The organism is Natrialba asiatica DSM 12278 (assembly GCF_000337555.1).
Taxonomy (GTDB): Archaea; Halobacteriota; Halobacteria; order Halobacteriales; family Natrialbaceae; genus Natrialba; species Natrialba asiatica.
The window spans coordinates 56,276-111,483 of record NZ_AOIO01000013.1 but is presented as its reverse complement, the minus strand read 5'-3'; the positions used below and the strand labels follow the sequence as shown (position 1 = coordinate 111,483).

The following is a 55,208-nucleotide window of genomic DNA, read 5'->3' as shown; positions in this document are numbered from 1 at the left end:
CCTCGCGGATCTCCCCGACGCTCGCATCCGTCTTGAACGTCGTGCCGCCGTAGTGAGCCCGGGAGGCCGCATAGCCCGCTTCGCGCAGATCGGTTAGGAACTCGTCCATCGCGTTCGCGGGCAGGCCCCAGTTGCGACAGAGTTTGTGCTGGTCGTAGTGGGTCGGCTCGTCGAGTTCGGTTTCGAGCGTCGTGCACAAGTCCCGCGCCTTCTCCGCCGTGCCGAACGCGTCGGGAATTTCGTCGCGAACCGCGGCGACGAACGCGGCGTCGCGGATCGAGCCGAGCCAGACGGGTCCCGCGGTGAGCGTGCGATTGCCGCCGCAGTGGGGGCACTCCTCGATCGGATCGGCGTGCAGTCCGAACTCGTGCTCGCGGTAGAGGCAGTCCTCGCAGTGGGAGATGTGGCCGAGGGTGTCGACCGCGGCGTCGGCGGCGGTGGCCTTGTGCTCGAGTTCGAGGTAGGTGCGGACGTAGTGGCTGGTCGCGTGGGTGAGGATGGGTTCGACGCCGACGTCGAAGCGGGCGGCGCTGCGAGCGAGCGCGGAGAGGAGGATGCGGACGCCCATCTCGGCGTGGTAGTCGGTGTTTCGCGGTACTGCGGAGTACGAGCGAACGCCGCTGTTGAAGTGTGCGCCACACAGCGGGGCGGTGTCGGTCGCGGTGACACAGACCAGGTCGCGACAGTTCGCGAACGCGGCGTCGGCGAAGGGCATCGGCGTCCCGTAGGGGTCGAGGTCGATCACGTCGAAGACCTGCTCGTGCATGAGGGCGTTGCTGTTGCGGTGTTCGACGGTCGCCTCGCAGTCGTTGCGCTCGAGGTTCGCGCGAGCGAGTTCGACCGCGTCTTCGTTGACGTCACAGCAGGTCACGTCCCAACCGTCTGCGGCGGCTCGAACGCCCCGGATTCCGCTGGCGGTCATCGCGTCGAGATAGGTCTCGGCGCGGTCCTCCCGCTTGCGGTAGGCTCGCAGCGTCGCGATCGTCAGATCCCGATTCAGTTCCTGGCGCGGGTTGTAGAACACCGACTCCTCGATACCGTCCGTCTGCTCGCCGGGGACCTCGAGTTCGAGTTCACCCTCGGTGACGCGCATGGTGGTTCTCGTCGGTAGCGGACGAAAAGCGACGTGGTCTGGCCTGCCGGCGTCGGTGGCGCGCGGACAACCAAACCGACTTTACAGTCGGGGACACAGTCACGGTTGTGCCGGATGCGACGCCCGTCGAGCGCTGGCAGGCCCGACTCGAGGAAACCAGCGAGTTGACGCCCGAACTCGTCGATCGAATTTCGCGTCTCCACGGCGATCGCGGCGTCCAGGCGATCGAGGCCGTCGGCGAGAACCGGGTCAAGACCTACCGCGACTTTACGATCGTCGTCGGCTACGACGACGAGTACATTGTCGAGGACGGCGGCTGTACCTGCAAGGATAGCGAGTTCAATCTCGATGCCGACGACCCGACCGACCTCTGCTGGCACGTTCTCGCGGTTGCGATCGCTCGCCGGGTGGGTTACGTCGACTATCACGATATGTGGTATTCGGACGTTCGTGAACTCCTGTGACCGTGAGCGGGACCGTAACGATGACTGTGACCGGATAGGAGCGCGTGAGAGCGGGCTGGTGAGGTGAATTTTCCGCGGCGCAGCGTCAGTGGAGAGTGAAAAAGAGCTGGACGTACAGCACCGAGAAGATCACTAGCACACCGCTGACGATGACCGTTGTCGCCACTTCGACCGGAAACGAATCGGTGTCAACCATTTCCGCAGGAGGCTCCCGAGTGAGTCGAACGGCCCCAAACACCAGCGTCGCAACGGCGACGACAAGGGCCACGAGCCCGGACACCATCGCCGGTCGAACTGTCGAAAGCAACGGCCCGATCCAGCCGAGCGCCAGCAGGCAGAACCCGACGTTCATCCACCGCCACCAGCCGATCTCTCTCCCCGCGAGCCGTACCGATTCGCGCCACCCGGCGACGAGCAACGAACTCGTCCCGAGGAGGACCAGTGCAGCTCCGGCGACTGACAGCGGCGCGAGTGGCGCGCCCTCGGGATGGATCGGTCTGTCGGCCCCCGCATCGCCGCCGGTTCCGGTTCCGAGTTCAGGCAGCGGCATGAAGCCCCGCTCGACCGCAAGCAGATCGCCGATGATGGTGACACCGAAGACGGCGAACAGGACGAGTCCGAGCACGAGGCTGACTTGGCGCTGGAGCCGATTCATGGTATCGTCCCGTATGCACGTGAGAGGCAAAAACGAGCAGCCATCGTGAGCACGCATCGTCGCCCGTCGCGGGCGCACTCGCAGAACAATTATCACCGTTGTCAGATAATCGCGGATCCATGGACGGATTTGGGCCCGCCGTGGACGGGTACATCGACGTTGCCGACCAACTCCCACGATACATCACACAGCGGGCAGCCGCACATTTCGAAGCCGAGCGCACCGAGAAGCGGTCGATCGATTCTCGCGCTGCGTTCGAGGAACGGCGCAACCGGCTGCGAACGCTGTTTCGCTCGCGTCTCGGCGGCCTTCCCGACCGCGTCGCCGAGCCGACAGTCCGGACGGCTGAACTCGTCCGACGGGACGGCTACCGCATCGAGTCGGTCGTGTTCGAGAGCCGACCGAATTTCCACGTCACGGCGAACTGCTACGTTCCGACCGGCGACGGGCCGCACCCGGCGGTGCTCTTTCTCTGTGGCCACCACGACGCTGCGAAGGCGACGCCGGAGAATCAGCGTGCGTGTCACGAACTGGCTCGAAACGGCTTCGTCGTCCTCATCGTCGATCCGATCGCGCAGGGTGAACGACACCAGTACCGGGACCTCGAGACGGGCGAGCGACTCGTCGGAGGCGGCGTCTTCGCCCACTGCCACGCCGGGCAGAAGTGCTTCTACGCCGGCACGACCCTCGCGCGATATATGATCCACGACGCCCGGTGCGGTCTCGACTATCTCGCGGACCGCCCGGCCGTCGATCCGGATCGGATCGGCGTCGTCGGCTCCTCCGGCGGCGGCGTTCAGACGGCGTTCCTCTCGTTGCTCGACGAGCGGGTCGCCGCGGCCGCGCCATGTTGTGCGATTACCGAACGACGCGAGTGGCTGCGGACGGGCAAACGGATCGACGCCGAACAGGCCGTTCCCGGCGCGATACCGGCCGGCCTCAATTTCGACGACTTCACCACCGCGATCGCGCCGCGTCCCGTCTGTATCGGCGCGGCGGTCTCGGACGGCCACTTTCCCATCGAGGGCGTCCGCGAAACGGTCGACAGAACGCGGCGCGTATACGAGCGCTACGACGCGGCGGACAACGTCTCCCTGGTCACCGCCGAGACGACCCACTGTTCGGTATCTGAACTCGGGACGGGGATCTTCGAGTGGTTCTGCGATCACCTCGGCGATGCAGCCTACGAACCGCACGGCCGCGGGCCGGTCGTCGACGCGTCCGTCCTGCAGTGCACGCCCGACGGCAGCGTCCGCGAGGCGTACGCCGACGAGCGAACGATAGACGATTTGCTCCGAGCGGACATCGACCGGACCGATTCGGGAGTGGGGGAGCGCCCGGCGGTCGACAGCGGCGATGTGACTGCCGACAACAACAACGGCAGCGGCAGCGACGACGGCACCGACGGCAACAACGACGACGCCCGTGACACCGACCGGATTCGGCGGACGGTCGTCGACAGACTCGATCTCGACCGCGAGCGGTGCGACCCGTCCCCGCGGTTCATCTCGCGGACCGCCGAGGACGAGTTCACCGTCGAGCACGTCTGGTTTAAAACCGAGCGAGACCCGGATATCGTCGTTACGGGTGTGCTCGTCTCGAACGCGGACTCCGCCGCCGAGTCGACCGCCGACGCGCCGGCCGTCGTCTGCTACGAGCGCGGAACCGAAGCGCTCCCCGATCGCACGGCGGACGTCCGGTCGCTCGCCGCCGAGTACGGAACGGTCCTGATCTTCGATCCGCGGGGCGTCGGGGCGGTCAAAACCCGATCGATCCCGATCCCCTCGTGGGTCGAGGACTACGACGGCGTGTACGGGACCGAGTTCAAGCTCGCCTACGACGCGTTGCTGTTGGGAACGTCGCTACTCGGCATGCGCGTCTTCGACGTGCTCCGGGCCGGCGAGTTCCTCCGCGCGGAAACCGGGGCGGATCGCGCGTCCTTCGTCGGCGAAGGAATCGGCGCGTACCACGCGCTGTACGCGGCGATAGCCGCCGACGGCGCCGACGGAGACGGTGTCGGCCGGGTCGTGACGCGCGGTCTCGGGCCGAGTTTCGCCGAGATGACCACCAGCCGGCTGCCGCCGTTTCACCCACGGCTCACCGCGGTCGGTATGCTCGGAACGTGCGATACGCCGCAGGTGGTGGCGGCGCTCGAGCGGGGCGGCGTTCGAGTTCGGCAGGAGTCGCGGTGAGACCTCGATCGATCGCTTCGAGTCGCTCCCGTTCCAGGATCCGTTCCGAACGAAAACAGCCGCTCTGTCGGATGCGCCTACGAGTCGGTATCGGTGCCGGTGTCGGCGTCCGCGCAAATCTCCACGAAATTCCGTAGGATCCGTAATCCCGTCTCGCCGCTCTTCTCGGGGTGGAACTGCGTCCCGAAGACGGTGCCCGCCTCGTTGGCAACGATCGACGGGAACTCACGCTCGTAGTCGGTGCTCGCGAGCGCGCTGAACTCGTCGTCCGGAACCGCGTAGTAGGAGTGGACGAAATAGGCGTACTCCCCGTCGACACCCTCGACGAGCGGGTGGTCGCGTTCGACGGCGAGTTCGTTCCAGCCCATGTGCGGGACTTTCTGTCCATCGTCGAATCGGACGTTGGTTCCGGGGATGAGGTCGAGTCCTTCGACGGCGGCCTCGCCGTCGGTTGCGCCCTCCTCGCTCGCGGTCAGGAGCATCTGCATGCCGAGGCAGATGCCGAACAGCGGCTGACCGCGCTCGGCGACCGCAAGGAGGTCCTCGCGGATCGGGGCGGCGTTCTCGACGCCCTCGCGGAACGCGCCGACGCCGGGCAACACGACGCCGTCGGCGTCTTCGAACGCGTCCGGATCGTCGGTAATCTCGACGTCGGCACCCGCCCGTTCTAACCCGCGCGTGACGCTTCGCAGGTTCCCCAGTCCGTAGTCGACGACGACGACGGAGGCCAGGGACTGCTCGGTGTCACCAGCAAGGGTGCTCATACCCGAACTCGGCGCGGCGCGTTGAAGTGTATTGCCATTCGCGCAATGTTCGACTCTCGGCTCGCAGTTTACGACTCGCAACTCTCCCGCAACTCGAGGAGAAACACAGCCATTAGGCTTCCCGACAACTATGCTCCCGTATGGCCGATACCGACACTGATGCCGCCGACGCCGACCCGGAAGCCGTCGTCCGCGACTACTACGACGCCGTCGACGCCGAACGCTACGACGAACTCGTCTCACTCTTCACCGACGACGTTCGGTACGAACGGCCCGGCCAAGTCGCGATCACCGGTCGCGAGGAACTCCGCGAGTTCTATCTGACCGGCCGCCCCCTCGAGGACGGCAGCCACGAAATCCACGACGTCCTCGTCGACGGGACCGCTGCAGCGGTTCGGGGCACGTTCTCCGGCGTGCAGGACGGCGAGCGCGTCGAGTTCGGCTTCGCCGACGTTCACGAACTCGAGGAGGGGCAAATCGCCCGGCGGTATACGTTTACGGATCGGGACGAAGTATAGAGCCGTTAGAAGCCGTCGAGTCGGGTCTGTCCACCGGCGCTGCCGTCGACGCCAGCGAGGTCGGCGGCGCGTTCGAGCGCCGATTCGAACGTCTCCTCCTGGCTCCGATCGTACAGCGTCGCCGCCGGATGGACGCAGATCAGCAGCCGGCGGGGCGCGCCGCCGAGACGAACCTCCTCGACGGAGCCGGCCTCTTTCGTGACGGCAACCGAGCGGTCGAGCAGGTGTTCGCTTGGAACCTTCCCGAGCGTGACGAGTACGTCGGGGTCGAGCAGGTCGATTTCTTGCTCGAGGTAGCCTCGACAGTTCTCGAGTTCATCCGTGTTGGGATCGCGGTTCTCGGGCGGGCGACAGCGAACGCAGTTTGTGATGCGAACCGAGTCGCGATCGAGGCCGACGATTCGGAGCTGGTCGTCGAGGACGGAGCCGCTGCGGCCGACGAACGGTTCGCCCTGGCTGTCCTCCTGTGCACCGGGACCCTCGCCGACGAACAGGATGTCGGCATCTTCGGGACCGGTGCCGTTGACGATTTGGCTGCGTGAGTCGACGAGTGCTGGACAGCGCGTACACTCGGTGACGCAGAAGTCCTCCATCTCTCCCATGCGTGTGGGTCAGACGGCCGCCTACTACGTCTTTCGGGTCGCAGCCGCTGCCCCGGTGGCCGGACCCTCGCCGTTTAGCTCGCGTGTCCGCTCGGCCGCTCGAATCGAGTCCCCGTTCGTCCAGGCGGGCGAGAACGGATTACACGCACCCTGTCTCGTGGTATCCGATCGGGCTCGATTACGGCGAACGAACCACGACCGTCGCACTATAATCGGCAAGAGAGAGTGCACGCTGGTACCGAACTGCTGTTCACCGATCGGTGTCGAAATTGGACTGTCCGTCCATTCTGCATACGTGTGACTTGATTGTTCGTAGAACGGGGTAACGACTATCAACGAATCCCCAGGAGAACAAGCAGAAGTCACTTATTTCGCATCATTGTCGCCACGATTATGTCCATCGACTGGTCCCGCCGACAACTCCTCGGTTTCTCCGGACTGTGCGCGCTCGCCGGCTGTCTCGATACGGGCGGATCAACGGGGTCGCCAAACGAGACGGAAACGGGCTCGCCCGACGGTGAAACCGCCGACGAGGACGGCGGTACCGACGACGAAACGATTCACGAGGACTACGAGACGACACCGGTTCGCGTCGTCACATCGGACGGAACCGAACTCGGCTCGGTGACGGCGGCGATCGCCGACACGGAAGCCAAAACCTCCCTCGGACTGAGCGATACCGACTCGCTCCCGTCCGACCGGGGGATGTTGTTCGTCTTCGACTCGGTCGACGACCACACCTTCTACATGCCGGATATGGATTTCGGCATCGACATCGTGTACGCGGACGAAGACGGCACGATCACGCGAATCCATCACGCGTCCGAACCCGGACCGGACGAAGACGGAGCCGACCAGACGTACCCCGGGCGGGGACGGTACGTGCTCGAAGTCGTCTACGAGTGGACGACCGACCACGACGTAAGCGAAGGCGATGTCCTGGAGTTCGACCTCGACGAGTGATCCGCACTCGCTGGTGGCTCGCGGTGACTCACTTCTGCGCGCTTACTCGGCCCCGACCGTATCGGCGTACGAATCGCCGGCCCGTGCCGCAAGCCGCGCGACGCGGAGCGGCTCCGGACGCCCGCCTTCCGGCGTAAACGCTCGAAGAACGGAGACGGCCTCGTCGCGATCACATCCCAGATACCGCGCGTAGACCGTCTCGTCGTTGACCGTCAGTTCGGTTCGCGACGGCAGACGCCGATAGACCGCGAGTCGCTGCCGGAGTTCGGCACCCGAAAACGCGTCGCAAAGCCCCGCTTCGAGTCCCGAACTCGACTCGAACGTGACGGCGATCACCGGACGAGCTGCGGCCTCGTGAATCCGTTCGAGGTCGAAAAAATTGTACCAGGCCGGGGCGATGGCACCGAGCAAGACGTATTGCACGTCGGGCCGAGCCACCGTCTCGAGGAGCGAGCCAACGCTATCGGTTGCATCGGTTCCGCCGACGCGACAGCGCTCGTAGGCCAGGCCGTCGACGACGCAGTCTGCCCGAACGACGGCACCTGCGAGCGTACTTCGGTCGCGGTCGCTCGTCGGATCGTGACCGTGGTCCCTGCGATACGACTCGGCGATACCCAGCGCCCGTACCCCGGGTTTCATCGGCACTGACTGAAATCGAGTTCGGCGTTAGTCGTCGTCCTCGTCTTTGATTTCCTTGAGGCGGTCAAGGAGTTCGTCGCTGGACGCGCCGTTTTCGAACTCGATTGTTCCGTCGTGGCTGTTCTCTCCGGATTTGACAGCGTCATCGTCGTCAAAATCAGCATCCACTTCCTGTTGCTCGGATTCGTCGTAGCTCCCGAATCCCATACAGTATCTACTTGGGCCTACCGGTTCAAAAGTTCCGGGGGTACACGTTTATATTCGTTTATGAAATCCCGGATAGTGAGAGAGATACCGAGAGGAACGTCGGAGAAGCCATTCCAACGGGAAGCCGACAGGCGACCGCGGACGGCACGATTTTGATGCCGGGTCTCGACTGTGGACGTATGGAGGTCCACCACGTTACGGAAGACGCAGAAACGTTCACGTGTAACGCGTTCCTCGTCGTCGGCGACCGAACGACGCTCGTCGATGCAGGCGCGTGGGACGGCGTTGTCGATGAGATTCGCACGTACACGGACGACGTCGATGCCGTCGTGATGACCCACCAGCACGGCGACCACGTCGGTGAACTCGAGGCCGTCTGCGATGCCTTCGACCCCGAGGTGTACGCCTACGGTCACCATCCCGAACGGGATCACTCGATTGATGACGGGGATACCGTTCAGATCGGCGACGACGAGTTCACCGTCGTCTACACGCCGGGTCACGCCGACGATCACGTGTCGTTCGTCTCGGAGACGGCGCTGTTTTCGGGAGATGTGGTCGTTCACGACGACGGCGCGTTCGACGACGGTAGTTTCGGGCGCACCGACATGGCGGGACAGTCACGCGACCGACTCATCGAGAGCATCGACCGACTGCTCGATCGACTGCCGGAGAGCACCGAGTACATGTACGCGGGCCACGGCGGCGTCTTTCAGGGTGACGTTCGCGATGTCGTCGAGACGGCACTCGACCGGGCGGAGAAACGCGAGCCGAAGTATCCGGACGAGTAACGCTAGCCCTGCCTACCGCCGGCCCTGCCCACCGTTCGTCGCACGCGTTTTCCGGCGGTATGAGCACCCAGCGATAGCGGGGAAATCGGTGGTCAGTCGTCGTCCGAAACCGCCGCTGGATCGGCGCGCGATTCTGGGGACTGGGCGAACCAGTCGTCGGCATTGGCAGCGACGTATTCCTTGCCACCCCAGCCGAAGGCGATGCCGATCGCGAGGGCGATGGCCAGCCCGGCGGCGAACGCGAACGCCCGGCCGAACGCGTAGAGAATCGCCACGGTGAGCCCCATCGTGTCGAGACCGATGACCGTGGAAGCGAGACGCTATCGAGTGCGAGAGAAAGCGGAGAGAGACGGTCCGATTATGCTGCGCGCGGTTCCTTGGCCTTCGGTCGAAGGTTCTTGTAGCCGCACTTGCGACAGCGGTCGGATTCCGGTGCGTTTCGTGCGTTACAGCGCATGCAGATCAGTTTCTGGAGCATCCGATCTTCGGCCGCGTCGAAACTTGGCATGTCGCTCCGTTCGCTCGTGGTGCATATAACCGCTGTGGTCCTGTCCTGGCTCCGTGATCGCTCGGAGCAGGCGTTAGCTTCTGCCCTCCTCGCCGGAAGAGGGCTCATCGTCGGCCAGGTAATCGTTCTGAACGGCGACGACGTCGCTCGAGTTCACACACTCGCTGTACCGGCGCAGCGGCTCTTCGTTGAGCGTCAGGAACGTCTCGCCCCAGCGGAAGGGTTCGAGAAGGTCTTCGGCCCGGGTCCGGTCGCCGAAGATACAGCACGCACCGGCGAGCGCCTCGACGGTCGTGAGCTGAAACGGCCGGCCGTAGTTGACCGGGTTTGCGGCGACGAGGAAGGGAAGGGCCCGGTGGACGCCGTTCATTTTGAAGGAGGCTGCTTCGGCGGACTCCCAGGAGCAGTCGAGGGCGACCAGCGTCCCGAGGCCGTCCTCGGCGTCGGCCGGCGAGAGTGCGCGGTCGGCGTGGGGGTTGAGGACGACGCCGTAGGGGACCCGCCCCATCGTGCGGTGAAGCGTCGCCTCGTCGAACTTCTCGAGGCGGCGGGCGGTGCACTTCTCCGGGTCGTCGTCGCCCTCGTAGTAGATGTGACACTCCACGTGCGTGTCAATGCAGGGGTGAACCAAAAGCGCCGCGACCGACGCCGATGTTGACGCTCACGCCGATGCTGACGCTGACACTAACACTGACGCCGACGGCGTGCACCCCACTGATCGTCCGATACCGGCTTACGCTTCGTGGATCGTCTCCCCGCGATTGAGTCGCGCGGCGATCGTAAACGTCTGTTCGGCCTCCCGACGCGTCGGGAAGTGGGCGGCCATGTAGCGGGCGGTCGCGATCAGCGGGACTCGCCGCCGCTGCTCGCGGCTGGGGTCGAACTCGTCGCCGCCGTCGCCTCCGTCACCGCCCTCGCCGCCGTCTGCCAACGCGGGGGCAGACGACGATTCGACGAGTTCAGCCTGCCGGAACGCCGCCTCGACGTTCTGGAGCGTGTGGAAGCCGGCGTCCTCGCGCAGCAGGCCGTGGCCGAGCGTCCGTTTCAGGTCGGCAGCGTCGCCGCCGCAGTCGAAGAACTCGGCGACCAGCCGTCCCGCTGTATCCACCTCGCCCTCGGCGTCGAACGTCTCGAGCAGGTCGTCGAGTACGGCATCGGGCTCGCGGCCGGTGTCGTTGTCGCCCACCGCCGGAATCGGCGCGGGCGGCGTGTTGAGAAACCGATCCAGGTAAACCGAGAGCGCGCCGTCGAAGACGCCGCGGTAGAGTTCGATCGCGTCCGTTCGGCGCGCGAATCCGTGGACTGCGTTGGCGTAACTGAAGGTGTGGTGGACGGTGTTCCAGTCGTTGAACTCGTTTGCGGTGCCGAACTGGACGACGCGCGTCGCGGCGGCGTGGGCGACCTCGGCGGCGAGATGTTCGGGCGTCGCCCCCCGTCGGATTGCATCGGCGAGCACGTCGACGATGGCCTCGGGGTCGTCGCCGAGGAGCGTTTCTTGGAGGTCGGCGGGCGGGCTCCACGAGCGGTCGTCACCCGCTGCCGCGAGTTCTTCGAGACCGCTCGTCTCGGTGACGCTGCCGCCGTAGGTGTCTTCGAGCAGGGAAATGAGATCGACGGGTTGTCGCCAGGACGATTGTTCGTCGCTGCGCGAAGCGGTGACGAGCGGTTCGACCAGGCTCGCGAGCGTCGTATCGGCGTGGTCCCAGTCCGTGTGCTCGAGGCTCTCGAAGGCCTTGTTCGCGAAGTCGAGGACGTGGCCGGTCGTGAGGTAGGGGTGGTCGGTCGCGCCGGCGACGACCAGTTCGGCGACCTCGGCGTTCGAATAGCCTGCCGCGACGGCGGTGCGGAGGCAGCGCTCGGCTCCGTCGGCGTCTCGAACCTCGATGCAGTCCCGGAACCAGGATTTCAGGCGGTCGAAGGTGACCTCTGTCGTGTCGAAGGCGGGCTGGTCGAAGCTCGGCGGTTCGCCCGCGCAGTCGTCCGCAACGTGGCGAACGCCGGTGTACAGCGCCCGCTTTCGGTCGTCGAGGTCGATGTCGCCGCTCAGGTTCGCCATACAGCCGAGAATCGTGAGTCCGGGTCCCCAGCCCGAGTCCCGATATTGGGTCCCGAACGCGAGCGTCGTCGCCACCGGTTCCTGGTAGTCGACGCCGGCGTCGACCAATCCGATCGTGGACTTTGCGGTGACGAGTCGCAAGTTCTCCTCGAGTCCCGTTTCGAGGCGGTCGGCCCAGTGCTCCGCGGGCGGCAACTCGTGCGTCGGCTTCGGATTCACGTAGACCGTCCCGTCCCGGATCTCGACGGGATAGGTCTGCACGTCGTCGGCCCAAGGATCGAACGTATCGCCGCAGGAGAGTTCGAATCGCGCGTGGTGCCAGTGGCAGGTGAGGATGCCGTCGTCGACCGTGCCCTCGACCAGCGGGAACCCCATGTGCGGACAGCGGTTGTTTACGGCTCGAATCTCGCCTTCGTGGTGGAAGATGGCCAGCGGCGTGCCGTCGATACTCGCCAGTTCGCGGCCCGCCTCCTCGAGTTCATCGAGTGCGACGACGGGACTGAACGCCTCGTCTGCTCCGTCGCCGTCTTCGTCGGTTGTTGCCATATCGAACGCATCGACGCAGACCCGTGTAAACGTTCGCTGAACGTCGTTTTGGTATACTATCTGATGGTATCGTCTTTCGCAGGAGAACGTAGCCGAGTTTGGGATTCGGAGATTCCTGCGAGAAGTGCGGGACGTAGTCGTCGCGTTCACTCTTCGGTCGTCTGATGTAACCCGAATACGCACTCCAAACTGAACATGACGAGTGCCATCGTGAGAGCCTGAATAAGGGCGAACTCGGCACCCAACAGTAGATTGACGGCGAGAACGCCGGTGCCTGCCGACAGCCCTAAGAAGGCCGCATACGACGCGCGAGAGAGCCCCTTCGCCCATTCATCAGCGCGATTGTAGAGCCCCTTCACAGCGTTCATATTAACGATAGGTTTGACACCGGAAAATATGTTACGGGAGGACACGCACGTGCCGAATCAATCGCCTTGGTTTGAGGCGGAATTCTAAATGAGAAAATCAGATCGGCGAGGCGGTTAGGCGTAGAACTGGCCAAGGGCCGCAAAGACCCAGACGAGGACGTGTGCGCCGGCAACGGGAACGAGCGTCCGCCGACGGAGGTAAACCACGGTGAGAACAGCGGCAACCAGTGCGGTCTGAAGGAGGTTTCCCAGCGGCCAACTCATAGCGTGTGCAACCGTGAACATGATCCACGTGATCCCGCCGGCGACAAGCGAACTCTCCGTGTACGCGAGCAGTCGCTCGATGGGGTATCCTCGGTACAGAATCTCCTCGACGATCCCGACCGTCACGGACTGAGCGAGCGCCATGCCGATCCCGACACCTGCTCCCATCGTGCCAACACCCTCACTCACCGGTAGGCCCAACGCCTCGATGAACGGTGGCGTCACGATGTATACGAACAGGATGCTGACGCTCGTCACGAGGATGTATCCGAGATCGACGAGGGCTGGTCGCCGGAACCCGAGGTCGGGCAACGAGAGGCCCTCGCCGCTCACGGCGATCCCGATAACGGTGAGAGCCAGTGCCCAGTAGATTCCGATAGTAACGACCGGCGTGATCTCTGTATTAGTCGCTCGTAGCAGGATAACAACCAGCGGTAATCCAAAGAGGGCGAGGGCCAGATTCCCGATTGTGAGCGTCGGGAGGCGAGTCACGGCGACCACAGAGCGGTATCCGTTTTCCTCCATGTTCGCATATTGACAACACACTTGATTAAATTTTTGATATATTGAAAGTCTACCGTTGTACCGTTGTACTACCCACGAGTTCAGGGCCCGCCTGCAACCGAAGCCGGTCACAACTGCCGGCACCACTACCGCAGGCGCGCATCCTTTTTACGGTCGAGCCGAAAGCAGCCAGCTATGGACGCCACCGGTCTCGTTCGACGCTACTACGACGCGCTCGACGCCCACGACTACGGCGAACTCGAGGCGGTGCTCGCTCCCGAGTTCACCCAGCGCCGTCCCGACCGCGCCTTCGAGAGCCGGGCGGCGTTCGTCGCGTTCATGCGCGATGAGCGGCCGAACCCGGATACGACGCACGAACTGGAGGCGGTGATTGCGACCGAGAGCGGGGACGGCGACGGTGCGACGGTCGCCGTCCGCGGACGGGTCCGCGATGCCTCGACAGTTCTGTTCGAGTTCGCGGATTTCTTCGCGGTCGATGAAGGCACAGCACGGATCGAACGTCTCGAGACGTATTCGCGCTAACGTGGCCTGAGCCGGTTTCGGGTGAAACCCATTTTAAGCGCCCGTTCGACCCCGAGTCCGAGCGCGACGACGGCACCCGAGAGCACGAGGAACAGGCCGACGATCTGGGCGAGTTCGCTCGTCGTCGCGTTCGCGAAGACCACCAAAACGGCGGTGATCACGCCGCCCAGGAAAACGAGCGGGATAGCGAACCAACGAATTACGGGATGCTCGTCGAGAAACTGCCGGAATCGGTGGCGTCGATCTGACACGCTCTGTGATACCATAAGACACACGGAGAAATGACAGTACAAAAACTCATACTTTCGTCTCACGCCGAACAGTTGTTCGGACCGAGTTCGAGTTCGACTCTGTCCTCGGGAGCCAGTTCCAGTTCGCCGCGGTTGCGGTCGATGATCTCCTCGTAGTTCGCGGGTTCCTCGCCGGCGTCGGCCATGCGATCGACGAACGCCTCCTCGTCCATCGCGAGCAGGTCGATACCGGTTCGCGCGTCGCGGACGGTCGTCGCGATCGGGTCGCCGGGCGCGCCGTGTTCGAACTCGCCGTCCGACGTGACGGTGACGTGGCCCGGCAGGACGACGACACCCTCGGGCTCCGCGAGGATGGTTCGATGGAGCGTTTCGTAGAGCATCCGTGCGCCTTCCTCGCCCTCGTCCTGATTGAACTCGAGTTCGGTTCGCCCCGTCGAGTCGACGTGTAACGTGTCGGCGGTCAACAGCGCGGCGTCGTCGACGAGGAGGTTGATCATCTCGCTCGTGTGACCGGGCGCGGCGAGGGCCTTGAGTTCCCGCTCGCCGACGGGAAGCACCTCGTTGCGCTCGAGTCCCGTGAAGTCGAACTCGACATCGCGTTCGTCGGCTCTCGCGCCGAGGTAGTAGGGTACGTCGAGGCTGTCCGCGAGGTCGCGGCCGCCCGAAACGTGGTCCGCGTGGACGTGCGTGTCGATCACGCCGACGATTGAGAGGTCGGCCTCTTCGGCTGCGACCTCGAACTCGTCGACGTCCGCGGTCGGGTCGACGACCACGGCCTCGCCGGTCTCCGCACACCCGACGAGGTAGCCGAGACAGCCCTTCGCCCGGCGCTGCAGTTGGACGATCGTCAGTTCGCGCTCGTCGAGTTCGAATTCGAGTTCAGCGCCGAGGTCGACGTGGTCGTAGACGCCGCTCCAGCCTTTCATGCCGCCGTCGACCGTCTGGACGTCGTATTCGTCGGTGGCCGACTCGAGTTCGGTCGCGAAGTTCCCCGAGGAGAGGCCCTTCGCGCAGATGGTGATCACCCGCTCGGCGTCGCCGACCGTCTCCTCGAACTCCGAGAGCCGGCCGTCGAGTGATTCGTCGAGCCCGAACGGGAAGTTGATCGCGCCGGGAGCGTGCCAGGCCTCGTAGCTGTCCTCGGGTCGCGTATCGACGAGGGTGAACTCGGCACCTTCGTCCCGGAGTTCTGCGAGCCGATCGGCGGAGAGTGTGGTGACCATAGCGACTCGTACGGTCGCAAGTGACGTAAGTTTCGCCGCGCAGGTGCCACGATGCCGGAAACTGGTCGATCGGACCCGTCCGATGACGTTGTCCGTCCGAGCGGGAAACCGAAAAAGAGGCTCCGTGCTATCGATAGGTTCGTTTAACTGATACAGGTTCGAAGGCAGGGTATGTCTCTTTCCGATGCCGTCGGTGCAGTCGTGTCGGTGTTCCGGCGTCGTCCGTCGGATCTCCTCCCGCTGTACCTGCTCGGGGCCGCGGCTCCGGCCGTCGTCCGCGTCGTCCCGATGGCCGCACTCCTGATCGGGGTGCTCTACCTCGCGGGAACCAGCCGACTCGACTCGCTGTTGAATAGCCTGCAGGAGATGAATCTTGGACCGCCGCCGAGCGACCCGGAATCCGCGGCGTTCGAGGCCTGGGCGAGCCAGTTCGAGCCGCTCGTCGACCTCCTCGTGACGCCGGCGACGATCGCCCTCCTCATCGTGGCGGTTTTCGTCAGTCTGGTCGTCGTGGCGCTGCTGTACGCCATCACTTCGGCGGCACAGCTCGGGGCCTGTTACGGTCGCGTTCGCGACGAACGCGGACTCATCGCCGGTATCGCCGGCGCGCGCCGCTACTGGCTGCGCATTCTCGGGCTGTTCATCCTCGAGTTCATCCTGTGGGTTGTCGTGGCCCTCGGCGTCGGAATCGGGACGGTCGTCGCGACGGGTGCGGTTGCGGTGGCGACGGATGCAACGGCGCTCGGCGTTCCAGTCGTCCTCCTGGGCGGGCTGGTCACGATCGCGCTGCTCGCACTCGTTCGCGCGCTGTTTGCGTTCGCCCCGGTCGCCGTCGTCGTCGACGACGCGGGCGTTTTCGGCTCGCTTTCGAAGACGGCGGGATTCATCCGGTCGGAACCGATCGGCGCGCTGTTCTACTACGCCCTCGCCGTCGGCTCGCTCATCGCGCTGTCGACCGTTTCGGGCGTCCTGTTTCGCGTCGACGTCGTCACGTTCCCCTCGCTGGTGACGATGCTCGTCCTGCTACCGGCGTTCGACTTGCTGAAGACCGCCCTCTACGTCGGGTACCGGGGCCGGCTCACGCCGCCCGCCGCGCCGGACCGATCGGTTCCGTCACAACTCCGCGCCGGTCTGGGCCGCGGCTGGCACGAGATGACCGCGTACGTTCGCCACACGCCGCTCCTCCAACTCACGGTCGTCGCACTCGCCGTCGCGAGCTTCTGGGTCGGCTGGCGGGCCGGTGCCCCCCTCGCCGATTTCGGCGTCGAAACCTCGATCGCCGCCCGTCTCCAGGGCCACCTCCCGCCCGCCGCGGCCCTCGAGTTCTTCGCCAACAACTGGCTGGTCGCGATCACGACCGCCTTCGGCGGCCTCGCGCTGGTGCTCCCGACGATCGCCTCGCTCGTGTTCAACGGCGTCTACATGGGATTCTACGCCCAGACCGAGACCGAACTCGCCGATCTCGTGACGTTCGTCCTCCCGCACGGCATCTTCGAGATTCCGGCGATCTTCATCGCCTCCGCGGTCGGCATCTCGCTCGGACTGACCGGCTGGCGCGCGTTCCGCGGACGAACCGGCCGCGTCGCGTTCGCCGACGAACTCGAGCGGGCGTTCTGGGTTCTCATCGGCGTGGGACTCCTCCTCGCGATTGCGGCCGTGATCGAGGGCTTCGTGAGTCCGTACTACTACGACCTGCTCCTCTAGGCTCGGCTCTCGATCCTCCGACTGCCGGCTCGGTCCCGACTGATCGTTCTCGCCGCTACACGGCCGTTTTCGAGGGAACTATTATATGACACGGTGGCGATAGGTTTTCCCATGGTCCTCGCACTCGGAGCCCTGGTCGAAACCCGATCCGACCTCATCACGACGCTCGGCGTCCTCGTCGCCCTCATCGCCGTCGTCGGCACACAAGTCCTCGGCTGGGAGTGGGGCTCGACCGAACTCGTGCCGACGGTAATCGGCGTCGCTGCGGCGGTGATCGCCGTCTCATACGCCGTGTATCGTCGCTCGCGCTGAGTTACTCCACGAAATGGTCGAGGCGGCGGACGGGCCGCCTCCGCTCTCAGTCAGGCGCGATTTGGCCGGTACGCATCGAACTCTTTGCCGAATATCAGGAAGTACGCGGTGCCGATCAGTCCGATAATTGTCGCGATGGTGAACGCGAGCACCGGATCGCCGGTGAGGACCGCGTCACCGGTTAGCGGGTCATCGAAACCGTCCCAGAGCAGCCCGCCGAGCGCCGCGCTCGGAATGACGATCAGGTTCCGCAACAGGTAGTACGCACCGGTTACCCGGCCGCCGGCACCCGTTTCGGCCGGACCGACGATGAGCGCTTTGTGGGCGGGCAATCCGGCAAAGCGCAGCCCCGAGAACGCGAAGAGAATCGCGAGAACGGCGGCGTTGGCCGGTGCACTGATGAGCAGCACGGGGAAGACGGCGTACACCGCGAACCCGAGCACGACGACCGGCTTGAGCCCGATTCGTTCGGCCGCCTTGGCCGCCGGCACCATCACCAGCAACGCGACGAGCATCTCGATCCCGAGAAGGATGCCGAAGTACGACTGCGGCGAGAGTTCAACCGTCCCGGCCACGGGTAGCGAGAGCGTGAGCCCGACCTCTCGAAACCGGGTCACGACGATGACGAAGAAGACGTAGACCATGCCGTTGGCGAAGCGGACGAGCGTATCCCCGATCAGCAACGGGCGGAGTTCGGCGGGCATTTCTCGCAGGTCGGTGACGAGTTGGGAGGCGCCCTCGAACTCCGTGCCGAAGCCGTCCTCGTCGGCCTCGTAGAGGAGGTGCTGGACGATCGTGCCGAGGACGCCGAAGACGACGGCGACGACGAGGATGAACTGGAACGCGAGTCGCACCTCGCCGTCGGTCGAACCGAACGGAAGGAACAGCGCGGCGGCGAGCAGCGGGCCGACGAGAAAGGCCGTTCGGCGAAACGTTTCCGTGCTCGCGAAGCCGGCCGCGAGTCGCGAGGGTGCGACGGCCTGTTTGACGATCGCGAAGGAGGCGCCGAGGCCGAAGGATTTCCAGGCCTGCGAGAAGATCAGCCCGACGAAGACAGCGAGGATTCCGAGCGAGGTCGGCCCAACGGCGACATCCATCGCCAGCGGCGCGGCGAGCCAGACCGCAAAGCCGAGCGTCGAACAGAGCCCGAACGCGGTGAGGGCGTACCGCGAGCCGATCCGGTCCGAAATCGCGCCGCCGGGATAGGGGTAGACGGCGCTGATGATATTGCCGAACGTCCCGAACAGGCCAACGACGAACGCGGTCCCGCCGAGAGCGAACATGTACTCGCCCATGTACCGGCTCGTCATCTGAAAGCCGAGACTGAACGCGAACATCGCGACCGAGAGCACGAGCACGTCCCGTTCGAGCGCGAAGAACTGTCGAAAGGCGTCGAACGGGTCGGCCTCGTCCGTCTCGGAACGATCTTGCTCGAGGCTCATACTCGGATATGTCCGGTGCAGTGGCTTTTGTGTTTGTATCAGATGAGTGCCACGACGTTCCGGGATGACTATCGAACGGCCAGTTGCCCGAGCGGTTCCGAACGATCACTTCGCGCTCGATCCGCGAACTGGACGGAAATTCGATGTCGAAGGACAGTATAAAGACGAACCGGTCCGTCGTCGGGAATATGACGACGACGCTCGGAACGGCGAGTGCAGGCCCCGGTGAGATCGACACGGGCCGTCTCGAGGTGGGTGAAACTCGAGATGGCAGCCCGTTCGGCCTCCCTGTCGCCGTCATCAACGGCGAGCAACCGGGACAGACGCTCTACATGCAGGCGGTGAGTGACGGCGACGAACTCAACGGCGTCGGCGTACTTCAGCGGGCCGTCCCCCAGCTCGATCCGACGACGCTGTCCGGGACGATCCTGATCGTCGGCATCGTCAACTACCACGCGTTCCAGGTCGCCGAACACCGGAACCCGATCGACGACACGAAGATGAACCGGGCCTATCCCGGCACCGAGACCGGCACCTCGAGCGAACGCATTGCCGCCGCGACCTTCGACATCGCGACCCAGGCCGACCTCATCCTCGATCTCCACCAGGGCTCGACCAGTCGCATGCTCGACGAGGTCCGCGTCCGCTGCGGAAAACGCCACCGCCTCCACGACGACTGTCTCGAACTCGCGAAAGCCTTCGGGTGCGGCTACGTCTTGGACCAGAAGGGACCGGACGGGCAACTCGCCCGCGCCGCTCCCGACGAGGGCATTCCGACGATCGATCCCGAACTCGGCGGCTGCGTCGGCTGGGACGAAACGAGTATTCAGAAAGGCGTCGAAGGCGTCTTCAACGTCCTCGCTTACTACGACTTCATCGACGGCACGACCGAACTCGAGCGCCAGACCCGCGCCAACGGTTTCGAACAGTACGGCTCGCCCAACGGCGGCCTCGTCAGCTTCGAGAAAGACCTCGGCGAGCAAGTCGCATCCGGCGACGTGCTCTTCGAGATCACGACGCCCTTCGGCGAACCGAAGGCGACCGTCACCGCCGACAGCGACGGCATCCTCTGGCGAACTCGCCGCCTTCCGCAGGTCGCGACCGGCGAGTACGTCTGCTCCGTCGGTACCGACATCGACTCCTACTGAGACTGCTCGAAACACCATCACCGATACTGACACCCCACCGACACGACACTACGACACGCTAACACTACCACCGACACAGACTATGCCAACCGATCTCATCTGCCCCGCATGCGAGACGACGTATCAAGCCGGTCCGGACGAACCGTGGCGCTGTCAGTGTGGCCACGCACTCGAGTTCAGCGAGCGTCCACACCCCGAAGGCGACCCGCTTTCGCTGTCCCAGCTCGACACGAGCGACGGCCTCTGGACGTTCTTCGAGTTCCTCCCGATCGAACCGCACGTGACCTTCCACGAGGGCTTTACGCCGCTGGTCGACGACGACGAGTGGAACGCCCAGTTCAAACTCGAGTACGTCTTTCCGACCGGGTCATTCAAGGACCGCGGCGCGACGACGACGCTCTCTCGCGCAGTCGAACTCGGCGTCGACAAAATCGTCGAGGACTCTTCGGGAAACGCCGGGGCCGCGATCGCGACCTACGCGGCGCGAGCCGGCATCGAGGCGGACATCTACGTGCCGGCGGGGGTCAAGCAGTCGAAGTTGATGACGATTCAGCGGGCCGACGCGCGTCCGGTTCGGATCGAGGGGAGCAGACAGGACGTGACCGATGCCTGTATCGACGCGGTCGAATCCGGCGACGGCTGGTACGCGAGCCACGCCTGGAACCCGGCCTTTTACGCGGGCACGATGACCTTTGCGTTCGAGGTTGCGGCCCAGCGCGAGTGGACCGTCCCCGATGCGGTCGTTCTGCCGGTCGGCCACGGGACGCTCCTGCTCGGTGCCCATCGGGGCTTTTCGTTGCTGAACGAGGCCGGCATCGTCGACGAGATGCCCCGATTGCTCGGCGCGCAGGCGGCGGGCCACGCGCCCATCGTCGAGGCGCTCGGCGGCGATCCGGCCGGCGAGGGCGACGAGGGGGAGGGCGACACCGACATCGCCGACGGCATCCAGATCGAACTCCCGGCGCGCAAGGACCAGATAATCGAGGCGATCACGGAAACGGGGGGCGAGGTCATCGCCCTCGGCGACGATCCGATCGAGGCCGCGCTCGACCGCCTCCACCGCAACGGCTTCTACGTCGAACCGACGAGCGCCGTCGCCCCCGCCGCCCTCCAGCAGTACCGCGAGGACGGCACGCTCGCCCCGGACGACGACGTCGTCGTTCCGCTGACCGGCAGCGGGTTGAAGACGCTTTGAGCGGCCCTTGCAGCGTGGCGTCTTCAGGTCCAGGCCCGTCGTTGAACTCGTTTCCGCCGCCCCGGAGTACGGTCTTCGTTTCTGACAGCATCGGTCTTTGCGAGCACTGTTTCGATCTTCGATCGCACTCCCAGCGCGATCGCCCGCCATAGACGCGACGGAGACACGACGAGTGCAGATCATCGGATTAATGTCGCCAACCGACCTGGATCGGACGATGAGTATTCCGTCGTTCGCCATCGGCATCGCCGGCGGGACGGGTGCCGGCAAGACCACCGTCTCGCGGACGGTCGCCGAAACCGTCGGCGAGGCCGTCACCCGGATTCCGCTCGACAACTACTACGAGGACCTTTCTCACCTCAACTACGAGGAGCGCGCGAGCGTCAACTACGACCACCCGAACGCCTTCGAGTGGGAACTGCTTCGGGAGCAACTGAACTCGTTGCTCATGGGCCAGTCCATCGAGATGCCCCAGTACGACTTCGAGCGCCACGTTCGGATGGACGAGTGCATCCACGTCGAGCCCTCCGACGTGATCGTTCTCGAAGGTATCCTCTCCCTGCACGACGAGGCTATCCTCGAGATGCTCGACCTGCGCGTCTACGTGATGACCGACGCCGACGTGCGTATCCTTCGGCGCATCGAGCGCGACGTGGTCGAGCGCGACCGCGACCTGGAGGGCGTCATCGACCAGTACCTGGGGACGGTCAAACCGATGCACGAGCAGTTCGTCGAACCGACGAAGAAGAACGCGGACGTGATCATCCCCGAGGGCGCGAATCGGATGGCCGTCGACCTGCTCATCGAGAAGGTGCAGGCCGAACTGAGCGGCGAGCGCGTCGGACCCGAGGACGAACCGGGTCGCGATGAGGCGGGTGAACTCGAACTCCCCCTCTCGGTCGCCGACTCGTCGGAGTAGACTGAACTCGCCCATCACTCCGTTCTCTCGGTTGCCGTCTCCGTTTTCCGTTCTCTCGGTCCCGTTTCGCCGTTCCTCACGCAATCGCCGATCTGTGCGCCGATTCGATCCGGCCGTGACAACGACGAGCATCGAGGACTCAGTTACGCGCTGCCCGTCGAATCTGCTGCAGTAGTCGCTGAAACGAACGCCGGTTTGCCCTATCGCACAATCGTCGAACTCGGGCGATCCGAACCGGCGACGAAACCCGACATTCCTTTACTTGCCCCCTGAATACGGGCGGGTATGTTCCTTGCCCTACGCGAAGAGGTCGAGGGTGCACTCGAGTCCGCGCTCGCCGAACTCGAGTTCCCCACGGACGACCTCGGGATCGAAGAACCGCCGGAAGACGTCGAGAGCGTGCTCGCTTCGAGCGTCGCGTTCCGACTCGCCGGCGAGGCCGGGGCGGCCCCGCCGCAGGTCGCCGCGCAACTGGCGGACGAGATCGACAGCGACGAACTACACTACGTCGCCGCGGTGCAGACCCAGGGGCCGTACCTGAATTTCCTGCCGAGCGACGCCTACCTCGCCGAGACCCTCGAGACCGCGATCGAGGCCGATTACGGCCACCTCGCGGATCGCGAGGAGTCCGTCATCGTCGAGCACACGAGCGCCAACCCGACCGGCCCCGTCCACGTCGGACGCGCGCGGAACCCGATCATCGGCGACGCCGTCGCTAACCTGCTCGCCGCCGCCGGCTACGACGTCGACCGCCACTACTACGTCAACGACGCCGGCCGCCAGATCGCGACGTTCACCTGGGCCTACGAGACCTTCGACGAGGAGGACCTCGAGACCGAACCCGAACGCGACCGCATCGAGTACGACCTCGTGCGCTACTACCGCATCGGGAACGCGTTCCTCGAAGACGGACCCGAGGACGAGGTCGAAGCAGCGGAAGCCGAAATCGAGGCCATCATGCAGGGGCTCGAGGAAGGCGACGAAGAGGCCTACGAGCGCGTCAGCGAGGTCGTCGACCAGGTACTCGGCGGCATGAAAGAGTGCCTCGAACGCCTGCCCGCCGAATTCGACGAGTTCGTCAAGGAGACGCGGTTCATGCGCAGCGGCGACACCGACGAACTCGTCGACCGCCTACAGGAATTCGACGAGGCTGTCTACGAGGACGACGCCTGGCAGCTCGAACTCGACGAGTACGGCATCGACAAGAACCTCGTCTTCCTGCGCTCCGATGGCACCACCCTCTACACGACCCGCGACCTCGCCCATCACGAGTGGAAGTTCGACAACTACGATCGCGCCGTGACCGTCCTCGGCGAGGACCACAAGCTGCAGGCCGACCAACTCCGACAGACCCTCGAACTGCTTGGCAACGATACCGACCAGCTGGATAACGTCATCTTCTCGTGGGTCAATCTCCCCGGCGGACTCGGGATGTCTACCCGCGAGGGCACCGGCGTCGACTTGGACGACCTGCTCGACGAGGCGATCGACCGCGCCCGCCAGGAAGTCGAGGACCGCCTCGACGACCGCATTCGCGACGACGAGCTGACCGCTGACGACGTCGAGCGAATCGCCCACCAGGTCGGAATCGGTGCCGTGCGCTACGACATCGTCTCGAAGCAGGCAACGAAGGCGATCACCTTCGAATGGGACCAAGCACTCGATTTCGAGGCCCAATCCGCACCCTACGTCCAGTACGTCCACGCCCGCTGCTGTGGCATCCTGGCGGAAGCCGGCTTCGACCCCGCGGAACCGCTCGCCGCCGACGGCCAGCGCGCTGAACTCGATCTCGACGCGCTCGACGCCGACCTGCTCGACACGCCCGCGGAACAGGCGCTGCTCGAGGCGATCGCGCGTTTCCCGTCCGTCATCGACGAAGCGGCAGCCGACCTCGAACCCCACCAGATCGCGACCTACACGCGCGAGTTCGCCGATCGGTTCAACGCCTTCTACCGAGAGTGCCCGGTGCTCGCGGACGACGTCGATCCCGCGGTTCGCGAGACGCGGCTGGCGCTCGTCGCGGCTTCGAAGCACACGATGGCGAACGCGCTGTCGATCCTCGGTGTCGCTGCGCCGCGGTCGATGTAGCGCGGCGTCGCAGCTTCCAGTTCCGCTTTGGGGTCACACTCGATCGTGCCAGCCGCGCCGGTCAGCATCGGTCACGCTCGAGTCGAGTCGAGTTGCGGTGTGGGTGTCTCTCGTCGCCCCACACGCACGTCCGACAGAATAGCGGGTGTCCGCGGTCAGTCCGCCGACGCGCGGATCCTGTCTGCCAATTCTTCGCGCGAAATTTCGTCCGCGAGGTAGTCGAAGACCCACTGGACATCGACGTACAGCCCGACAACTCGGCTGCCCTCGTATTCGAGGACCCACTCGACGGTATCGATCTCGTCTTTGAACGTATCGGGGTCGACGATCGCGGTCGCGAGGTCTTCGGCCACGCTCTCGATTTCCGCGTAGAGTTCTTCGGTCTCGGTGACCTGGGTGCTCACGAGGATATTGACCGTCCCGCCGCTTCGGTTGATCTCCATGACGGACAGCTTGTCGCTGCTGAGATCGAATCCGTCCTTGTCGAAACCGGGGACGTCGTCGGAATCGGAGTCCGAGTCCGGATCGGAATCCGACGACCCGTTGCCGCCGGTTCCGGAACCGCCGTCGTCGGAACTGCCGTCGTCGGAGTTCGGTTCGTCTGTTTCGCTACTCGAACAGCCTGCGAGTACGGTTGCGAGTGCGGCGCCACTGCCGAGGAGGATTTTTCGTCGCTCCATACACGAGCCATCGAGAACGGGTAGAATTAGTAATTAGCTCGTACCGTTTCTCTAGCTGAAAAATCGATTTTGCGGGGATCTGAATTTGTAGAACACCGGGTAGAGCGTTTTTATGCCCGCATAAGGGCGTATCCAGAAGTTCACGAGACCGAATCAGTCAGTTCCAAACACAGTCGTAAAACGACAACAGTCCTTTCGCGACTGTAGTCATTGAATCCAACAGAACGACGCTGTTGGCGGCGATTTCAGCTGTTCAGGCGGTGCCTACCGACCGAAATATCCCAGATGACTGTGTCGATGGGCGCGGTGCGTAGCGAAATGCGAGTTCAGCGGACGACGTGCGTTCGGCCGTTCGTTAGTGATCCGATTCGGCTTCCGTGATCGCGCTCGAGATGTCATCGGTGGCGGTCGTCTCGGCGGTGCTCCCGGAGTCGTCCCCGTCCTCGTTTTCCGTCGCATCCGTGTGTTCGGCGGTGGCCGTATCGGTGTCGGTGGATTCGGGTTCGCCGGGTTCGCCTGTCGTGTCCGCCTCGTCGTCTTCGTCGAGTTCGATGCCGGCGAGTTCAGCGGCGAGGTGTCGGTAGGCCGTCGCGGCGGGGCCGTTCGGTTCGTAGGCGACGAGGGGGGTGCCGGCGTAGACGCTCTCGCGGGCGGCGCTGTCCTCGGGGATGGTTTCGAGCAGTGGGAGGTCGAGTCGGTCGGCGAGGTCGGGGTGGGAGATGTCGCTGCCGGGATGGGTTCGGGTGAGGACGAGTCCGGCGACGGTGCCGCCGGCGCGGGCGGTGAGCTCGATCGTCTTCCGCGAATCCTGGATTGCGGCGGGTTCGGGCGTGGAGACGAGCACGACGGCGTCTGCGAGCCCGAGGGGGAGGATGGTTTCGTGGCTGATGCCGGCGCCGACGTCGAGGAGGACGTAGTCGTACGTCGACCGGAGTTCGGAGACGACGTCGCGCAAGCCCTCCGGCGAGGTCTCCGCGTACTCGTCCAAGCCGATGCCGCTCGGGACGGCGACGATGTTCTCCGCCAGTCGATAGGTTGCGTCCTCGACTGGTTCGTTGCCGGCCAGTACGTCGTGGAGTGTCGTCGAGTCGGGTGTGAGGCTGACGAATCCGGCCAGATTCGCCATGCCGAGGTCGACATCGACGATGGCGACGCGCTTGCCCGCCTGTGCGAGCGCGGTTCCCAGATTGACCGTCGTCGTCGTTTTCCCGACGCCGCCTTTCCCGCTCGCGATGGAATATACCGTCTCGTGAGACATATTCGATTACTGTCCGGACAGTGGAACGGGAACACCTTAAATCGTCACCACAGCGGACCGCCCCTGACTCCCGTCGAATCCACAGCGATCCGTCCTCGACTCCCGTCGAAGTCACAACAGCCTATCACGACTCGCCATCGAATCAGCGTTGTATAGCGGCGTGTTTCCCGGTACTGTCCCGCATACGGCCGGGTGCGTGTCAAAGAATACTTACCCGCAGCTCCGCTTTGTATGGATAATGAGCCAGGAGGGAGAACAGGAGCAATCCGACCGGAAGAAATACGAGTTCCGGAAGGTCATCGAGGATCTCAAGGATTACGATGGCTCCGGGACACAACTCGTCACGATCTATATCCCCGACGATAGACAGATCAGTGACGTCGTTCAGCACGTCACGCAGGAACACAGCGAGGCGGCGAACATCAAGTCCAAGCAGACTCGAACGGCCGTTCAGGACGCGCTGACGAGCATTAAGGACCGCCTTCGGTACTTCGATACGTTCCCGCCGGAAAACGGCGTCGTCTTGTTCTCCGGGGCGGTCGACTCCGGCGGCGGACAGACCGAGATGGTCACTCGCGTCCTCGAGAGTCCGCCGCAACCGATCGAGTCGTTCCGCTATCACTGCGACTCTGATTTCCTCACGGAGCCGCTAGAGGAGATGCTCGCGGACAAGGGCCTCTACGGCCTGATCGTCCTCGACCGACGCGAGGCGAACGTCGGCTGGCTGCGCGGCAAGCGCGTCGAACCGGTCAAGTCCGCCTCCTCGCTCGTCCCCGGCAAGCAGCGAAAGGGTGGTCAGTCAGCCCAGCGATTCGCCCGCCTGCGCCTCGAAGCGATCGACAACTTCTACCAGGAAGTCGCCGGAATGGGAAACGACCTGTTCGTCCCCAAGCGCCACGAACTCGACGGCATTCTCGTCGGCGGACCCTCGCCGACGAAAGACGAGTTCTTGGACGGCGATTACCTCCATCACGAGATCCAGGACAACGTGATCGGCAAGTTCGACGTGGCCTACACCGACGAGTCGGGACTGTACGACCTCGTCGACAACGCGGAGGACGCGCTGGCCGACGCCGAGGTGATGAAGGACAAAAAGCAGATGGAAGAGTTCTTCGAGGAACTCAACGCGGGCGACCTCGCTACCTACGGGTTCGACCAGACGCGACAAAATCTGATGATGGGGGCGGTCGACCGACTGCTGATCAGCGAGGATCTGCGAAAGGACGTCATCACCTACGAGTGCGGGGAGTGTGGCAACACCGACCGCGAGGTGATCGACCGGCGCAAGGCCACCCCCGAGCACACCTGTAGCGAGTGCGGAACCGATATCGGGGCGACCGAGGAGGACCGCGAAGACGCGATCGACCACCTTATCGAAATCGCCGAGCAGCGCGGTACCGAGACCAAGTTCATCTCGACCGACTTCGAGAAGGGCGAGCAGTTGTACAACGCGTTCGGCGGCTTCGCCGGCATCCTCCGGTACTCGACCGGCGTGTAAATCTCTCCTTTCTCCCTCACCCCGTCCTTCCGTTTGCGACTGCGTTTGTCTCTTCGGTCGCCTCGGTGGACGCGAACCCGGCACACGTTCGTCGCATTGGCAACGTTCGTAACGGCCAGTACGCTCTTGGCTCCCGAGCGGGAGAACGCAAACGTCGTTTTCGATGCACCAGTCGAACCCGACCGACGATGTCGTTCGGACGGTCATTCGCCGAACGGAGCTACTCGCGGCGCTCGCCGAGCAGCCACAGTACAAACGCGACCTCGTCGAGACGCTCGCGTGTTCCCGTTCGACGATCGACCGTGCGATTCGTGAACTCGAGGGACTCGAGTTCATCGCGCGGACGGAGGCGGGGTATCAGTTGACGGCTGGGGGACGGCTGGCGCTGTCGGAGTACCAGCGGGTGGAGCAGGCGTTTACGGCGATCGAGGAGAATGGGAGTCTGCTGCGGTACGTGCCGGCGGGAGCACCGCTGTCGACGACGTTGCTGGACGACGCACGGACGTACGAGGTAAAGCCACACGCGCCGATCGAACCGCTTCAGGAACTGGTTTCGCGCTTCGAGGCGGCGACTCGGGTTCGAGGGTTTGCCGCGGCGGAGCGGATTCCGGCGACGCGAATGCGCTTGTACGAGCGAACTGTCGAAGAGGACCTCACTGTTGAGGCGATTTTCACCGAGGATCTCGCGGAGTTTCTGTTCGCGGAGTATCCCGAGCAGGTGCGCAGTTCTGCGACGGAGGGGGCGTTCGACATGTACGCGATCGAGTCGATTCCGTACGAATTGACGCTTATCGAGCAATCGGATGCACAGCGCGTGTTCGTCTTCGTGTTGAACGAACGGACGGAGATACAGGGGGTGATCAGCAACGATACGCGGGCGGCGTTCGAGTGGGGTGAGTCCGTCTTTCGGAAGGTGCGTTCGGCTGCGAGATCGGTGTCACCGCCCGAGTGATGGCACCCGTCTGAGGGCGGTCAGTAGTCGATAGCACGCGTTCAAAGCGTCCCGCGAAGTCGAACGGCGTCGTCGGTGATCTCCTCGATGCTGCCCTCGTCGAGGGGGTGGGCGCTCTCGGTTATATTGCCCCAGCCGAGTTTCGACTTGATGGTTTTCGTGACCGTCGGCTCGGGATCAACGTAGCCGCGCCCGTCCTCGACGGCGACGATTCGGCCGACTTCCGTCCCGTCGATATTCAACACTCGTTTTCCCTTGTCGGCGGCCGTGAGCGTGTGAGCGTCCTGAGTCATAGCAGTGAGCAGTGAAGTGCCGGGTCGGGGCGTCAGTAGCGGATACGGCAAGTGACAGCGCACTGTCGCCCCGGCGTTCGCGGCCCGTCACCACAGAGGGAAACGAGGGCAATAAATCGCACAAACCGTCATGCTGGCCCACTGAACCGTTATACTGCAACGCGACAGTAAGTAGTGATTACCGGACGGAGGCTGGCGTGTACCCACCGCCTACGCTCGCTCGCCATCGAGCGAACCGTTCGGTTGCGATGGTAATCAGTCCCTTCTCTCGTCGATACGAACACAACGGAAGCGTTATGGCGCTAGTCCCGTATTACTATTCGATCGATGGACGAGTCCCCGTTTTGTCCCGAATCGGTCGACGACCCGCGGATTACCGGGCAATTCTGCCGGCGCGTCTCCGGCCCGGCCGGTGACTGCTACCTCCTCGGCGTCGTTCACGACCACCCCGCGAGTATCAACCGCGTCATGCGCGTCGCCGACGCGGTCGATCCCGCCGTGCTCGCACTCGAACTCCCGCCGGCAGCCCTTCCGCTGTACCGCGTCTACGCCCGCGACGGCGACTCGAGTGCGTCCGCTACGCGTACCGCGCCCGCGACGGATACCGACCCCGCCCGCTCGACCGACACGGCGCAGACGACCCACCCGACACACACCCCGCCAGCACACGGCGGCGAAATGAGCGCCGCAATCTCCGCCACCGACGCTGAACTCGTCGGAATCGACGCCCCGAACTGGTCGTTCTTGCGGCGACTCGCGACGCGTCTCGTTGCTGACCGCGTCTCGGCTGGAACGGCCCGTCGCCTCCTTTCGAGCCTCGGCGGTGCGACGCGAGATGCACTGCGCTGTCGCGTCGCGGCAACGCTGACACACGCCACCTCGATGACGATCACGCGAGGCGACCAGATCGAATACGACTGCGACTTCGATGACCCGCCGGAAACGCAGGCCGCTCACGAGCGCGCTCACGTCGCGAGTGTCCAGGCACTTCTCGGAAGCGTCCAGACGGACGATAGTGCGCTCGCCTACCGAGACGAGACTCGCGAGCGCTGTATGATCGACCGACTGACGGAAATCCGCGCGGAGAACGACGGCGCCGTCCTCGCTATCGTCGGTATCGACCACCTCGAAAGGCTGGCTACTGCGCTCTCGGCCAACGAGGCTGCGACTACCGAGACGAGCAACCGCACCGACTCGTCGCCGCTATCACCGTAATCGCGCTCGCTTCTGACCGTCATCACGCTTGTTTCTAACCGAGGTCGGAATCCCGACGACCGTCCGTGTCCGCAGGTACACGTGTTACCGCCGTAACGTCGTCACACAGTTCCAGCAGTACGTATACGTCTGATCGGCTACGTTCTGCGCCCCACAGTGAGGACACCGCATCGTTTCCCCGTCGAGTTCGCGACCCGTGTTGCGAGCCGATGGGTCGCCGGCGTCGCTGGCATCTCCGGATTCGTCAGTGTTCCCGGTATACCGATCGGCGTGGCGCGAGGCGTGTGAGGGGCCGCGGTTGGGGTCGGCAAGCGAGGGTGATCTCGCCTCGTCACCGTCTGCACGACGTACATAGACGTAGTACAATAGCAGATGGAGGAGGGCAAACACGATCACGTATCCGATGAGCCAGCCCCAGCGTTCCATCACCGTGACATAGGTTCTCAAGGCACTTGGATATTCCCTGATTCACCAGTAGCTGATGGTCCCGTCGAACGGACGGTCCCGATTCGGTACCGATCACGAGTCAGTTTTGGGACCGCAGGTCGCGGCGAAACTCATCGAAGACCTCGAGTTCGTCGGGGACCGAGTAGGGGAGGTGACGCTCGTCCTGACGGTTGACGCCGGCCTCGTCGATGGGGGTGGCGACTGACTCCCAGCCGGGTTTGATTTTGACGCTCGTCGCAGGCATGCCGACGGCGATGTGGTGGGCGGGCACGTCGTGTTGGACGACGCCACGGGCACCGACGATGGCGTTTTCGCCGACCTTGTTACCGGCGCGGACCATCGAGTCGTAGGTGAGACGCACGTCGTCTTCGACGATCGTGTGGTAGTTTCGGACCTCCGTTTGGTCGACGACATCGTGATCGTGGCTGTAAATATGAACGCCGTCGGAAATCGAGACGCGGTCGCCGATGGTTAACTTCCCGCGGTCGTCCAGATGAACGTCGTCGTGAACGATCGTGTTGTCGCCGATGGTGATGTTGTGGCCGTAGGTGAACGAGATACCCTTGAAGAACCGGCAGTTCTCCCCACACTCTTCGAAGAGGTGGTCCGCGAGCATCCGCCGAAACCGCAGCGCGAACTCGACGTTGTCCGCGATCGGCAGGCTATCGAACTGCCGCCAGAGCCACTGGAGGTGCTTCGAACGCCGAAACAGGTCTTCGTCTTTCTCGGCGTAGTACTCGCTCTCCAGGGTCGTGTTGCAGGGATCGTAGCTCTGCAGTCGAACCCGTTCTGCTGCCGAAACCGGTTCGCCTGCTTGCCAGCGATCGTAGGCCTCGCGATCACCGGACAGATCGATCAGTACGTCCTCGACGACCGAACACGTGCTCTCGTCGCTTGCAAGCCGTCGGTCGACCTCGTCGATGAACTCGCGCATGCCCGCCTCCGCCTCGTCGGGAAGCGAGACGTACCGCTTTGTCATACACCGGGATATTGTCCGCGGAGTTGATAGGGGTTCGGTTGTGCCGCTGAATCTGCCGAGATCGTCGCCCTACTGGCGCTTTCCATTGGATATTAGTGTAGCGAAATCGGCGGTCGGTTTCAACGAAACGCGACTACTCATCAGTACCGTGCCACTCCGCAAACAGTAGTGCCGGGAGCGAAATCGTACCGATTAGCAGCAATGCTGTGACGACGACCGTTCCCAGAGTGACCCGGTGCGGACTGATCTCGAGCTGGATCGCCGCAAGCGGCAGGAGCACGACGACGGCGAGGACGACGCCGAGCAGCCATCGCCCGGTCGTCGTCCGACAGATACCGACCATACGTAAACGTCTCAGTGACAATACAAGAGCAATTCGACTCGCCGCTCGGGTAGCACAGACGGTTCGATCAGTTGATCACCGTCATCACGGAGTCATGGAACGGTTTGCGTACTCGTCCGTGCTATCGAACAAATCGCTCAGTACAGAACGGGTATGTACGGAAGCCGAGGAAACCTTTCGACAGCGTTAATCATGTTGTAGGGGGACATACAGCGATGACGGAAGTCACCCTCGCTCGTGCTCGTATCGAGGACGGGAAAACAGACCGACTGCGCTCGTGGTTCACGGAATTACACGAACGCGAGCCCGAAGTCAGAGAGACACTCCAGCACGAAGGAGTCTACACAGAGACAGCGTTCATCCTGTCGTCTGACGATACAGCGTATCTCTACGTGTATATGGAGGCCGAAGACCTGGAAAAGGCGGACGAAGCTGGTGATAAAGAGAAGCACGTCATCGACGAAGAACACCACGAGATGTTGCGAGACACTCTAACCGGTGACTGGGAGACACTGGAGACGATCGGTCACTTTACAAACCCCTCCCTTCGTTGACCTGATCGCGACTGAGCCGTCAGCACGCTTATTTGTCTGCTAATTCAGCGGAACACGAGCGGAACGAATCTTTGAGACGAGTTCAGGTCACGTTCCACCGTCGCGCCAAACCATCGCCGAATCCACCAGCATGACCGAACAATAGCAACCCCGAACGAGTTCGGATTCCGCGCTCGCACGTTCCGTACCCCATAAGTTCCCTCGCTACGAAGGCCCGAACATGCAGCACAGTGAACTCGGTGACTCCGGTGTCGAGGTGAGCGAAGTCGGGTTCGGTGCGTGGACCGTCGGCACCGACTGGTGGGGCGATCGTTCCGAGGAAGAGGCGATCGAGATGCTCCGGTACGCCGTCGATCAGGGCATCACCTACGTCGACACGGGCGACGTCTACGGCCACGGCCGCAGCGAAGAACTGGTCGGAAAGGCGCTGGCCGACGTTCGCGACGAAGTCACGATCGCAACCAAAGTCGGCTACGACTTCTACAACAATCCGCAGGCCGGACACGGCGAGATCCCGAAGCAGATGAATCCCGAGTACCTCCGGGACGCCGTCGAGCAGAGCCTCGATCGGCTCGGAATGAACTCGATCGACGTCCTCCAACTCCACAACGCCAACGTCGACGAGATCACGCCCGACGTGCTCGAACTCCTCGATGAACTCGAAGAGGAAGGAAAGATCGACGCCACGGGACTGGCGCTTGGCCCCTCGATCGGCTGGCTCGCCGAGGGGGACTTCGCCATCGAAAAGGAGTTCGACTCCGTCCAGTTGGTGTGGAACGTGCTCGAACAGGAAGTCGGCACCCACTTCCTCGAGACGATTGAGCGTACCGGCTCCCAGACGAGTCTCATCCCGCGAGTCCCGCACTCCTCCGGCATCCTCAACGAGCAGGTCACACCAGAAACCGAACTCGGCGAGGGCGACCATCGCGGCTTCCGTCCCGACGAGTGGTACGAAACCGGGTGGGAGAAACTCGAGAAACTGCGCTTCCTCGAACGCGCGGAGCGTGGCTCCGCGAGCGAAGCGAGCGGAGAGCAGCGAGACGGAAGCGACCGCGAGCGGACGATGGGCCAGGCGTCGATCGCGTGGCTCCTCTCACACGACGCCGTTGCGACCGTCACGCCAACGTTTCGGACGACCGACGACATCGACGAATGGGCGGCGGCGAGTGACGTACCGAAACTCTCGGCCGAGGAACTGGATCGCGTCGCTGAACTCTACGAGAACGACTTCGGAATCGACCGCGACGACGGCATGGACTCCCTTCGTACGTCGGTCGACGGTGCTGACATCGAGTCGGCCGGACTGGACAAGCTTGCGGCTGACTGATACGGACTGCTGGTAGTCGGTGCCGGCGCACCCGCGACTATCCTGCAGATTCGCGGGAAATCGGTGCAGCAGACTGTATGACGGGCGACAGTGACCGCGGTTGCGTCTTGATTCGACCGGACGTCCTTCTTGTACTCGGATGCTGGCTCGCTATCGATTCGTTTATCGTCACGCGCACATCCATGAGTGGTTGTGACTATCGAGGTGGAGCCGATCCGATGAATGTGCTACGACTGGGAGAGCGAATCGGTGCGTTCACGAGCACGTACTTCGTCGTCTGGATCCTGCTCGGGTCGGCCGTCGCCCTGTACTCGCCGGCGACGGTCACCCCGCTCGGTGACCACATCGCCCTGTTCCTCGGCGTCATCATGCTCGGGATGGGACTCACGCTGACGCCGGCGGACTTCCGGCGAATCCTCGATCGACCACGGGACGTTCTTATCGGTGCAATGACCCAGTGGATCTGCATGCCGGTGTTCGCGTATCTGCTCGTTACTCTCCTCGATCTCCCGCGGGAACTCGGCATCGGACTGCTCCTGCTCGGGGCCGCACCGGGTGGGACGGCCTCGAACGTGATGACCTACCTCGGTCGGGGCGACGTCGCCCTCTCGGTGACGATCACGTCGGTGACGACGCTTGCCGCTCCGCTCGTCATGCCGGCGTGGATCGTGCTGCTCGCGGGCGAGGAAATCACAGTCACCTTCAGCGCGATGGCCGAAGAGATCCTGCTGATCGTCCTAATTCCGGTCGTCGCCGGGCTGGTTCTCCGAGTGCTTCTCGATCGGTATGCCCCGGCGGTAGCGAAGGCGGGGCTCTCTATCTTCCCGGCGATCAGCGTGCTGACGATCGTCCTCATCGTCGCGGCAATCGTCGGTCTCAACGTCGACGAGATCTACAGCGCGAGCGCCGTCGTCTTCCTCGCTGTCATCGTCCACAACGCGCTCGGCCTCGGAGCCGGCTACGGCGTCGGCTCTCTAACCGGGATGAGCGAGGACCGAGCGCGGACCTGCGCGTTCGAAGTCGGTCTCCAGAACAGCGGCCTGGCAGTCGCGCTGGCCGTGGCGTTTTTCGATCCCGTTACCGCCCTCATTCCGGCGCTGTTCAGCGTCTGGCACAACGTCACCGGTCCGGCGCTGGCGACGGCATTCGCTCGTACTGATGGAACGCCGGTTCCGACAGCTGACGGAGCATCGGCGGCGGATTGATACTGTGGTAATACGTTCCCCAAAATAATCACACACAACCAATTATAGAACCAATACCTGTCATCTATGAAACATTATGTGCGAATTCCCTCAGATTTTCTTAACCTCCTTGGAGGTATGCTTTTCACGCTGGTCGTTGCGAGACGTGGTAGCATGGCGGACTCCACGTATGGAAGGCATGCGCCTACATTACTCGCGAATCCGGCGATTTACTGGTGTTCGAGGGGCCGGAACACGACGACCTTCAGATTCCAAAGGGGCACTCGAACCGGGTGAAACGCCACGAGAAGCGCTGTTCCGGGAGGTTATCGAGGAGAGCGGCCTCGGATTGACGCGCTTCGCCCGTTGCTACGGGCCATCTGCCAGCCACACACTACGTCGAAAGCGCTCGTTTGACTGCCGTCGCGACGGTCGTTGCTTTCTCTGCGAGTGCAGCCGAGACGAGGCCGTCGTCGACGGCGGCCTCGAGTTCAGCTTCGTCGACGACGTCGACGGTTCCGTCGGGGGTGCGGATCACGTCGACGTAGAGGTCGACGTAGCGGACCGTTTCGGGGAAGAGTTCGACCGGCGTGCAGACGTTGACGTAGGTGCCTTTCGCCGAGCCGTCGGCCGCCGTGTAGGTCGTCGGATACCACCAGCGGCCCTCGCGGAACTTCGTAACGGCGGTGTCGCCCGCTTCCTTCGGCGTGTCGAGGGCGTCGTAGGTGCCGCCGCCACTCATCGTGCGCTCGAGCGTGAGTTTTCCCTCGGGGTCCCAGTCGGTCACGTCGCCGTACCCGAGCGAGATGCGTCTCCCGTCGGGTTTGCCGTGGCCGATTTCGAGCCGGTCGCCAGAGACGGGACCGAACTGGCGAGCGACGGCGTCGAAGGGGAACGCGCCGTCCGCGTCCGCGTCCGCGTCTGCGCCCAGGGTATCCGTGACCGAGCCACAGATCGCTTCCGCGAAGTCCACGGCTGAACTCGCCGCCCTGTCGGTGGCCTTGGTCCGGTGGTGGCCCGGCATCGTCGTTTCGACGGCGCGGCGGGCGTCGTCCAGGGCGAATCGCGATTCACGGCCGAACCAGAGCCACGCGGTCGTTCGAGGGGCAGCGAGCAGTTTCGGTTCGCCGGGCTCGGCGGGCGCGTCGACGAGTTCAGTTTCGAGGTCACGGGCGCGCTCGACGAGGCGTTCGAGGCCGGCTTCCATCGCTTCGAGATCCGCGTCGGCGGCGGCGTGGTGCCAGCGGAGTCCCCAGTCGTCCGGAACGTCCGCGGAGAGCAGGTCGGTCATGCCGACGAGTTCGTCGGCGCGCTCGCCACGAAGTGCGGCTGAAACGCCGGTTCGGTCCCGCGAGAGGGTTCCGAGGCCGCTGCGAACGGCGAGGGTCGGGGTGACCCGCGGCTCGTCGTCGGCCCACGGCGGAGCGGGTTCCGTGACCTGCACCCGGTAGCGGTTTCCGGTGTCCGCGTAGCCGTCGACGTCGTCGTAATTCAGATAGCCGCGGCGACCGTCGCCGAGGTCGACGACGGCACCGCTGCCGCCAGCGGCGTCGATCACTTCGGCGTCGAAGACGGCTCCGCGGGGAACGGTCGCAGTCCACCGGAAGGTATCGATCCCGACTGTGAGCGTGTCAGCAACGGGTTCGACGGCATCGCCGTCGCCCGACACCGAAATACCCTGTCTGTCTCGAGTCGTCTCGATCGCCACGTCCGCCGGCGCGGCGTCGAACGACTGTGCGAAGCGCTCGCGGATCGGCTCGGATGCCTGGACGACCCTGCACTCGTTCTCGGCGTCGTTCCCACCCGCGTCCTCGAGCAGATGCGTTACTGCCGTGGTGTAGATGCCGCGAACGCGAACCGTCGTCCCGGTCATCGAAAGCGAGCCCCCGCCGTCGCGTCGGTCGCAATACGGGCAACCGCAGTCGTGGTAGCGGTGGAAATCGGAGCTGCGACCACGACGATCACCGCAGCGTCTCGCGGTCCGCCGCGAACCGAACGCGGCCGTTGATCGTCGGCCCGAGCGTCAACTCGACGTACTCGCTCTCCGCGTCGAGTACCCGCCCGTCTTCGACGTAGACGCCCCACGTACCGAACCGGAGCCAGCCGCGCATCTCGGCTGCGTGCGTCGTGATGTCGATGAACTCGACCGTATGTTCGGGGTAGTCAGAGGCCGAGTGAGCCATGTCTATGTCGGAGTAGACGGTGTCGTGCTCGTCGAAAAACGCTTCCAGTGTCCTCGCGTCCTCCTCGACGGACTCGACGACGGCGTCGGACGCCGCCCGGAGGTCGTCGGTGTCGAGACCGACTGCCCGCAGTGCCTGCTGCGTTCGCTGGTCGAAGTGCATACCGGCCCGTTCGGACGGAAGGCCTTTGTGAATTCCGAGTCCGTCTCGCGCGACGGACTACTGGACGCTTGACTCAGTCGGCGGACAGTAGCTGCCGATCGTCAGTCGTCGGCAGGAGCCGACTCCGGCGTGTCGGTGGTGTCCGACCGAGACCGCACGGCGGTGGCAGGATCTGCCCGCTCGCGACCGGCGGTGGCTGTCGTGTCGTCATCATCGCGTTCACCGTCCGGATCCGGTGGGGCAGTGTAGTGGATACCGCGACGTGCATTGTACATGGTATCGGTCATGGCCGGTGAATCAGCATAAACATCGCCCTTATACGAACATGAGACTCAATATCATACTAGGATTCCTGACGGCGAACGCTTACCGGACCGGCCGTTGTATCCCCGCTCATGCAACGGAGGCGTGACCCAGTCGAACGAGCAGCCGACGAGTCGGAGGATCTGTACGATATCTCGACGTGGGAGCCACGGTCAGTCACCGACCGGCTCGCCTACTCGGTCTACAACGGGCTTAACTACGGCCTCCGCGCGATCGTCCTCATCGTCGCCACTGCGATCACGCTGTTCGTCCTCGTCCAACCGGCAATTCTCGTCACCGAAGACCCGTCGATAGCCGTCTTCTTCGGCCTCTCGATCATCCCCGCAGCCGTCCTCGCGGCGTTCATCTGGTACTCGGATATCACGACCAACGAACCGCTCGGCGTCCTCGTCGCCACGTTCGTCCTCGCCGTCCTCTTTACCGCGTTCGCCGCCCTCGTGAACTCGACCGTCGGGCTTTGGTTCCGGACGATTCCGGGGATCGGAACGATCCTCTTTTTCTACCTGATCGTCGGTCCGGTCGAAGAAACCGTCAAACTCCTCGCCGTCCGCGTCTTCGCCTACCGCCGCGAAACCTTCGACGCCGTCATCGTCGGCGCGGTCTACGGCGCGGTCGCCGGCCTCGGCTTCGCGGCGATCGAAAACGCGACCTACATCGCCAGCACGGTCGCCGAAATTCAGGCCCAATCCCAGACCGGACTCGGCCCGACCGCCGCGGCGACCGGCATCACGGCCCTCCGCGCACTCGTCGGTCCCGGCCACGTCATCTACTCCGCCATCGCCGGCTACTACCTCGGTCTCGCGAAATTCAATCCCAAATACGCCGGGCCACTCGTCGTCAAGGGCCTCCTTATCGCAGCGTTCATCCACGCCACCTACAACGTCACCGTCGGCATCGTTCCCGACCTCCTCGCCGCCGTCCTCCCCATCGGCTTCGGCCTAGCGTTCCTCGGCTACGTCATCGCGTACAACCTCGGTGCCGGCTACTTCCTCTATCGGAAACTCTCCCGCTACCGCCGGCACTATCGGGAGATCAGGGACGACAGGGCACCTTCGCCGCGGTCCGAACTGACCGAGTTCGAGCCCCCCCAGCGGTAATCCCGCCGCCGCTCGACACAACAATCGTTCTTTTACACCGTGGCCCGATGACTCGCGCATGAGCGAAGAGATGGTCCGGACGGCGTTCCCCGAACTCGATGCTATCGACGACGACGACCTGCGGGTCCGGGTCGTCGATGCCTGGACGACAGCTATCGCGGAAAACGAGATCGACGACCTCACCGCAATTCCCTGGCTTCCGCCGACACAGCGTGAACTGGGGCTGAACAACGAGTTCCTGGTCGATCACGTGCGAGACGTGACCGCCTGCGCCGTCGCGCTCGCGGAGACCCTCTCGGAGCGACGAGCGCTCGCCCTCTCGCTGGATACGGTCATCGCAGGCGCACTCGTCCACGACGTGAGCAAACTCGCCGAGTTCAACGGTATGGACGAGACGGCCGTCTACGGCCTCCTCGGACACCCCTACTACGGCGTCCACGTCGTCGCTCGGGCGGACTTGCCGATCGAACTCGCACACATCGTCCTCTCGCACACGAGTCGAACCGCGGTCGAACCGGCGACGATCGAAGCCGAACTCGTCAGGCGGGCCGACGAGGTCGCTGCGGCCGCCATCCGCTCTCGAGCGACTGACGACCTCCGAACCGTCTGAGAGAACAGAGCGGTCCCGACGCGACCGCTCTCACCACCGCATCACCCACGCGCCAGCAACGTCACTCGAATCGCGACTCGAGCAACCGCTCGACGTACTTCGAAAGCACGTCGACCTCCAGGTGCACCGGGTCGCCGACCGCCTTCTCCGACAGCGTCGTGAACTCGTAGGTCGTCGGAATGATCGCGACCGTCACCCGGGCACGCCCGTCCCCGTCGGTTTCCAGGTCGGCAACGGTCAGACTGATTCCGTCGAGCGTGATCGACCCCTTCTCGACGACGTACCGGCCGTACCCGTCGGGGAGTTCGAACTCGAAGAACCAGTCACCTCCCGATTCGTCATCGATCTGTTCGTCCGAAGTACGTGGTGCTTCGCCTTCCGCTACGGATTCGATTTCCGAAATCGTCGCCACCGTATCGACGTGACCCTGCACGACGTGCCCGTCGAATCGCCCGTCCGCCGGCATCGCTCGCTCCAAATTAACCGCGTCACCCTCCTCGAGTTCACCGAGATAGGATCGGTCGACGGTCTCGGTCGCGAGAAAGACCTCGAACCACGCGCCCGCCTCGTAGTGTTCGACCGTGAGACAGACGCCGCTGACGCTGATACTCTGTCCGTGTTCGAGGCCGGTGGCGACCTCGTCGGCGGCGATCCGAAGCCGGAGCCCGTCGCCAGTTCGCTCCCGTCCGACGATCGTCCCGGTCTCTTCGACGATTCCCGTGAACATACTCGAAGGTGCCAGTCGATCCCTAAATCCGTTCCGATACCGTCATCCATCCCAGTTCTGTGATGGAGCACAGTCGTCGACCTTTTGATGACACCCACCGTAGCCCGGCGCAATGGCCGGCATCCTCGATACGATCAAGCTCGCGGGCGTCCTCGTCCTGGCGATTCCCGCCGCACTCGCCGGACTCGAGTTCGCCCTCGTCCGCGGCGACCCGACGACGGGCGTAATCTTGCTCGGGTTGGCCGCCGGACTCGTCGTCGTCGAACGATGGATAACGATGCCGTCGGATATTCCCGAACTCATTGCCAGCCGCGTCGTCGGATCGGTTGTCACGGATCCAGAGTCGGCAGACGATGAGAACGAGACGGAGACGACTGATACCGCGAACGGGCGCTAGTTGGACGTTCGTTCTTGATTCCGAATCGATCGACCCGCCGAGTTCTTACGAGTTCGGTTCTCGAACGGCGTTCGGATCGAGTGATCGCGACGGTGCGGAGAGCCAGTCGGTGGGAGTGGATTCGCTGTGTTCGCCGGCATCGCCATCCCTCTCGGATACCTCACCGACCGCGAGTAGATCCGCGATCCGAAGCCAGGCTTCGTCTGCGACGCGAACCGCCGATTCGAGTCGGACGACGTGGCCGGGTTCGATATCGTCGCCGACGGCTCGCGGGAACTCGGTCGGTTCGAGCCCGACACCCGAGACGCTGGTCGTGACCGCGTCGGCCTCCTCGAAGCCGAACGCGCGGACCTCGGCCTCGAGATCGGCTTCGACGGCGCCGACCGTTTCGGTGGCCGCGGTCAGCATGGCCCGTGCCGAGCGAAACGACTGCGTGACGCCGACGTGTGCCCTGCGCTCGCGGCCCCCGTCGCTGTCGACGACGAACGTGCGNCCTCGCGCCATCAGAGATGTGTATAAGAGACAGACGCCGACGTGTGCCCTGCGCTCGCGGCCCCCGTCGCTGTCGACGACGAACGTGCGGACGAGCCCCCCGTGGTGCCCGGACGGGCTGCGGGGTGCGGCCTCGATGACGATGAGGTCGTCGGGGGTAAACGCGGTTTCACCGTCCGTGGCGGTTGTGGACGCGTGGCCCCGTTCGAGAGTAACGACCGTATTGCCGGCGGGGAACGCGCCCGCTGCGACGATGGCCTCGTCGACCGCCGTTCGAAGCCGCTCGGCGGTCAGTGGGCTGTCGTCGTCGACGAGTTCGCCGCCGCGTACCGTCGCCGCCGCGAGCAGGGTTGCTGCTCGTCGGATGCCGGCGCTTGCGGCCGCCTGCGCGGCCGCAATTTCCTGACGTTCGGATGGTGTCTTCTTCGCACGGGCGCGCTCGAGAACCGTCGTCGAGGCGAGCGCGAGTCCGGCGTTCTCGAGGTAGAGCGCGGCATCGTGTGGAATCGAGGGTGGCGTCAGCACCGTCGCAGAGCCGAGGCGCTCTGCCAGCGTCGTGGCGAGTTCGGAAGCGGGATGGGGCGACGAGTCGTCGGTCGGAGCCCGAGTGCGGACGAGCCACCGGCCGGTCGATTCGACGGCGGACCGGCTCTCCGCCGGCCGAACGAAGGCGACTGCGACGAGCGTCGATGGCGCCGGGGCGGACGGAGACTGGAGTCTCGGTCTCGATTGCGGTTTCGAGTTCGAAACGAACTCGGGTCCGGCGTCAACGCCGACTCCGCTGTGTGCCACGCAGTAGCGACTCGCCGGTTCGCGAAGCGGTCCGACGTGGACGAACGCCGCGGCCTCGCGTCGCTCGACGGCGTCGCTGAGGAGTGCACCGCCCCCGTCGTTCGGGTCGAATTCGTCCACGGTCACAGTGTGGACTTACGGCGCTTCGGCTTCGAGTTCGTCCTCGCTCGTAGCGTCTGCATCGGTCGGTTGCTGGGCCGTTTCGATCAACTCCTCGAGCGGCGTCTCGGTGAGCCGGTTGTGGAGCAACACGTCGATCGGCAGCGTCGGAGCGCCATCGACCAGGTTTTCGAGTATGACGAGTCGTTCGCGGGCGCGGGACATGCCGACGTAGAAGACGCGACGTTCGTTGTCCGTCAGGACAGGGACGGGCGAGGTCGTCTTGGTGAACTCCTCGCAGCCGGGAACGTCCGTGGGGTCGTCGACGGTTGCGACCATCTGTTCGACGACCTTCTCGGTGAGATCGGTGCCGACGATGACGTGGTCCGCCTCACGGCCCTTCGCGGAGTGGATCGTGCCGACGCGGACGCGGTCGGTGTCCATGCCGGTGTACTCCCCGATACCGAAGTACGATCGGATGCTCTTCTTCTGGAAGTTCGTCACCTTGCGCACCATGTCGCCGGCCGAGGACGGGCCGGGCATGAACGGCGCGTGGTCCTCGATGACTTTGGCGGGGATCATGAGTTCCTGCAAATCGTCGATCCCTGCCTCTTCCTGGCGCTCGTCGATCGTATCGAACAGCTCGTCGCGCTCGTTGGTCCCGAAGGCCGACTCCTGGAGCATGTCCGCCAGGCGACGCGCCTGCAGGCCCGTTACGTCGTCGCCCGCGTCGATCGCCTCGACGGCGCGAACGTACTGGGTGAGTCGATCGGTCCACATCCGCTGATCCGTCAGCGAGGTAAACGGCACCCCTTCGGTGATGAACTCGTCGATGAACTGGAACATCTGGTAGCGCGCCCGAAAGAGAATCATGATCGTCCCGGCGTCCGCGGCGAGGGTGCGCCGGACCATTCGGACCACGTCGAGCATCGATGCGTTCCGTCGCGCTTCGACTGCGCCGCCTTCCTTGCGCGGCTTGAGGTCTTTGTCTTGCCGGTGATCGATGTGGCGAATCTCCTGGTTGACCGCGTTGAGCACGTTCGACGGCAGCCGGTAGGAGTTCGGCAAAATCACGTCGTCGTCGACCGATTCTTCGAGCAGGAGCGCGGGGTCTGCGCCCTGCCAGGAGTAGACGACCTGGTCGTCGTCGCCGGCGATCAGGACCTGCTCCATGTGGGATTTCCACTCGTCGTACACGTCGTACTGGAGCGTGGTGATGTCCTGGAACTCGTCGATCACGAGGTAATCGACGCTCGGGAGCAACGATCGCTGTCGGACCCGCTCCAGCATGTCTGCAAAGCCGATCTTGCCCTGATCGCCCTTGTACGAGCGCCAGGCGCGAATCGCTTCCGGAACGTCGATTCGATCGTCGTCGCTCGGCCAGGTCGGCGTGTACTTGTTGCCTTCCTGTGCGTTCGGGTCGATCTCCGGCGGCAGTCGGACCTCCTCGTCGTCCCACTGGAACGGCACGTCGTACCAGTCGGAGACGTCCCGTCGCGTTCGCTGGAGCCACTGGCTCGTCGCGATAACCTTGTTTCCGATCGTCGTCGATCGGGCGGTTCGGCGACCGGCACCGCTGTACTCGTCCTCGAACTCGAGACCGTAGTCCTCGCAGAACTCCTCTTTGTCCGACTCGCCGATAACGTCGCTCCGAGAGAGATCGAGAAGATCGTAGGCCTTGGCGTGCATCGTACAGACGTTGCCCTGGAGCGCACGCGGACTCTCGCCGAGTCGGTCGGCCAATCGTTCGCGAACCTCCTGTGCTGCCGCTCGCGTATAGGAAACGACGAGGATGTCCCGGAACGTCACACCGTCCTGCTCTAGAATCTCTTCGACGTGGTCGAGAAGCGCCGTCGTCTTCCCGCTTCCCGGACCACCGAACAACCGGGTCACCTTCGTCTCCGTGGTAGCCATTATCCCTGTTCAGGGGCGCGACACCCATAAGTGACGTGGGTTTTCCCCGAGCGCTAGATGGCCTGTACACGCTTCTCACGGCCGGACTCCGGACTACAAGCGCCAGCACTCAGACGGCCTGCTGACGGGTAGTTCCGGCGCACCCGCGATCCCGTCCCGCGATTACGCGAAGAAAGTGGTACGACAGACCGCCTCACCGCCGATACCGACAGCCACGACTCACGCATTCCGCGATGAACGAGCGGTTCGAACGTCTGCTCCGTCGCGAATCTTGTCCTCACACTCCGGACAGACGCGGGGCTCATCGACGTTACGGGGCGTAAAAACGCGGGCGTACGCATCCGTTACGAACGACCCACAGTTCTGGCATTCCGGCATAGGTCTTCTTCGGTGACCTATTGGTGAACTATCCATTATAATTGTATCGTCACCGGCTGGCGGAAATTACCGGTGTCGGCCGGCGTCAGCCAGCCCTATACCGATGGCTCCCACCCACAGACTGTACACGAACTCGCAGTCAGGTCGTGCAACCCGCTACACTCGGGACACTGTTTCTTATTATATTCGCGTTCCCAGCCGACTTCATCGACAGCGTGCCCGCGGTCAGTAAGGAACTGGTCAAAAACGTCACCGGCATCATCGGGTGCGGATGCCATAGGTGTGTGAAAGACAAGCACGGACTTAAATTGTGGGGTCGCTGAAGACGCTGCCGATATCTTGGGATTACAACCCACACATACGCACACCTACTCGAACCAACTCCGGAGACGCACCGACGGACACCACTACGAGACAGCGACACCGCGCACTCACTCCGTCCGACCCGCGAACTTTTCCTGCTCTCGGCCGAACACTCGACCATGAGCGACCTGCGTCTGGGTGCCACCCAACTCGATCGCTACTCGCGACACGTGATCATGGACGAAATCGGTCCGGAGGGCCAACAGCGCCTGCTCGAAGGCAGTATCGTCGTCGTCGGTGCAGGCGGTCTCGGTGCCCCAGCGATTCAGTACCTCGCAGCCGCAGGCGTCGGCCGCCTCGGCATCGTCGACGACGACGTCGTCGAACGGTCGAACCTCCAGCGACAGATCGTCCACCGCGACGACGATGTCGGCCGCCCGAAAGTCGACAGCGCCGCCGACTACGTCACCGCGCTCAACCCCGATATCGACGTCGAAACCCACGAAACGCGTCTGACCGCGGCAAACGTGACTGAACTCGTCGCCGACTACGATCTCGTCCTCGACGCGAGCGACAACTTCGCGACGCGCTATCTGCTTAACGACCACTGTGTACTTACCGAAACGCCGCTCTGTCACGGTGCGATCTACCGATTCGAAGGACAAGTGACGACGTTCACGAACGAACGCAGCGGCGACGACGACCCACCGTGTTACCGGTGTATCTTCCCCGAGGCACCCGAACCCGGAACGGTTCCCGACTGTGCGACCACCGGCGTCCTCGGGGTGCTCCCCGGCACCGTCGGCTGCATCCAGGCGACCGAAGCCGTCAAGTATCTACTCGGGAAGGGCGACCTCCTCGAAGGCCGCCTCCTCCTCTACGATGCGATGGACATGACGTTCGAGACCGTCGACGTGCTGTCGAATCCATCCTGTCCCGTCTGCGGCGACAATCCCGAGATCGAATCCGTCGAAGATGTTTCCTACGATGGAACCTGTACGATCTCGGCCGACTAAGCACTCGCTCGCCGGACGCTCGCAGACCCCATTGTGAGTTCCCGTCCGTCACTCGCCCGGTGCGGCCACAACGTCGCGCACTTCTTCGAGACCGACGAGGACGATACAGGAGACGAACGCAGTCGTCCCGAGTTTGCCGCCCGCACCGGCGACCGCCGGCGTCACCGCGAGATAGACGAGCCCACACAGTCCGCCGGCAACCCCAACGTGACCCACCGTCGCCAGTCGCTCCGTACTCGACATGCCGACGAAAGAGGCACAGAACGCGACGGTTGCGAGCGTCGTCCCGAGTTCAGCGAGCGCGAGCGGGAACGCGATTCCGGCGACGGTTCCCACGAGCGCGGAGCCGACGACGGCACCCAGTTCGAGGCGGAGACTCAGGACGACGGTCGCGACGGCGGCGACGGCCGCGACCGGAACGACGATCGGAACGAGATCCCACGCGGGCGCGCTCGTCGCGCCGTATTCGAGACCCAGACACGCGACCGTTATGATGCAGCCGAAGAGGGCGATCGTGCCGAGTTTGCCGCCGAAGCCCCCGAAGGACTCCGCCGTCGCCACGAACGCGAGGCCGGCAAGCAGGCCGGCGACCGCGACGAACTCGGGGCCGGGAAACACCGCCGGCGAGGCCATGCCGACGAACGACCCGCAGTAGAGCGGGACCGCGACCCGCGGGAGGGCGAGGCCGGCAGCCAGTCCGACCACCGCGGACGCAAGCACCGGCCCGAGTTCAGCGCCGACGCTCGCACCGTAGGTGACGAGAGCGCCGACGGTGACCGCGATCACGTCGCTGCCGTCCGTTCGGTCGAAGCCGGCGGCATCGAGAGCGAACTCGTCGACGACGCGGTCGCGTTCCGCGGCGGCCGCGACGGTTCCGGTGAGGGTGAGCGCGATCCCCGTCTGTACGCCGAGGCTTCCCGCGGAGAGACTAGGAAGACCGGCGACGGCGCTGGCGAGCAACGCGGCGGGTGTCAGCAAAAGCGCGACGTAGCCTGCGAACTGAATCGGCCGATACACAGACGCGAATTCGGGTGCGGGCACGGACTCTGACACACGCCCCACTCCCCGGAGGGCGACCGAGTACGTTACGATCTGTGACGCTCGACCGAACACCGACTAGCTGCGTAACAACCCCCCGTCGACCGGCACTGCTGCCCCGGTAACGAAACTCGCGCGCGAACTCGCGAGGAATGCGACCACATCCCCGAGTTCAGTTGGCTCGCCGAGTCGCTCCATCGGTACGTCGCGGTCGAGTGCAGTGGTGTCTTCCTCGGTGTCGGTATCGGTATCGGTATCGGTATCAGTGCCGGCGTCGGCCTCGACCTCAACCCCGGCATCACCCCCACCGCTGACGGCACCACCGGGGACGCCCTCACCAGACGTTTCGAACCGTCCCGGCAGAACCGCGTTCGCGCGGATCTCCGGCGCGAACTCGCGGGCGAGCGTCTTCACGAGACCGATAACGGCCCGTCGGACCGAGTTCGACAGTACCAGTCCATCGCCAACCTCACGAACGGTGTGTGCGGTGAGACAGGTGATCGAACTGTTCGCCCCAGCGAGCAGGTGCGAATGAGCCGCCTCGACCGTCCAGACGACGCTCATCACGAGCAGGTCGTAGGCCCGGTACCAGTCCTGTTCGTCCGTTTCGAGAAACGTCGTCCGCGGCGGCCAGCCGGCGTCGGTGACGAGGTGGTCCAGCGAGCCGAACTCGTCGGCGGTCCGACTCACGAGTCGCGAGATCGCGTCGGGGTCCGTGAGGTCGGCGTCGAGTGCGAGGACGTCGCCGGCCCCTACGGCGTCGAGTTCATCGCGTGCATCCGCGAGGCGATCCGCGTCTGGGCCACAGATGGTAACGTTCGCGCCCTCCCTGGCCATCGACCGGGCGCTCGCGAAGCCGAGATCGCTGGCGGTGGCAGTAACCAGTGCCGTGTCATCGGCCAAATCGAGGTCCATAATCAAGCGACGACGCGGAGAACCAAATTGATCGGGGGCTGCCGGCGTCGAATCTCACGTTCCCGTTCTCGCCGTTTGTCCTCATCCTCGCCGTTCGGTCCCGCTCGCCGCGGTACTCGCTCGCCGCGGTACTCACTCGCCGTCCTGGTGGCGAACGCGAACCATCCCCTCCGAGGTCACACCGATGATCAGCGGCGTCGAAATCTGTCGTCCGGTGACTGCCGGCCCCGCCGCATCACTGACGACCTTCATCAGATCCGGTGCGGTGTGATCGACTTTGACGCCGGCGTCGTCGCAGGCGTCGTAGACTCGGTTCGGGACATCGTAGAGGTCGGTACCGGCCGGAACGCGAACGCGAACCGGCGCACGAAGTGCCTCCGCAAAAGCAACCGTCTCGCGGGCTTTTTCGACGTTTTCGCGGGCGCTCGCCTCGATCGAAGAGACGTTCGCCCGCGAGGTCCCGAGTGCGGCCGCAATATCGGCCTGGGAAGTCCCCCGCTCGCGCAACGCAAGCACCTGGGCTTGCCGATCGGTCAGCACGCTCGTCTCGGCTTCGAAGCCGATCTCCGCGAGCAACTCGTCGATCTCGTCGATCATGGATATCGTGACCGCCTCCGTGCACCGGCACCGCTACCGACGGGACGGCTCCTCTCGTCCTGAACTCGCGTGCTCATATGGCGTATTCGAACTAAACGGTGGCGGGATCAAAGCTCTCCCGGTCGCTTCCCCAGACTGACGCTCTCGGGAACGAACCGGTCCGCCAACGGGTCGCAGAATCGAGTTCACCGACCGCATGACTGTCCAATTGTGGGCTGCGCGCGGATGGCCGGTGACGATGATGGGGAATCGGTGGCTACAATCGGTGTCCGGTGTCCGGTATCCGGTGACCGACGGTCGACTGTCCACTCGAGACGTGTGATCCCGGACTCGACGGGCCGATCAGGAGCCCCAGAAGTTCTCGCGACTGCCGAGACGTTCACGGGTCTGGCCGCTGTCGGTGTCGGTCTCGGTCTCAGACTCAGACTCGGATTCAGTCTCAGTATCACCGTCGCCATTGTCGTCCGCTGTGTCGTCCGAATCCGTGTCTGCAGCCGTCTCGTCGGTGTCGGATTCGTCTCCATCCGACCCGTCGAGTTCGTCATCCATCGGCAGCAACTCACGTTCCTCTGCGCGGGCGTGATTGCTGTGTACCCGCGTGATCTCCACGCGAGCGCGCGCTTCCGGGAGCACGCCGTCGACCATGACGATGAATCCGTCCTCGGTTCGTCCGACGCCGGCACCGCTTTCGTGCATGTCGACGACGTCGATGACGACTTCCTCGCCGGCTTTGACCGGCTGGGTCTTTAGGTCCTCGATCGGCTGGCTGTAGTGGTTACACCACTCTTTACCGCCACGGTCGCCGTAGTGTTGACAGCCCATTCCCGAGATCCGTTCGGAGAAACTCGGACAGTCGTCGGCCAGTGGACAGTCTGCCATACGGTGTACTACCGGTGGCGGCGTTAAACCGTTTCCGTCTTGTGTGCGCGTGGTGGCCGTCAAGCCGCCGATCCTCGTCGCTCGTGTGTCCGCTGGTCGATGCCGGTCACGCGGATTCGTCTCTCGGCCACGAACGCGGACGGGACGGACCGAGATCGACGTGTCAAGTGAACGCCGACTCCAATACTGTGCGTTTCGAAAACGTTTACGGGGGTGACGTGCGAGTGATAAACGATGAAGATCCTCGTTACGGTCAAGGAAGTTGCGACCGTCGAAGACGAGTTCGAAATCGAGGGAACGGAGATTGCAGATCAGTACCTCGGTGCCGATCTCAACGAGTGGGACGATTACGCCGTCGAAGAGGCCGTGCAGCTCCAGGAAGCTGGCGTCGCCGACGAAGTCGTGACGGTAACCATCGGCCCCGAAGACTGCGAACAGACCATCCGCCAAGCACTCGCCAAGGGTGCAGATCGAGCGGTTCGCGTCTGGGACGATTCCCTCGATGGCGTCGACCTGCTCGATGTCGGTGCCAAGACCGAAATCCTGCGCGCCGTCGTCGAGGAGGAGGACCCCGACCTCGTGCTGACCGGCGTCCAGGCCGGCGACGACAGCTTCGGTGCGACGGGCGTCTCCCTCGCCGCGGACATCGGCTACGAGTGGGGCGCTGTCGTCAACCACCTCGAACACGAGTTCGACGGCGACGCCGCCTCGGTCCGACGCGAACTCGAGGGCGGTGTCGAGGAACTAACCGAGATCGAACTGCCCGCCGTCTTGACGATCCAGACGGGTATCAACGAGCCCCGCTACGCGAGTCTGCGCGGTATTCGCCAGGCTCAGCGCAAGGAACTCGACGTGCAGACGCTCGCCGACCTCGGCGTCGACGAGAGCGCCGTCGAGTCCACCCTCGAACTCACCGATATGTACGAACCCGAGAGCGAGAGCGACGTCACCATCTGGGAGGGCAGCGCCGACGAGACGGCCGCGGAGTTAGGTGAACTGCTCCGCGACAAGGGGGTGGCCCCATGAGCGACGTTCTCGCAGTCACTGACCACCGCCGCGGCGAACTGCGCGACTCCAGCTACGAACTCGTTACCGCGGGTCGCCAACTCGCCGACGAGACCGGCGGCGACCTCCACCTCGCGGTCATCAGCGGCACCGTCGACGAGTTCGCCGAGAAGATAAACCGCGAGGGCGTCGACGCGATCCATACCGTCTCCCACGGCGAGGAGTTCAACCACGACGTCTACACCCAGGCGATCACGCAGCTCTACGACGAACTCGCGCCGCAGTACGTTCTCACGCCCAACAGCGTCAACGGGCTCGACTACGCGCCCGCCGTTGCAAACCGACTCGGACTGCCGGTCGTCACCGACACGGTCGACCTCGCGGCCAACGGCGAGACGCTGACCGCGACCCGCGAGATGTACGGCGGCAAGGTCGAGACGACGAACGAACTCGACGGCGAGGCCGTCGTCACGATCCGCGAGGCGGAGTGGCCCGCTGCGGAAGGAACTGGCGATGCGGCCGTCGAAGCGTTCGACGCCGACATCGACGAGGATGCGGTCGGCTCCACCGTCAACGGCTTCGAGGAAGTCGGCGGCGGCGACGTCGACATCGGCGAGGCGGACGTGCTCGTCTCCGTCGGCCGCGGGATCGAGGAAGAAGAGAATCTCGACATCATCCGCGATCTCGCGGACGCGCTCGACGCGACGGTCTCCTCGTCGCGCCCGATCGTCGACAACGGCTGGCTGCCGAAGAACCGCCAGGTCGGCCAGTCCGGGAAGGTCGTCACGCCCGACGTCTACATCGCGATCGGGATTTCCGGTGCGGTCCAGCACGTCGCTGGCATGAAGGGCTCGGATACGATCGTCGCGATCAACACGGACCCCAACGCGCCGATCATGGACATCGCCGACTACGCGATCCACGACGACCTCTTCGACGTCGTCCCGGCGCTGACCGAGGAATTCCAGTAACGAACTCTCCTCACCGCGGCTTTGTGGCGGTTGCGCGATTGCACGGGAACGAGTACGAGTACGGACACGGTGTCGAGCGAATGCAATTGCGTGAGTGCTGATCCGCCCCCCACTAGTGGGGATAGCTGAGGATTAGAGGTGAGGATTTTTGCAGGAAACCGTCTATAGAACATCGTTTTCGCACTGCTGGTTTCGTCTCTCGGACATTCATGTATATCGTTACCGCTGGACAATGATTAATCACTCGAAGAGAGTGTCAGATATATTTATACAGTTTTCGGTGACTGTACAGCACAATTATAAACCAGTAATCTGATAGCACGGATATGACGTTCCGACCGAAGCGCCGGGAACTCTTGGTGGGGGCCGGTACCGCATCACTTGGTGGGCTTGCCGGATGCCTTTCTGACGTTCCCGTGCTTGGCACGGATGAACAAGCCGACGACAGTGTCGGTGGTACAGACAGAACACTCAAACTCGGGATACTGAGCCCGCTCAGCGGCGGTCTCGAGGGGATCGGTGCAGCGACTCGAGATGCTGCGTTGTTACCGATCGAGCGATTCGAGGACGAAACAGACCTCTCTATAGATTATCAGGTCGGCGACACGGAGACCTCGCCCAGCGCGGGCGTCCAGAGCGCGAACGACCTCGTCAACGCGGGATACCCGATGGTCAACGGACCGCTGGCCTCCGACGTGACGCTGCAGGCGACCCAGCAGGTGCTAATTCCGTACCGGGTCGTCAACTGCTCGGCCGGCGCGACCTCGCCGACGATCACCTCGGTGAACGACGCCGGACTGAGCTTTCGAACCGCGCTATCGGACTCGTTACAGGCCGTCGCGCTCGCCGAACAGGCCGTCGTAGACTTCGGCGCCGAGAGCGCGGCGTCCCTGTACGTCGACAACGACTACGGCTGGCAGCTCACACAGTCGTTCTCGCAGGCGTTCGAATCCGAACAGGATGGCACGGTCACTGCTAAAGTGGCCATTACGGAGGGTGCGGACTCCTACGACGATGCGCTCGATACCGCACTGGCGGACGACCCTGAACTCTTGGTCGTCATCGGCTATCCCGACACCGGGGCGCAGCTGTTCGACGACCTGGCCGACCGCGGTGCGCGCGGCGATGTCGACATCCTCGTCACCGAAGGGATGCAAGAGAGCACGCTCCACGAGCGTACCGAGCACTCGCTCGACGGAATCCGCGGGACGGCACCGCTCGCCAGCGGGCCGGGCTACGACGAGTTCAGCGAGCAGTACGTCGACGCCTACGACGAGGAACCGGAGCTCTTCACGGCGCACTCCTACGACGCGTCGGCGGTCCTGTTGCTCGCGAACGCCTACGCCGGGCAAAACGACGGGACGGCGATTAGAAACGCGATGCGGTCCGTGACGTATACGCCGGGGGAGACGATCACGCCGGCGTCGCTCGGCGAGGGACTCGAACGCGCAGCGCAGGGTGAGAACGTCGCCTACGAGGGCGCCTCGAGTTCGGTCACGTTCGACGAGAACGGCGACGTGATGGGGGCGAACTTCTCGTACTGGGAGTTCGACGAACAGGCAGATGGCGGTATTACGGAACTCGAGCAGGTGAGCGCCTGATGTCGAGACTCGCTACACTGGTGCCGTCGTTCATCAGACGGCGATACCTGTTCAAGTTCGTGATCTCGATCCTGGCGGTCGTGCTCGTGATCGGTGCCATCGGTGCGGTCAGCTACGCCCAGATCGACCAGACGGTACGGGACGATTCGAGCGACCAGCTCCAGTCGACCGCCGAGTTACAGGCTGAAGCGATCGGCGACTGGGTCGCAAACATGAACGTTCAGACGCGGACCGCGTCCGCAACGCCGGCCGTCCAGGACGGCGACGTGCAGGCGATCCAGGGCGCGATCGTCGAAGAACAGGCGCGGATGGGCGTCGACGTGCGGGCGATCCACTACGTCGATACCGGCGAGGGTGAGGTCCTCACGAGTACGGACGCCCAACTTCGCGGCACCGAACTCGACGCCGTCGAGGACCCGTGGTCCGAGACCGACTTCGAAGACGAACTCGCGCTCGACGAGGACGTCTGGAACTCGGAGCAGGCCTACGAATCCGCGGCCCTGAACGATCAGGTGATGGCCTTCGCGAGTCCGGTCCCCGAGCGGGACGACCACGTGATGGTCGTTATCGGAACGCTCGAGTACCGCGTCGACCAGCTTCAGCAGGACGGGGCAGCCGGATCGACGGCGATCGTCGACCAGCGCGGTGATGCCGTGCTCCAGACCGGTTCGAGCGAGTTCACGAATCGGACCGACGAGGACGCGATCGAGGGCGCTCTCGGCGGTCGGTCGAGCCAGATCGAAGACGAGGACGTCGTTCAGGCGTACGTCCCCGTCGGGGACACCGAGTGGGTCGCGGTCACGACCGTCCCGACGGAGCAGGCCTACGGCGTCGCGAGCGACGTCGGCACGAACGTCATCGTGATGGTCCTCGTGAGTCTGGTCGCGCTCGGACTCGTCGGCGTCGTGCTCGGACGGCAGACCGTCGTCCCGCTCACCGAACTTCGCGACCGGGCGGCGGCGATGGAAGGCGGCGATCTCGAGGTCGACCTCGAAACGTCCCGCATCGACGAGATCGGTCGTCTCTACGACGGCTTCGACAGCATGCGCACGTCGCTGCGAGACCAGATTCAGGAGGCCGAATCCGCCCGCGCGGATGCCGAGAAAGCACGCGCCGAGACCGAGGCGATGAACCACCACCTCGAATCGAAGGCCGACGAGTACCGCGACGTGATGGAACTGTGTGCGGAGGGCGATCTCACGCAGCGACTCGATCCCGAAAGCGATAACGAGGCGATGACCGACATCGCCGTCGCGTTCAACGAAATGGTCGACGAACTCGAGGAGACGACGGCACACGTCAAGTCCTTCGCGGACGAGGTGGCCGCAGCGAGCGAGGAAGTCACGGCGAGCGCCGAAGAGGTTCGCTCCGCGTCCGGGCAGGTCAGTCACTCCATTCAGGAGATTTCCGACGGCGCGGACCGACAGAACAAGAACCTGCAGGCGGTCTCCGACGAGATGAGCGGCCTCTCGGCGACAACCGAACAGATCGCCGCCTCGTCGAACCAGGTCGCCGATATCGCCGAGCAGACGGCCGAAACCGGTCGATACGGTCGCGAAGCGGCCCGCGAGGCGATCGAGGGCATGCACGAAATCGAAGCCGAATCGACCGAGACCGTCGAGGCCATCGAGGATCTCACCGCCGAGATGGAACAGATCGACGAACTGATCGAGTTCATCACGGAGGTCGCCCGCGAGACGAACATGCTCGCGCTGAACGCGAACATCGAAGCGTCCCGAAGCGGCAGCGGCGACAAGAAAGGCGAAGGGTTCGCCGTCGTCGCCGCCGAGGTCAAGGAACTGGCCGCCGACACGAAGGAGACGGCCGAGGACATCGAGACGCGTCTCGAACGGATCAACGACCGCACCGAACGGACGGCGACGGAGGTCGAGAAGACGGCGGACAAGATTTCCTCGCACGTCGACGCGGTCGAGAACGCCGCGGAGGCGCTCGACGAGATCGCCGACTACGCACAGGAGACCAACGACGGCGTCCAGGAGATCTCCGCGACGACCGAACAGCAGGCCGCCTCGACCCAGGAGGTCGTCGCCATGGTCTCGACGGCGACCGACATCTCCGAATCGACGGCGACCGAATCCCAGCGCGTCGCCGCCGCTGCGGAGGAACAGACCTCCGCCCTCTCGGAAGTCACGAAAAGCGCCGGCTCGCTCGCCAACCAGGCCTCCCACCTGAACGAGATGCTCGACCGGTTCAACACTGAGTCCGAAGTCGAGTCAGCCGGCGTCTCGCCCGGCGAACTCGTCGACGGCGACTACGAGCCGACGCTCGAGTTCGACGAGACCGATCTCGAAACCGACGCCGGTACCGACGACGCGTCGGCTGAACTCGCGGCGACCGATGCGACCGGTGGCTCGGGCACGATACTGGACGAATCGACGAACGACGAGACAGCCGATACCGAGACGGCAAGTGGGGCGGAACCGGAACCTGAAACTGAATCCGCGTCTGAACCCGATTCCGACTCGAACGACGTTGAAACCGAATCCAGCGACGATGCCGACGCCGAGACGGATACAGACGACGGGACGGCTGCGGACGACGAACCCGTCGATCCGTTTACCTACGACGAAGTCGACGACGGGAGCAACTGACGACTCGAGTCGCGTGAACGGGGCGAACTAAGACACGCACTCACGAACCGTCGACCGAACCGTCACGTACTTTTTCCCACCTTCCCAAACGCTGCCAATGGAACTTCTGGAGCGCAGACGGGCGCTAATCGAGGAACGTCTCCACGACGTGGTCGAGGGTATCGACCCCGAGGCGCTCTCCGAGGAAGTGCGCCACGTCACGCTCTCCGGAGGCAAACGCGTCCGGCCGATGGTTACCATTCTCGCCTGCGAGACCGTCGGCGGCACCGCCGAGGACGCAGTCGAGTTCGGCGTCGGCATCGAACTCGTCCACACCGCCTCCCTCGTCGTCGACGACATTATCGATCGCTCGGAACTGCGCCGCGGCACCGAAAGCGCCTGGGCCGCCTTCGGCTACGGCCCCGCGA

Annotated in this window: 59 protein-coding genes and 2 pseudogenes (2 of these 61 running past the window's edge); 28 read left to right on the top strand and 33 right to left on the bottom strand. The window is 64.1% G+C overall.

The genetic code is table 11. From position 1 onward, the window contains the following. On the bottom strand, positions 1-1,093 hold the 5' portion of the coding sequence (locus tag C481_RS04655) for a tRNA (guanine(26)-N(2))-dimethyltransferase (protein WP_006107891.1). 23 nt of this gene lie to the left of the window's left edge; the window shows 1,093 of its 1,116 coding nt (coding positions 1-1,093); its start codon is at positions 1,091-1,093; the stop codon falls past the left edge of the window. Positions 1,094-1,200: 107 nt separating this feature from the next. Here C481_RS04655 and C481_RS04650 point away from each other — a divergent pair, with 107 nt between their 5' ends. Then, the gene (locus C481_RS04650; RefSeq protein WP_006107890.1) at positions 1,201-1,557 is read left to right on the top strand and encodes a hypothetical protein; all 357 of its coding nucleotides are present in this window, start codon (positions 1,201-1,203) and stop codon (positions 1,555-1,557) included. 85 nt (positions 1,558-1,642) lie between these two features. On the opposite strand, the gene C481_RS04645 is transcribed toward C481_RS04650, so the two are convergent. Continuing rightward, complete coding sequence (locus C481_RS04645; RefSeq protein ID WP_006107888.1) at positions 1,643-2,212, bottom strand: hypothetical protein; 570 nt, start codon at positions 2,210-2,212, stop codon at positions 1,643-1,645. A gap of 119 nt (positions 2,213-2,331) precedes the next feature. Here C481_RS04645 and C481_RS04640 point away from each other — a divergent pair, with 119 nt between their 5' ends. After that, entirely contained in the window at positions 2,332-4,404 is a 2,073-nt protein-coding gene (locus C481_RS04640; RefSeq protein ID WP_006107887.1) for an alpha/beta hydrolase family protein, read from the top strand. Between the two features lie 77 nt (positions 4,405-4,481). Here C481_RS04640 and hisH read toward each other — a convergent pair whose 3' ends face one another. After that, on the bottom strand, positions 4,482-5,168 hold the full coding sequence (hisH, locus tag C481_RS04635; protein ID WP_006107885.1) for an imidazole glycerol phosphate synthase subunit HisH: 687 nt from the start codon (positions 5,166-5,168) through the stop codon (positions 4,482-4,484). Positions 5,169-5,308: 140 nt separating this feature from the next. On the opposite strand from hisH, the gene C481_RS04630 reads away from it, so the two are divergent. Beyond that, positions 5,309-5,686, top strand: coding sequence for a nuclear transport factor 2 family protein (locus C481_RS04630; RefSeq protein WP_006107884.1), 378 nt, complete (start codon positions 5,309-5,311; stop codon positions 5,684-5,686). 5 nt (positions 5,687-5,691) lie between these two features. Here the strand turns inward: C481_RS04630 and C481_RS04625 are convergent, their stop codons facing one another. Continuing rightward, positions 5,692-6,288 (bottom strand): uracil-DNA glycosylase, encoded by a 597-nt coding sequence (locus C481_RS04625; RefSeq protein ID WP_006107883.1) that lies wholly within the window; start codon positions 6,286-6,288, stop codon positions 5,692-5,694. Between the two features lie 393 nt (positions 6,289-6,681). On the opposite strand from C481_RS04625, the gene C481_RS04620 reads away from it, so the two are divergent. Continuing rightward, the gene (locus C481_RS04620) at positions 6,682-7,251 is read left to right on the top strand and encodes a DUF192 domain-containing protein (protein WP_006107882.1); all 570 of its coding nucleotides are present in this window, start codon (positions 6,682-6,684) and stop codon (positions 7,249-7,251) included. A gap of 42 nt (positions 7,252-7,293) precedes the next feature. Here C481_RS04620 and C481_RS04615 read toward each other — a convergent pair whose 3' ends face one another. Continuing rightward, positions 7,294-7,890, bottom strand: a complete 597-nt coding sequence (locus tag C481_RS04615) for an endonuclease dU (RefSeq protein ID WP_006107880.1) — start codon at positions 7,888-7,890, stop codon at positions 7,294-7,296. 27 nt (positions 7,891-7,917) lie between these two features. Further along, positions 7,918-8,097 carry a DUF5786 family protein gene (locus C481_RS04610; RefSeq protein ID WP_006107878.1) on the bottom strand — a complete coding sequence of 60 codons (180 nt, stop codon included), beginning with the start codon at positions 8,095-8,097 and terminating at the stop codon, positions 7,918-7,920. A 179-nt stretch (positions 8,098-8,276) separates the two neighbouring features. Between C481_RS04610 and C481_RS04605 the strand changes: the two genes are divergently transcribed. Further along, positions 8,277-8,888 (top strand): MBL fold metallo-hydrolase, encoded by a 612-nt coding sequence (locus tag C481_RS04605; protein WP_006107877.1) that lies wholly within the window; start codon positions 8,277-8,279, stop codon positions 8,886-8,888. Positions 8,889-8,980: 92 nt separating this feature from the next. On the opposite strand, the pseudogene C481_RS04600 reads toward C481_RS04605, so the two are convergent. The 6 genes and pseudogenes from C481_RS04600 to C481_RS04575 all read right to left on the bottom strand — a co-directional run. Further along, positions 8,981-9,199 (bottom strand): annotated as a pseudogene (locus C481_RS04600) (hypothetical protein); the annotation flags it as partial. A 47-nt stretch (positions 9,200-9,246) separates the two neighbouring features. After that, the gene (locus tag C481_RS04595; protein WP_006107874.1) at positions 9,247-9,396 is read right to left on the bottom strand and encodes a 50S ribosomal protein L40e; all 150 of its coding nucleotides are present in this window, start codon (positions 9,394-9,396) and stop codon (positions 9,247-9,249) included. A gap of 73 nt (positions 9,397-9,469) precedes the next feature. Further along, a complete protein-coding gene (locus C481_RS04590; RefSeq protein WP_006107873.1) occupies positions 9,470-10,000 on the bottom strand; it encodes a DUF367 family protein in 531 nt (176 codons plus the stop codon). A gap of 129 nt (positions 10,001-10,129) precedes the next feature. Continuing rightward, positions 10,130-11,998, bottom strand: coding sequence for a Rieske (2Fe-2S) protein (locus C481_RS04585; protein ID WP_006107872.1), 1,869 nt, complete (start codon positions 11,996-11,998; stop codon positions 10,130-10,132). 146 nt (positions 11,999-12,144) lie between these two features. Next, complete coding sequence (locus C481_RS04580) at positions 12,145-12,366, bottom strand: hypothetical protein (protein WP_006107871.1); 222 nt, start codon at positions 12,364-12,366, stop codon at positions 12,145-12,147. A 114-nt stretch (positions 12,367-12,480) separates the two neighbouring features. Next, positions 12,481-13,155, bottom strand: coding sequence for a CPBP family intramembrane glutamic endopeptidase (locus tag C481_RS04575; RefSeq protein ID WP_006107870.1), 675 nt, complete (start codon positions 13,153-13,155; stop codon positions 12,481-12,483). Between the two features lie 174 nt (positions 13,156-13,329). On the opposite strand from C481_RS04575, the gene C481_RS04570 reads away from it, so the two are divergent. Then, positions 13,330-13,677, top strand: coding sequence for a nuclear transport factor 2 family protein (locus tag C481_RS04570; protein ID WP_006107868.1), 348 nt, complete (start codon positions 13,330-13,332; stop codon positions 13,675-13,677). On the opposite strand, the gene C481_RS04565 is transcribed toward C481_RS04570, so the two are convergent. Further along, positions 13,674-13,943, bottom strand: coding sequence for a hypothetical protein (locus C481_RS04565; RefSeq protein WP_006107866.1), 270 nt, complete (start codon positions 13,941-13,943; stop codon positions 13,674-13,676). The genes C481_RS04570 and C481_RS04565 overlap by 4 nt on opposite strands. Positions 13,944-13,987: 44 nt before the next feature. Then, positions 13,988-15,151 carry an MBL fold metallo-hydrolase gene (locus C481_RS04560; protein WP_006107865.1) on the bottom strand — a complete coding sequence of 388 codons (1,164 nt, stop codon included), beginning with the start codon at positions 15,149-15,151 and terminating at the stop codon, positions 13,988-13,990. A gap of 171 nt (positions 15,152-15,322) precedes the next feature. Between C481_RS04560 and C481_RS04555 the strand changes: the two genes are divergently transcribed. Continuing rightward, the gene (locus tag C481_RS04555; RefSeq protein WP_006107863.1) at positions 15,323-16,855 is read left to right on the top strand and encodes a stage II sporulation protein M; all 1,533 of its coding nucleotides are present in this window, start codon (positions 15,323-15,325) and stop codon (positions 16,853-16,855) included. 111 nt (positions 16,856-16,966) lie between these two features. Then, positions 16,967-17,167: a hypothetical protein gene (locus tag C481_RS04550; protein ID WP_006107862.1), complete on the top strand. Its 201-nt coding sequence runs from the start codon at positions 16,967-16,969 to the stop codon at positions 17,165-17,167. Between the two features lie 50 nt (positions 17,168-17,217). On the opposite strand, the gene C481_RS04545 is transcribed toward C481_RS04550, so the two are convergent. Then, positions 17,218-18,609, bottom strand: coding sequence for an MFS transporter (locus C481_RS04545; RefSeq protein ID WP_006107861.1), 1,392 nt, complete (start codon positions 18,607-18,609; stop codon positions 17,218-17,220). Between the two features lie 188 nt (positions 18,610-18,797). Between C481_RS04545 and C481_RS04540 the strand changes: the two genes are divergently transcribed. From C481_RS04540 to argS, 4 genes are all read left to right on the top strand, one after another. Beyond that, positions 18,798-19,757 (top strand): succinylglutamate desuccinylase/aspartoacylase family protein, encoded by a 960-nt coding sequence (locus C481_RS04540; RefSeq protein WP_049904438.1) that lies wholly within the window; start codon positions 18,798-18,800, stop codon positions 19,755-19,757. An 82-nt stretch (positions 19,758-19,839) separates the two neighbouring features. Next, a complete protein-coding gene (locus tag C481_RS04535; protein WP_006107858.1) occupies positions 19,840-20,952 on the top strand; it encodes a pyridoxal-phosphate dependent enzyme in 1,113 nt (370 codons plus the stop codon). 217 nt (positions 20,953-21,169) lie between these two features. Continuing rightward, on the top strand, positions 21,170-21,871 hold the full coding sequence (gene udk, locus C481_RS04530) for a uridine kinase (RefSeq protein ID WP_049904437.1): 702 nt from the start codon (positions 21,170-21,172) through the stop codon (positions 21,869-21,871). Positions 21,872-22,156: 285 nt separating this feature from the next. Beyond that, positions 22,157-23,959 carry an arginine--tRNA ligase gene (gene argS, locus C481_RS04525; protein WP_006107856.1) on the top strand — a complete coding sequence of 601 codons (1,803 nt, stop codon included), beginning with the start codon at positions 22,157-22,159 and terminating at the stop codon, positions 23,957-23,959. 155 nt (positions 23,960-24,114) lie between these two features. On the opposite strand, the gene C481_RS04520 is transcribed toward argS, so the two are convergent. Continuing rightward, complete coding sequence (locus C481_RS04520; protein ID WP_006107855.1) at positions 24,115-24,639, bottom strand: hypothetical protein; 525 nt, start codon at positions 24,637-24,639, stop codon at positions 24,115-24,117. A 355-nt stretch (positions 24,640-24,994) separates the two neighbouring features. Then, positions 24,995-25,897: a MinD/ParA family ATP-binding protein gene (locus C481_RS04515; RefSeq protein ID WP_006107853.1), complete on the bottom strand. Its 903-nt coding sequence runs from the start codon at positions 25,895-25,897 to the stop codon at positions 24,995-24,997. 238 nt (positions 25,898-26,135) lie between these two features. Between C481_RS04515 and prf1 the strand changes: the two genes are divergently transcribed. Further along, positions 26,136-27,395 (top strand): peptide chain release factor aRF-1, encoded by a 1,260-nt coding sequence (gene prf1, locus C481_RS04510; protein ID WP_006107852.1) that lies wholly within the window; start codon positions 26,136-26,138, stop codon positions 27,393-27,395. 163 nt (positions 27,396-27,558) lie between these two features. Further along, positions 27,559-28,347 carry a helix-turn-helix transcriptional regulator gene (locus tag C481_RS04505; RefSeq protein ID WP_006107850.1) on the top strand — a complete coding sequence of 263 codons (789 nt, stop codon included), beginning with the start codon at positions 27,559-27,561 and terminating at the stop codon, positions 28,345-28,347. A 41-nt stretch (positions 28,348-28,388) separates the two neighbouring features. Here C481_RS04505 and C481_RS04500 read toward each other — a convergent pair whose 3' ends face one another. Then, positions 28,389-28,640 (bottom strand): hypothetical protein, encoded by a 252-nt coding sequence (locus C481_RS04500; protein WP_006107849.1) that lies wholly within the window; start codon positions 28,638-28,640, stop codon positions 28,389-28,391. 327 nt (positions 28,641-28,967) lie between these two features. Here C481_RS04500 and C481_RS04495 point away from each other — a divergent pair, with 327 nt between their 5' ends. Beyond that, on the top strand, positions 28,968-29,855 hold the full coding sequence (locus tag C481_RS04495; protein WP_006107848.1) for a hypothetical protein: 888 nt from the start codon (positions 28,968-28,970) through the stop codon (positions 29,853-29,855). A gap of 84 nt (positions 29,856-29,939) precedes the next feature. Here C481_RS04495 and C481_RS04490 read toward each other — a convergent pair whose 3' ends face one another. From C481_RS04490 to C481_RS04480, 3 genes are all read right to left on the bottom strand, one after another. Next, complete coding sequence (locus tag C481_RS04490; RefSeq protein ID WP_006107846.1) at positions 29,940-30,281, bottom strand: DUF7577 domain-containing protein; 342 nt, start codon at positions 30,279-30,281, stop codon at positions 29,940-29,942. A 100-nt stretch (positions 30,282-30,381) separates the two neighbouring features. Beyond that, a complete protein-coding gene (locus C481_RS04485) occupies positions 30,382-31,281 on the bottom strand; it encodes an acyltransferase (protein WP_006107845.1) in 900 nt (299 codons plus the stop codon). A gap of 133 nt (positions 31,282-31,414) precedes the next feature. Next, entirely contained in the window at positions 31,415-31,624 is a 210-nt protein-coding gene (locus C481_RS04480; RefSeq protein WP_006107843.1) for a hypothetical protein, read from the bottom strand. A 215-nt stretch (positions 31,625-31,839) separates the two neighbouring features. Here C481_RS04480 and C481_RS04475 point away from each other — a divergent pair, with 215 nt between their 5' ends. The 4 genes and pseudogenes from C481_RS04475 to C481_RS21080 all read left to right on the top strand — a co-directional run. After that, positions 31,840-32,178: a DUF6176 family protein gene (locus tag C481_RS04475; protein WP_006107841.1), complete on the top strand. Its 339-nt coding sequence runs from the start codon at positions 31,840-31,842 to the stop codon at positions 32,176-32,178. A 220-nt stretch (positions 32,179-32,398) separates the two neighbouring features. Next, on the top strand, positions 32,399-33,505 hold the full coding sequence (locus tag C481_RS04470) for an aldo/keto reductase (RefSeq protein ID WP_006107840.1): 1,107 nt from the start codon (positions 32,399-32,401) through the stop codon (positions 33,503-33,505). A 218-nt stretch (positions 33,506-33,723) separates the two neighbouring features. Next, on the top strand, positions 33,724-34,710 hold the full coding sequence (locus C481_RS04465; protein ID WP_049904436.1) for a bile acid:sodium symporter family protein: 987 nt from the start codon (positions 33,724-33,726) through the stop codon (positions 34,708-34,710). Between the two features lie 188 nt (positions 34,711-34,898). Then, positions 34,899-35,038, top strand: a pseudogene (locus C481_RS21080) (NUDIX domain-containing protein); the annotation flags it as partial. A gap of 45 nt (positions 35,039-35,083) precedes the next feature. On the opposite strand, the gene C481_RS04460 reads toward C481_RS21080, so the two are convergent. The 3 genes from C481_RS04460 to C481_RS04450 all read right to left on the bottom strand — a co-directional run bounded on the left by C481_RS04460 (position 35,084) and on the right by C481_RS04450 (position 37,309). Continuing rightward, complete coding sequence (locus C481_RS04460; RefSeq protein ID WP_006107838.1) at positions 35,084-36,562, bottom strand: DUF402 domain-containing protein; 1,479 nt, start codon at positions 36,560-36,562, stop codon at positions 35,084-35,086. Positions 36,563-36,650: 88 nt separating this feature from the next. Then, a complete protein-coding gene (locus C481_RS04455) occupies positions 36,651-37,034 on the bottom strand; it encodes a DUF7532 family protein (RefSeq protein ID WP_006107837.1) in 384 nt (127 codons plus the stop codon). Between the two features lie 101 nt (positions 37,035-37,135). Next, positions 37,136-37,309 carry a hypothetical protein gene (locus tag C481_RS04450; RefSeq protein WP_241434652.1) on the bottom strand — a complete coding sequence of 58 codons (174 nt, stop codon included), beginning with the start codon at positions 37,307-37,309 and terminating at the stop codon, positions 37,136-37,138. A 120-nt stretch (positions 37,310-37,429) separates the two neighbouring features. Here C481_RS04450 and C481_RS04445 point away from each other — a divergent pair, with 120 nt between their 5' ends. Both C481_RS04445 and C481_RS04440 read left to right on the top strand, forming a co-directional pair. After that, positions 37,430-38,455 (top strand): PrsW family intramembrane metalloprotease, encoded by a 1,026-nt coding sequence (locus tag C481_RS04445; protein WP_006107833.1) that lies wholly within the window; start codon positions 37,430-37,432, stop codon positions 38,453-38,455. A 58-nt stretch (positions 38,456-38,513) separates the two neighbouring features. Continuing rightward, entirely contained in the window at positions 38,514-39,065 is a 552-nt protein-coding gene (locus C481_RS04440; protein ID WP_006107832.1) for an HD domain-containing protein, read from the top strand. Between the two features lie 61 nt (positions 39,066-39,126). Here the strand turns inward: C481_RS04440 and C481_RS04435 are convergent, their stop codons facing one another. After that, positions 39,127-39,792: a riboflavin synthase gene (locus C481_RS04435; protein WP_006107831.1), complete on the bottom strand. Its 666-nt coding sequence runs from the start codon at positions 39,790-39,792 to the stop codon at positions 39,127-39,129. Between the two features lie 112 nt (positions 39,793-39,904). Here C481_RS04435 and C481_RS04430 point away from each other — a divergent pair, with 112 nt between their 5' ends. Then, the gene (locus tag C481_RS04430) at positions 39,905-40,189 is read left to right on the top strand and encodes a DUF7533 family protein (protein WP_006107830.1); all 285 of its coding nucleotides are present in this window, start codon (positions 39,905-39,907) and stop codon (positions 40,187-40,189) included. A gap of 45 nt (positions 40,190-40,234) precedes the next feature. Here C481_RS04430 and C481_RS04425 read toward each other — a convergent pair whose 3' ends face one another. The 4 genes from C481_RS04425 to C481_RS22620 all read right to left on the bottom strand — a co-directional run bounded on the left by C481_RS04425 (position 40,235) and on the right by C481_RS22620 (position 44,142). Then, a complete protein-coding gene (locus C481_RS04425; RefSeq protein WP_006107829.1) occupies positions 40,235-41,599 on the bottom strand; it encodes a M24 family metallopeptidase in 1,365 nt (454 codons plus the stop codon). A gap of 9 nt (positions 41,600-41,608) precedes the next feature. Beyond that, on the bottom strand, positions 41,609-43,486 hold the full coding sequence (locus C481_RS04420; RefSeq protein WP_006107827.1) for a UvrD-helicase domain-containing protein: 1,878 nt from the start codon (positions 43,484-43,486) through the stop codon (positions 41,609-41,611). 219 nt (positions 43,487-43,705) lie between these two features. Beyond that, positions 43,706-43,864 (bottom strand): DUF7563 family protein, encoded by a 159-nt coding sequence (locus tag C481_RS23290; protein ID WP_449406448.1) that lies wholly within the window; start codon positions 43,862-43,864, stop codon positions 43,706-43,708. A 95-nt stretch (positions 43,865-43,959) separates the two neighbouring features. Next, a complete protein-coding gene (locus tag C481_RS22620; protein WP_083860891.1) occupies positions 43,960-44,142 on the bottom strand; it encodes an HVO_0416 family zinc finger protein in 183 nt (60 codons plus the stop codon). Between the two features lie 204 nt (positions 44,143-44,346). Here C481_RS22620 and ubaA point away from each other — a divergent pair, with 204 nt between their 5' ends. Next, entirely contained in the window at positions 44,347-45,183 is an 837-nt protein-coding gene (ubaA, locus tag C481_RS04415; protein ID WP_006107826.1) for an SAMP-activating enzyme E1, read from the top strand. 48 nt (positions 45,184-45,231) lie between these two features. Here ubaA and C481_RS04410 read toward each other — a convergent pair whose 3' ends face one another. The 4 genes from C481_RS04410 to C481_RS04395 all read right to left on the bottom strand — a co-directional run bounded on the left by C481_RS04410 (position 45,232) and on the right by C481_RS04395 (position 48,612). Continuing rightward, positions 45,232-46,200 (bottom strand): hypothetical protein, encoded by a 969-nt coding sequence (locus C481_RS04410; protein ID WP_006107825.1) that lies wholly within the window; start codon positions 46,198-46,200, stop codon positions 45,232-45,234. Positions 46,201-46,299: 99 nt separating this feature from the next. Next, positions 46,300-47,136, bottom strand: coding sequence for an SDR family oxidoreductase (locus tag C481_RS04405; RefSeq protein ID WP_006107823.1), 837 nt, complete (start codon positions 47,134-47,136; stop codon positions 46,300-46,302). A gap of 132 nt (positions 47,137-47,268) precedes the next feature. Next, positions 47,269-47,733, bottom strand: a complete 465-nt coding sequence (locus C481_RS04400; RefSeq protein ID WP_006107822.1) for a Tfx family DNA-binding protein — start codon at positions 47,731-47,733, stop codon at positions 47,269-47,271. A gap of 342 nt (positions 47,734-48,075) precedes the next feature. Further along, positions 48,076-48,612, bottom strand: a complete 537-nt coding sequence (locus tag C481_RS04395; protein WP_006107821.1) for a TRAM domain-containing protein — start codon at positions 48,610-48,612, stop codon at positions 48,076-48,078. Positions 48,613-48,846: 234 nt separating this feature from the next. Here C481_RS04395 and C481_RS04390 point away from each other — a divergent pair, with 234 nt between their 5' ends. The 5 genes from C481_RS04390 to C481_RS04370 all read left to right on the top strand — a co-directional run. Then, positions 48,847-49,638, top strand: coding sequence for an electron transfer flavoprotein subunit beta/FixA family protein (locus C481_RS04390; protein WP_006107820.1), 792 nt, complete (start codon positions 48,847-48,849; stop codon positions 49,636-49,638). After that, positions 49,635-50,588 carry an electron transfer flavoprotein subunit alpha/FixB family protein gene (locus C481_RS04385; protein ID WP_006107819.1) on the top strand — a complete coding sequence of 318 codons (954 nt, stop codon included), beginning with the start codon at positions 49,635-49,637 and terminating at the stop codon, positions 50,586-50,588. Before C481_RS04390 ends, C481_RS04385 begins: the two co-directional genes overlap by 4 nt. Before the next feature lie 326 nt (positions 50,589-50,914). Continuing rightward, the gene (locus tag C481_RS04380; RefSeq protein WP_049904431.1) at positions 50,915-52,189 is read left to right on the top strand and encodes an ABC transporter substrate-binding protein; all 1,275 of its coding nucleotides are present in this window, start codon (positions 50,915-50,917) and stop codon (positions 52,187-52,189) included. Beyond that, positions 52,189-54,801 (top strand): methyl-accepting chemotaxis protein, encoded by a 2,613-nt coding sequence (locus tag C481_RS04375; RefSeq protein ID WP_006107816.1) that lies wholly within the window; start codon positions 52,189-52,191, stop codon positions 54,799-54,801. The genes C481_RS04380 and C481_RS04375 overlap by 1 nt, the downstream gene beginning before the upstream one ends. A 97-nt stretch (positions 54,802-54,898) precedes the next feature. Continuing rightward, positions 54,899-55,208, top strand: the start of a protein-coding gene (locus C481_RS04370) for a polyprenyl synthetase family protein (protein WP_006107815.1). 533 nt of this gene lie beyond the right edge of the window; only the first 310 of its 843 coding nucleotides appear in the window; it begins with the start codon at positions 54,899-54,901; its stop codon lies beyond the right edge, outside the window.

Coding starts and splice junctions, on each gene's coding strand:
- C481_RS04645 (WP_006107888.1), bottom strand. CDS start 2,212: ATGAATCGGCTCCAGCGCCAAGTCAGCCTCGTGCTCGGACTCGTCCTG.
- C481_RS04640 (WP_006107887.1), top strand. CDS start 2,332: ATGGACGGATTTGGGCCCGCCGTGGACGGGTACATCGACGTTGCCGAC.
- hisH (WP_006107885.1), bottom strand. CDS start 5,168: ATGAGCACCCTTGCTGGTGACACCGAGCAGTCCCTGGCCTCCGTCGTC.
- C481_RS04630 (WP_006107884.1), top strand. CDS start 5,309: ATGGCCGATACCGACACTGATGCCGCCGACGCCGACCCGGAAGCCGTC.
- C481_RS04625 (WP_006107883.1), bottom strand. CDS start 6,288: ATGGGAGAGATGGAGGACTTCTGCGTCACCGAGTGTACGCGCTGTCCA.
- C481_RS04620 (WP_006107882.1), top strand. CDS start 6,682: ATGTCCATCGACTGGTCCCGCCGACAACTCCTCGGTTTCTCCGGACTG.
- C481_RS04615 (WP_006107880.1), bottom strand. CDS start 7,890: ATGAAACCCGGGGTACGGGCGCTGGGTATCGCCGAGTCGTATCGCAGG.
- C481_RS04610 (WP_006107878.1), bottom strand. CDS start 8,097: ATGGGATTCGGGAGCTACGACGAATCCGAGCAACAGGAAGTGGATGCT.
- C481_RS04605 (WP_006107877.1), top strand. CDS start 8,277: ATGGAGGTCCACCACGTTACGGAAGACGCAGAAACGTTCACGTGTAAC.
- C481_RS04595 (WP_006107874.1), bottom strand. CDS start 9,396: ATGCCAAGTTTCGACGCGGCCGAAGATCGGATGCTCCAGAAACTGATC.
- C481_RS04585 (WP_006107872.1), bottom strand. CDS start 11,998: ATGGCAACAACCGACGAAGACGGCGACGGAGCAGACGAGGCGTTCAGT.
- C481_RS04580 (WP_006107871.1), bottom strand. CDS start 12,366: ATGAACGCTGTGAAGGGGCTCTACAATCGCGCTGATGAATGGGCGAAG.
- C481_RS04575 (WP_006107870.1), bottom strand. CDS start 13,155: ATGGAGGAAAACGGATACCGCTCTGTGGTCGCCGTGACTCGCCTCCCG.
- C481_RS04570 (WP_006107868.1), top strand. CDS start 13,330: ATGGACGCCACCGGTCTCGTTCGACGCTACTACGACGCGCTCGACGCC.
- C481_RS04565 (WP_006107866.1), bottom strand. CDS start 13,943: ATGGTATCACAGAGCGTGTCAGATCGACGCCACCGATTCCGGCAGTTT.
- C481_RS04560 (WP_006107865.1), bottom strand. CDS start 15,151: ATGGTCACCACACTCTCCGCCGATCGGCTCGCAGAACTCCGGGACGAA.
- C481_RS04555 (WP_006107863.1), top strand. CDS start 15,323: ATGTCTCTTTCCGATGCCGTCGGTGCAGTCGTGTCGGTGTTCCGGCGT.
- C481_RS04550 (WP_006107862.1), top strand. CDS start 16,967: ATGGTCCTCGCACTCGGAGCCCTGGTCGAAACCCGATCCGACCTCATC.
- C481_RS04545 (WP_006107861.1), bottom strand. CDS start 18,609: ATGAGCCTCGAGCAAGATCGTTCCGAGACGGACGAGGCCGACCCGTTC.
- C481_RS04540 (WP_049904438.1), top strand. CDS start 18,798: ATGACGACGACGCTCGGAACGGCGAGTGCAGGCCCCGGTGAGATCGAC.
- C481_RS04535 (WP_006107858.1), top strand. CDS start 19,840: ATGCCAACCGATCTCATCTGCCCCGCATGCGAGACGACGTATCAAGCC.
- udk (WP_049904437.1), top strand. CDS start 21,170: ATGAGTATTCCGTCGTTCGCCATCGGCATCGCCGGCGGGACGGGTGCC.
- argS (WP_006107856.1), top strand. CDS start 22,157: ATGTTCCTTGCCCTACGCGAAGAGGTCGAGGGTGCACTCGAGTCCGCG.
- C481_RS04520 (WP_006107855.1), bottom strand. CDS start 24,639: ATGGAGCGACGAAAAATCCTCCTCGGCAGTGGCGCCGCACTCGCAACC.
- C481_RS04515 (WP_006107853.1), bottom strand. CDS start 25,897: ATGTCTCACGAGACGGTATATTCCATCGCGAGCGGGAAAGGCGGCGTC.
- prf1 (WP_006107852.1), top strand. CDS start 26,136: ATGAGCCAGGAGGGAGAACAGGAGCAATCCGACCGGAAGAAATACGAG.
- C481_RS04505 (WP_006107850.1), top strand. CDS start 27,559: ATGCACCAGTCGAACCCGACCGACGATGTCGTTCGGACGGTCATTCGC.
- C481_RS04500 (WP_006107849.1), bottom strand. CDS start 28,640: ATGACTCAGGACGCTCACACGCTCACGGCCGCCGACAAGGGAAAACGA.
- C481_RS04495 (WP_006107848.1), top strand. CDS start 28,968: ATGGACGAGTCCCCGTTTTGTCCCGAATCGGTCGACGACCCGCGGATT.
- C481_RS04490 (WP_006107846.1), bottom strand. CDS start 30,281: ATGGAACGCTGGGGCTGGCTCATCGGATACGTGATCGTGTTTGCCCTC.
- C481_RS04485 (WP_006107845.1), bottom strand. CDS start 31,281: ATGACAAAGCGGTACGTCTCGCTTCCCGACGAGGCGGAGGCGGGCATG.
- C481_RS04480 (WP_006107843.1), bottom strand. CDS start 31,624: ATGGTCGGTATCTGTCGGACGACGACCGGGCGATGGCTGCTCGGCGTC.
- C481_RS04475 (WP_006107841.1), top strand. CDS start 31,840: ATGACGGAAGTCACCCTCGCTCGTGCTCGTATCGAGGACGGGAAAACA.
- C481_RS04470 (WP_006107840.1), top strand. CDS start 32,399: ATGCAGCACAGTGAACTCGGTGACTCCGGTGTCGAGGTGAGCGAAGTC.
- C481_RS04465 (WP_049904436.1), top strand. CDS start 33,724: ATGAATGTGCTACGACTGGGAGAGCGAATCGGTGCGTTCACGAGCACG.
- C481_RS04460 (WP_006107838.1), bottom strand. CDS start 36,562: ATGACCGGGACGACGGTTCGCGTTCGCGGCATCTACACCACGGCAGTA.
- C481_RS04455 (WP_006107837.1), bottom strand. CDS start 37,034: ATGCACTTCGACCAGCGAACGCAGCAGGCACTGCGGGCAGTCGGTCTC.
- C481_RS04450 (WP_241434652.1), bottom strand. CDS start 37,309: ATGTACAATGCACGTCGCGGTATCCACTACACTGCCCCACCGGATCCG.
- C481_RS04445 (WP_006107833.1), top strand. CDS start 37,430: ATGCAACGGAGGCGTGACCCAGTCGAACGAGCAGCCGACGAGTCGGAG.
- C481_RS04440 (WP_006107832.1), top strand. CDS start 38,514: ATGAGCGAAGAGATGGTCCGGACGGCGTTCCCCGAACTCGATGCTATC.
- C481_RS04435 (WP_006107831.1), bottom strand. CDS start 39,792: ATGTTCACGGGAATCGTCGAAGAGACCGGGACGATCGTCGGACGGGAG.
- C481_RS04430 (WP_006107830.1), top strand. CDS start 39,905: ATGGCCGGCATCCTCGATACGATCAAGCTCGCGGGCGTCCTCGTCCTG.
- C481_RS04420 (WP_006107827.1), bottom strand. CDS start 43,486: ATGGCTACCACGGAGACGAAGGTGACCCGGTTGTTCGGTGGTCCGGGA.
- C481_RS23290 (WP_449406448.1), bottom strand. CDS start 43,864: ATGCCGGAATGCCAGAACTGTGGGTCGTTCGTAACGGATGCGTACGCC.
- C481_RS22620 (WP_083860891.1), bottom strand. CDS start 44,142: ATGGCATCCGCACCCGATGATGCCGGTGACGTTTTTGACCAGTTCCTT.
- ubaA (WP_006107826.1), top strand. CDS start 44,347: ATGAGCGACCTGCGTCTGGGTGCCACCCAACTCGATCGCTACTCGCGA.
- C481_RS04405 (WP_006107823.1), bottom strand. CDS start 47,136: ATGGACCTCGATTTGGCCGATGACACGGCACTGGTTACTGCCACCGCC.
- C481_RS04400 (WP_006107822.1), bottom strand. CDS start 47,733: ATGATCGACGAGATCGACGAGTTGCTCGCGGAGATCGGCTTCGAAGCC.
- C481_RS04395 (WP_006107821.1), bottom strand. CDS start 48,612: ATGGCAGACTGTCCACTGGCCGACGACTGTCCGAGTTTCTCCGAACGG.
- C481_RS04390 (WP_006107820.1), top strand. CDS start 48,847: ATGAAGATCCTCGTTACGGTCAAGGAAGTTGCGACCGTCGAAGACGAG.
- C481_RS04385 (WP_006107819.1), top strand. CDS start 49,635: ATGAGCGACGTTCTCGCAGTCACTGACCACCGCCGCGGCGAACTGCGC.
- C481_RS04380 (WP_049904431.1), top strand. CDS start 50,915: ATGACGTTCCGACCGAAGCGCCGGGAACTCTTGGTGGGGGCCGGTACC.
- C481_RS04375 (WP_006107816.1), top strand. CDS start 52,189: ATGTCGAGACTCGCTACACTGGTGCCGTCGTTCATCAGACGGCGATAC.